The organism is Roseomonas sp. GC11 (assembly GCF_024437745.1).
Lineage (GTDB): Bacteria > Pseudomonadota > Alphaproteobacteria > Acetobacterales > Acetobacteraceae > Pseudoroseomonas.
In genome coordinates, this window is the sequence record NZ_JANFNY010000015.1 from 1 (window position 1) to 56,031 (window position 56,031).

At 70.5% G+C, this 56,031-nt stretch carries 50 protein-coding genes and 2 tRNA genes (1 of these 52 only partly in view); 35 read left to right on the forward strand and 17 right to left on the reverse strand.

Annotated elements, in window-relative coordinates; translation table 11 throughout:
* The first annotated feature begins 226 nt into the window (after positions 1 to 226).
* Positions 227 to 1,627: a M20/M25/M40 family metallo-hydrolase gene (locus NON00_RS06550; RefSeq protein ID WP_256018755.1), complete on the forward strand. Its 1,401-nt coding sequence runs from the start codon at positions 227 to 229 to the stop codon at positions 1,625 to 1,627.
* Between the two features lie 139 nt (positions 1,628 to 1,766).
* On the opposite strand, the gene NON00_RS06555 is transcribed toward NON00_RS06550, so the two are convergent.
* From NON00_RS06555 to NON00_RS06565, 3 genes are all read right to left on the reverse strand, one after another.
* On the reverse strand, positions 1,767 to 3,980 hold the full coding sequence (locus NON00_RS06555; protein ID WP_256018757.1) for a bifunctional diguanylate cyclase/phosphodiesterase: 2,214 nt from the start codon (positions 3,978 to 3,980) through the stop codon (positions 1,767 to 1,769).
* Between the two features lie 183 nt (positions 3,981 to 4,163).
* Positions 4,164 to 4,655, reverse strand: coding sequence for a thioesterase family protein (locus NON00_RS06560; RefSeq protein ID WP_256018760.1), 492 nt, complete (start codon positions 4,653 to 4,655; stop codon positions 4,164 to 4,166).
* Between the two features lie 11 nt (positions 4,656 to 4,666).
* Entirely contained in the window at positions 4,667 to 5,161 is a 495-nt protein-coding gene (locus NON00_RS06565; protein WP_256018762.1) for a hypothetical protein, read from the reverse strand.
* A 274-nt stretch (positions 5,162 to 5,435) separates the two neighbouring features.
* On the opposite strand from NON00_RS06565, the gene NON00_RS06570 reads away from it, so the two are divergent.
* The 3 genes from NON00_RS06570 (at position 5,436) to NON00_RS06580 (ending at position 8,756) form a co-directional block, all read left to right on the forward strand.
* On the forward strand, positions 5,436 to 7,070 hold the full coding sequence (locus NON00_RS06570) for a methyl-accepting chemotaxis protein (RefSeq protein WP_256018765.1): 1,635 nt from the start codon (positions 5,436 to 5,438) through the stop codon (positions 7,068 to 7,070).
* Positions 7,067 to 8,320 carry a PP2C family protein-serine/threonine phosphatase gene (locus NON00_RS06575; protein WP_256018767.1) on the forward strand — a complete coding sequence of 418 codons (1,254 nt, stop codon included), beginning with the start codon at positions 7,067 to 7,069 and terminating at the stop codon, positions 8,318 to 8,320. Before NON00_RS06570 ends, NON00_RS06575 begins: the two co-directional genes overlap by 4 nt.
* Before the next feature lie 76 nt (positions 8,321 to 8,396).
* A complete protein-coding gene (locus NON00_RS06580; protein WP_256018770.1) occupies positions 8,397 to 8,756 on the forward strand; it encodes a cytochrome c family protein in 360 nt (119 codons plus the stop codon).
* Positions 8,757 to 8,856: 100 nt separating this feature from the next.
* Here NON00_RS06580 and NON00_RS06585 read toward each other — a convergent pair whose 3' ends face one another.
* Positions 8,857 to 11,010 carry an anthranilate synthase component I gene (locus tag NON00_RS06585; protein WP_256018936.1) on the reverse strand — a complete coding sequence of 718 codons (2,154 nt, stop codon included), beginning with the start codon at positions 11,008 to 11,010 and terminating at the stop codon, positions 8,857 to 8,859.
* A gap of 786 nt (positions 11,011 to 11,796) precedes the next feature.
* On the opposite strand from NON00_RS06585, the gene ffh reads away from it, so the two are divergent.
* The 18 genes from ffh (at position 11,797) to NON00_RS06675 (ending at position 28,677) form a co-directional block, all read left to right on the forward strand.
* A complete protein-coding gene (gene ffh, locus NON00_RS06590; protein WP_256018771.1) occupies positions 11,797 to 13,179 on the forward strand; it encodes a signal recognition particle protein in 1,383 nt (460 codons plus the stop codon).
* A 56-nt stretch (positions 13,180 to 13,235) separates the two neighbouring features.
* On the forward strand, positions 13,236 to 13,577 hold the full coding sequence (gene rpsP, locus NON00_RS06595; RefSeq protein ID WP_256018772.1) for a 30S ribosomal protein S16: 342 nt from the start codon (positions 13,236 to 13,238) through the stop codon (positions 13,575 to 13,577).
* Between the two features lie 23 nt (positions 13,578 to 13,600).
* Positions 13,601 to 14,242 carry a ribosome maturation factor RimM gene (gene rimM / locus NON00_RS06600; RefSeq protein ID WP_256018773.1) on the forward strand — a complete coding sequence of 214 codons (642 nt, stop codon included), beginning with the start codon at positions 13,601 to 13,603 and terminating at the stop codon, positions 14,240 to 14,242.
* Complete coding sequence (gene trmD, locus NON00_RS06605) at positions 14,239 to 14,997, forward strand: tRNA (guanosine(37)-N1)-methyltransferase TrmD (RefSeq protein WP_256018780.1); 759 nt, start codon at positions 14,239 to 14,241, stop codon at positions 14,995 to 14,997. The genes rimM and trmD overlap by 4 nt, the downstream gene beginning before the upstream one ends.
* Before the next feature lie 47 nt (positions 14,998 to 15,044).
* A complete protein-coding gene (rplS, locus tag NON00_RS06610) occupies positions 15,045 to 15,416 on the forward strand; it encodes a 50S ribosomal protein L19 (protein ID WP_256018783.1) in 372 nt (123 codons plus the stop codon).
* 430 nt (positions 15,417 to 15,846) lie between these two features.
* A complete protein-coding gene (gene leuC / locus NON00_RS06615) occupies positions 15,847 to 17,274 on the forward strand; it encodes a 3-isopropylmalate dehydratase large subunit (protein ID WP_256018784.1) in 1,428 nt (475 codons plus the stop codon).
* 13 nt (positions 17,275 to 17,287) lie between these two features.
* Positions 17,288 to 17,899 (forward strand): 3-isopropylmalate dehydratase small subunit, encoded by a 612-nt coding sequence (leuD, locus tag NON00_RS06620; RefSeq protein ID WP_256018785.1) that lies wholly within the window; start codon positions 17,288 to 17,290, stop codon positions 17,897 to 17,899.
* Between the two features lie 30 nt (positions 17,900 to 17,929).
* Positions 17,930 to 19,042: a 3-isopropylmalate dehydrogenase gene (gene leuB, locus NON00_RS06625; RefSeq protein WP_256018787.1), complete on the forward strand. Its 1,113-nt coding sequence runs from the start codon at positions 17,930 to 17,932 to the stop codon at positions 19,040 to 19,042.
* A 60-nt stretch (positions 19,043 to 19,102) separates the two neighbouring features.
* Positions 19,103 to 19,179: transfer RNA gene (locus NON00_RS06630), tRNA-Arg, on the forward strand.
* Positions 19,180 to 19,423: 244 nt separating this feature from the next.
* Positions 19,424 to 19,500, forward strand: a tRNA-Arg gene (locus NON00_RS06635).
* Positions 19,501 to 19,854: 354 nt separating this feature from the next.
* Entirely contained in the window at positions 19,855 to 21,753 is a 1,899-nt protein-coding gene (locus NON00_RS06640) for a ribonucleoside-diphosphate reductase subunit alpha (RefSeq protein WP_370688683.1), read from the forward strand.
* Between the two features lie 230 nt (positions 21,754 to 21,983).
* The gene (locus NON00_RS06645) at positions 21,984 to 23,024 is read left to right on the forward strand and encodes a ribonucleotide-diphosphate reductase subunit beta (protein WP_256018792.1); all 1,041 of its coding nucleotides are present in this window, start codon (positions 21,984 to 21,986) and stop codon (positions 23,022 to 23,024) included.
* 57 nt (positions 23,025 to 23,081) lie between these two features.
* Positions 23,082 to 23,762 (forward strand): SCO family protein, encoded by a 681-nt coding sequence (locus tag NON00_RS06650; protein ID WP_256018795.1) that lies wholly within the window; start codon positions 23,082 to 23,084, stop codon positions 23,760 to 23,762.
* A gap of 148 nt (positions 23,763 to 23,910) precedes the next feature.
* Positions 23,911 to 24,195: a hypothetical protein gene (locus tag NON00_RS06655; RefSeq protein WP_256018797.1), complete on the forward strand. Its 285-nt coding sequence runs from the start codon at positions 23,911 to 23,913 to the stop codon at positions 24,193 to 24,195.
* A gap of 195 nt (positions 24,196 to 24,390) precedes the next feature.
* Positions 24,391 to 25,026, forward strand: coding sequence for a peroxiredoxin (locus NON00_RS06660; RefSeq protein ID WP_256018798.1), 636 nt, complete (start codon positions 24,391 to 24,393; stop codon positions 25,024 to 25,026).
* A complete protein-coding gene (locus NON00_RS06665; RefSeq protein WP_256018800.1) occupies positions 25,026 to 26,036 on the forward strand; it encodes a cysteine synthase A in 1,011 nt (336 codons plus the stop codon). Before NON00_RS06660 ends, NON00_RS06665 begins: the two co-directional genes overlap by 1 nt.
* A gap of 170 nt (positions 26,037 to 26,206) precedes the next feature.
* Entirely contained in the window at positions 26,207 to 27,748 is a 1,542-nt protein-coding gene (locus NON00_RS06670; protein ID WP_256018803.1) for an acetolactate synthase large subunit, read from the forward strand.
* Between the two features lie 623 nt (positions 27,749 to 28,371).
* On the forward strand, positions 28,372 to 28,677 hold the full coding sequence (locus NON00_RS06675) for a YciI family protein (RefSeq protein WP_256018805.1): 306 nt from the start codon (positions 28,372 to 28,374) through the stop codon (positions 28,675 to 28,677).
* 96 nt (positions 28,678 to 28,773) lie between these two features.
* On the opposite strand, the gene NON00_RS06680 is transcribed toward NON00_RS06675, so the two are convergent.
* The 3 genes from NON00_RS06680 to NON00_RS06690 all read right to left on the reverse strand — a co-directional run bounded on the left by NON00_RS06680 (position 28,774) and on the right by NON00_RS06690 (position 30,783).
* Entirely contained in the window at positions 28,774 to 29,607 is an 834-nt protein-coding gene (locus NON00_RS06680; protein WP_256018808.1) for a hypothetical protein, read from the reverse strand.
* A gap of 76 nt (positions 29,608 to 29,683) precedes the next feature.
* The gene (locus NON00_RS06685) at positions 29,684 to 29,989 is read right to left on the reverse strand and encodes a cupin domain-containing protein (RefSeq protein WP_256018818.1); all 306 of its coding nucleotides are present in this window, start codon (positions 29,987 to 29,989) and stop codon (positions 29,684 to 29,686) included.
* Positions 29,986 to 30,783: an isochorismatase family protein gene (locus NON00_RS06690; protein WP_256018819.1), complete on the reverse strand. Its 798-nt coding sequence runs from the start codon at positions 30,781 to 30,783 to the stop codon at positions 29,986 to 29,988. The genes NON00_RS06685 and NON00_RS06690 overlap by 4 nt, the downstream gene beginning before the upstream one ends.
* A 72-nt stretch (positions 30,784 to 30,855) precedes the next feature.
* On the opposite strand from NON00_RS06690, the gene NON00_RS06695 reads away from it, so the two are divergent.
* Complete coding sequence (locus NON00_RS06695) at positions 30,856 to 31,842, forward strand: GlxA family transcriptional regulator (protein WP_256018820.1); 987 nt, start codon at positions 30,856 to 30,858, stop codon at positions 31,840 to 31,842.
* A gap of 127 nt (positions 31,843 to 31,969) precedes the next feature.
* On the opposite strand, the gene dgt is transcribed toward NON00_RS06695, so the two are convergent.
* The 3 genes from dgt to NON00_RS06710 all read right to left on the reverse strand — a co-directional run bounded on the left by dgt (position 31,970) and on the right by NON00_RS06710 (position 35,587).
* Positions 31,970 to 33,286 (reverse strand): dGTP triphosphohydrolase, encoded by a 1,317-nt coding sequence (gene dgt, locus NON00_RS06700; protein ID WP_256018821.1) that lies wholly within the window; start codon positions 33,284 to 33,286, stop codon positions 31,970 to 31,972.
* Positions 33,287 to 33,295: 9 nt separating this feature from the next.
* On the reverse strand, positions 33,296 to 34,750 hold the full coding sequence (gene rfaE1, locus NON00_RS06705) for a D-glycero-beta-D-manno-heptose-7-phosphate kinase (protein ID WP_370688684.1): 1,455 nt from the start codon (positions 34,748 to 34,750) through the stop codon (positions 33,296 to 33,298).
* A gap of 129 nt (positions 34,751 to 34,879) precedes the next feature.
* The gene (locus NON00_RS06710; RefSeq protein ID WP_256018825.1) at positions 34,880 to 35,587 is read right to left on the reverse strand and encodes a metallophosphoesterase family protein; all 708 of its coding nucleotides are present in this window, start codon (positions 35,585 to 35,587) and stop codon (positions 34,880 to 34,882) included.
* 158 nt (positions 35,588 to 35,745) lie between these two features.
* Between NON00_RS06710 and NON00_RS06715 the strand changes: the two genes are divergently transcribed.
* The gene (locus NON00_RS06715; protein WP_256018827.1) at positions 35,746 to 36,000 is read left to right on the forward strand and encodes a hypothetical protein; all 255 of its coding nucleotides are present in this window, start codon (positions 35,746 to 35,748) and stop codon (positions 35,998 to 36,000) included.
* A gap of 133 nt (positions 36,001 to 36,133) precedes the next feature.
* Here the strand turns inward: NON00_RS06715 and NON00_RS06720 are convergent, their stop codons facing one another.
* Positions 36,134 to 38,011 (reverse strand): bifunctional sugar phosphate isomerase/epimerase/4-hydroxyphenylpyruvate dioxygenase family protein, encoded by a 1,878-nt coding sequence (locus NON00_RS06720; protein ID WP_256018830.1) that lies wholly within the window; start codon positions 38,009 to 38,011, stop codon positions 36,134 to 36,136.
* Between the two features lie 113 nt (positions 38,012 to 38,124).
* Positions 38,125 to 39,114 (reverse strand): tripartite tricarboxylate transporter substrate binding protein, encoded by a 990-nt coding sequence (locus tag NON00_RS06725; RefSeq protein ID WP_256018833.1) that lies wholly within the window; start codon positions 39,112 to 39,114, stop codon positions 38,125 to 38,127.
* Between the two features lie 148 nt (positions 39,115 to 39,262).
* Here NON00_RS06725 and NON00_RS06730 point away from each other — a divergent pair, with 148 nt between their 5' ends.
* A complete protein-coding gene (locus tag NON00_RS06730; protein ID WP_256018835.1) occupies positions 39,263 to 40,153 on the forward strand; it encodes a shikimate dehydrogenase in 891 nt (296 codons plus the stop codon).
* A gap of 251 nt (positions 40,154 to 40,404) precedes the next feature.
* A complete protein-coding gene (locus NON00_RS06735) occupies positions 40,405 to 41,463 on the forward strand; it encodes a hypothetical protein (protein WP_256018838.1) in 1,059 nt (352 codons plus the stop codon).
* Positions 41,464 to 41,507: 44 nt separating this feature from the next.
* Here the strand turns inward: NON00_RS06735 and NON00_RS06740 are convergent, their stop codons facing one another.
* The 4 genes from NON00_RS06740 to NON00_RS06755 form a co-directional block, all read right to left on the reverse strand.
* Positions 41,508 to 42,182 (reverse strand): TetR/AcrR family transcriptional regulator, encoded by a 675-nt coding sequence (locus tag NON00_RS06740; protein WP_256018841.1) that lies wholly within the window; start codon positions 42,180 to 42,182, stop codon positions 41,508 to 41,510.
* 184 nt (positions 42,183 to 42,366) lie between these two features.
* On the reverse strand, positions 42,367 to 43,575 hold the full coding sequence (gene pcaF / locus NON00_RS06745) for a 3-oxoadipyl-CoA thiolase (protein WP_256018844.1): 1,209 nt from the start codon (positions 43,573 to 43,575) through the stop codon (positions 42,367 to 42,369).
* On the reverse strand, positions 43,575 to 44,249 hold the full coding sequence (locus NON00_RS06750; protein ID WP_256018847.1) for a 3-oxoacid CoA-transferase subunit B: 675 nt from the start codon (positions 44,247 to 44,249) through the stop codon (positions 43,575 to 43,577). Before NON00_RS06750 ends, pcaF begins: the two co-directional genes overlap by 1 nt.
* 13 nt (positions 44,250 to 44,262) lie before the next feature.
* Complete coding sequence (locus NON00_RS06755) at positions 44,263 to 44,934, reverse strand: 3-oxoacid CoA-transferase subunit A (RefSeq protein WP_256018850.1); 672 nt, start codon at positions 44,932 to 44,934, stop codon at positions 44,263 to 44,265.
* Positions 44,935 to 45,182: 248 nt separating this feature from the next.
* Here NON00_RS06755 and NON00_RS06760 point away from each other — a divergent pair, with 248 nt between their 5' ends.
* The 9 genes from NON00_RS06760 (at position 45,183) to NON00_RS06800 (ending at position 55,206) form a co-directional block, all read left to right on the forward strand.
* Positions 45,183 to 45,971 (forward strand): aldolase/citrate lyase family protein, encoded by a 789-nt coding sequence (locus tag NON00_RS06760; RefSeq protein ID WP_256018853.1) that lies wholly within the window; start codon positions 45,183 to 45,185, stop codon positions 45,969 to 45,971.
* 24 nt (positions 45,972 to 45,995) lie between these two features.
* Positions 45,996 to 46,688: an SDR family oxidoreductase gene (locus tag NON00_RS06765; protein ID WP_256018855.1), complete on the forward strand. Its 693-nt coding sequence runs from the start codon at positions 45,996 to 45,998 to the stop codon at positions 46,686 to 46,688.
* Complete coding sequence (locus tag NON00_RS06770) at positions 46,672 to 47,748, forward strand: 3-dehydroquinate synthase family protein (RefSeq protein WP_256018858.1); 1,077 nt, start codon at positions 46,672 to 46,674, stop codon at positions 47,746 to 47,748. The genes NON00_RS06765 and NON00_RS06770 overlap by 17 nt, the downstream gene beginning before the upstream one ends.
* Positions 47,745 to 49,529, forward strand: a complete 1,785-nt coding sequence (locus NON00_RS06775) for a thiamine pyrophosphate-binding protein (protein WP_256018861.1) — start codon at positions 47,745 to 47,747, stop codon at positions 49,527 to 49,529. Before NON00_RS06770 ends, NON00_RS06775 begins: the two co-directional genes overlap by 4 nt.
* A 3-nt stretch (positions 49,530 to 49,532) precedes the next feature.
* Positions 49,533 to 50,321: a glucose-1-phosphate cytidylyltransferase gene (gene rfbF / locus NON00_RS06780; protein WP_256018863.1), complete on the forward strand. Its 789-nt coding sequence runs from the start codon at positions 49,533 to 49,535 to the stop codon at positions 50,319 to 50,321.
* Positions 50,318 to 51,427: a CDP-glucose 4,6-dehydratase gene (gene rfbG / locus NON00_RS06785; protein ID WP_256018865.1), complete on the forward strand. Its 1,110-nt coding sequence runs from the start codon at positions 50,318 to 50,320 to the stop codon at positions 51,425 to 51,427. Before rfbF ends, rfbG begins: the two co-directional genes overlap by 4 nt.
* On the forward strand, positions 51,424 to 52,773 hold the full coding sequence (gene rfbH / locus NON00_RS06790; protein ID WP_256018868.1) for a lipopolysaccharide biosynthesis protein RfbH: 1,350 nt from the start codon (positions 51,424 to 51,426) through the stop codon (positions 52,771 to 52,773). Before rfbG ends, rfbH begins: the two co-directional genes overlap by 4 nt.
* A complete protein-coding gene (locus NON00_RS06795) occupies positions 52,773 to 53,768 on the forward strand; it encodes an NAD(P)-dependent oxidoreductase (protein ID WP_256018871.1) in 996 nt (331 codons plus the stop codon). Before rfbH ends, NON00_RS06795 begins: the two co-directional genes overlap by 1 nt.
* Before the next feature lie 136 nt (positions 53,769 to 53,904).
* A complete protein-coding gene (locus NON00_RS06800) occupies positions 53,905 to 55,206 on the forward strand; it encodes a hypothetical protein (RefSeq protein ID WP_256018874.1) in 1,302 nt (433 codons plus the stop codon).
* Positions 55,207 to 55,216: 10 nt separating this feature from the next.
* Here NON00_RS06800 and NON00_RS06805 read toward each other — a convergent pair whose 3' ends face one another.
* Positions 55,217 to 56,031 carry the 3' portion of a glycosyltransferase gene (locus NON00_RS06805; RefSeq protein WP_256018877.1) on the reverse strand. The gene runs 133 nt beyond the window's last position, so 815 of the gene's 948 nt are visible here — the last part of the coding sequence; its start codon lies beyond the right edge, outside the window; its stop codon occupies positions 55,217 to 55,219.

Sequence of the window (56,031 nt, forward strand, 5' to 3'; positions counted from 1 at the left end):
CCGGCGAATTCGTCGGCAGGGTCAGATTTGAATAAGATACAGAGCCTGGCCAGTGGCGGCTGCGGCGGCGGCGGCGTCAGCAGCGCCGCCAGCACGGCCCCCACCCGCACGCGCTGAGGCCCCCGGCCCGCGTGGCCGGGCCCAAGGGCGTTGACGGCAGAGCGGGCCAGGGCCATGCCTGTGCCCCGCAACGGAGCACGGCGACAGCCGTGGGGAGAGGGGGTTCATGGGCACTCGGGATGGCGCGCTGGCGCGCGCGGCGCGCTTCTTCGACGAGGGCGGCTTCCAGGGCCTGCTCGCCGGGATGGTCGCCATTCCCTCCACCTCGCAGGAGGCGGGGCGGGAGCCGGAATTGCGGCGCTACCTCGAGTCGCTGATCCGCCCCTGGCTGGAGCGCATGGGCTTCACCGTGGCCCTGCATGACAACCCCGAGCCCGGCTTCGGCCCCATCCTGGCCGCCACCCGCGTCGAGGACCCCGCCCTGCCCACCGCCCTGCTCTATGGCCATGGCGACACGGTGGCGGGGCTGGCGGCGCAGTGGAGCCCCGGCCTCGACCCCTGGGTGCTGACGCCGCGGGAGGACCGCTGGTATGGCCGCGGCAGCGCCGACAACAAGGGCCAGCACGCCATCAACCTCGCCGCGCTGGAGGCCGTGCTGGCCGAGCGTGGCGGCCGGCTCGGCGCCAATGTGAAGCTGGTGCTGGAGATGGCCGAGGAGCGGGGCAGCAAGGGGCTGCGCGCCTTCGTCGCCGCCCATGCCGCCGCGCTGGCGGCGGATGCGCTGATCGCCTCCGACGGCCCGCGCGTCATGCCGGAGGTGCCGACCATCGCCACCGGCACGCGCGGCACCTGGCATTGCGACCTCGTGGTGTCGCTGCGCGAGGGCGGGGTGCATTCCGGCCACTGGGGCGGTCTGACCACCGACCCGGCGGTGATCCTGGCCCATGCGCTTTCCACCATCATGGACCGCAACGGCAAGATCCTGGTGCGCGACTGGCTGCCGGTGGGCGGCGTGCCGGCGGCGGTGAAGGCGGTGCTGGAAGGCTGCCCCGTGGGCGGTGGCGATGGCGCCGCCACCATCGATGCCGACTGGGGCGAGCCGGGCCTGACGGCGGCCGAGAAGATCTATGGCTGGAACAGCTTCATCGTGCTGGCGATGGAAAGCGGCGTGCCGGCCAGCCCGGTGAACGCCGTGGCCCCCTGGGCCAGGGCGCATTGCCAGATCCGCTACACGGTGGACAGCGACCCGGCGCAGTTCGAGGGCGCGCTGCGCCGCCACCTGGACGCGCATGGGCTGGAACTGGTGCGGATCGAGAAGGCGGCGGTGCGCATGCCGGCCAGCCGCACCGCGCCGGACCACCCCTGGGTGCTCTGGGCACAGGCGAGCATGGAGCGCAGCCTGGGCCGCAAGGTGCAGATCATCCCCAACACCAGCGGCGGCCTGCCGGGCGATGTCTTCGTGGACCATCTCGGCGTGCCGCTGGTCTGGGTGCCGCACAGCTACAATGGCTGCAAGCAGCATGGCCCGGATGAGCACCTGCTGAAGGCCCCGGCGCGCGAGGGTCTGCTGGCCTTCGCCGGGATGTGGTGGGATCTTGGCGAGCCGGGGACGCCGAAGTCAGTGTGATGTCAAGATCTTCTTTTTCTGAAGAAAAAGAAGCAAAAAGACTTTTTCCGTTTAGCGTCCCGCATCAGGCCTGAAGCGGGACGCGAACTGAAAAAGTTTTTTGTTTCTTTTTTTCAAAAAAGAACGCCTCCCTGTCACACTACATTTCCGGTGCTTCCGGGGGCGGCAGGCGCTGCCATTCGCGCTCGGCCTCCAGCAATTCGGTCATGCCGCTGGCGGGCAGGGGCGGGCTGAAGAGGAAGCCCTGGTATTCCTCGCAGCCCTGGGCGCGCAGCCAGTCGAGCTGCGAGAGGGTCTCGACCCCCTCGGCCACCAGATTCACCTTCAGCAGCCGGCCGAGCGAGACGACGAGGGCGGCGATGGACTGTTCCGCCTCCAGCCCGGCGAGGAAGGAGCGGTCGATCTTCAGGCTGTCGAGCGGGTAGCGCTGGAGATAGGCGAGGTTGGAATAGCCCGTCCCGAAATCATCGATGGAGAGGCGGAAGCCAAGCTCGCGCAGCCCGTTCAGCAGGCCGAGGGTGGCGAGGTCGCCGCCCATCAGCATGGATTCGGTGATTTCCAGTTCCAGCCGGCGCGGGTCGCCGCCGGTCTCGGCGATCAGCTCGCGGATGCTGGGGAGGAAATCCGCCTCCTTGAACTGCCGGGGCGAGAGGTTGACGGAGACGATCAGCCCGAAGCCGCGTTCCGCCCAGGCGCGCTGCTGCCGGGCGGCCTCGCCCAGCACCCAGCGGCCGATCGGGCTGATCAGCCCGGTTTCCTCGCAGAGGCCGATGAAGCCGGCGGGGCCGATGCGGCCGTGGCGCGGGTGGTTCCAGCGCAGCAGCGCCTCCGCCCCCAGGATGCGCCCGGTGCGGACGCAGAGGCGCGGCTGGTAGAACAGCTCGAACTGCCGGGCCGCCAGGGCCTGGCGCAGCTCGGCCTCGACCTGGAGGCGCTCGCGCGCGCGGCGGTCATATTCCGGGACGAAGTAGCGCCAGCCATCGCGCCCGGCGGCCTTGGCCTCATAGAGGGCGAGGTCGGCCTGCTTGGCCAGGACATTCACGTCCCGCCCCTGCTCGGGGTAGAGGCTGATGCCGATGCTGGGCGTCACCTGGAGTGGCTGCCCGGCCATGTCGATGGGGCGGGAGAGCAGCTCGCGCAGCCGGGCCAGGGCGTTCTCCAGGTCCGCGCTGCCGGGCGGGCGGCGCAGCAGCAGCAGGAACTCATCCCCGCCGAGGCGGATCACCCCGTCCTCGGCGCGCAGGCAGGCGCGCAGCCGGCCGGCGATCTCGACCAGCAGCCGGTCCCCCGCCGGGTGGCCGAAGGCATCGTTGATATACTTGAATCCGTCGAGGTCGATGAACAGCAGGGCGATGCCGCCGCCCTCATGGTCCGCCAGCTCGCTGATGCGCGCGAACATGGGGTGGAGGGAGCTGCGGTTGGGCAGGCCGGTCAGGGTATCGTGGGCGGCCAGGAACTCGGCCTTGCGCTCGGCCTCCTTGAGGTCGGAGACATCGACCTCGCTGACCAGCCAGGCCGGTTGCCCGGTGGCGGCGTCGCGGCAGCGGTGCAGCGTCACCTCGTGCCAGCGGGCGCCGCGGGCGGTGCGCATGCGGGCCACCACGCGGCCCTGCCCGCGCGTCTCGGCCTCGGCCATGAAGGCCTCGGCCTGGGCCGGGTCCAGGAAGCGGGCCTGCAGGTCCTGCGGGTATTCCGGCAGGGCGGCGCGCGCCGCCGGGTTGCGGTAGAGGATCTGCCCGGTGATGGCGTGCAGGGTGATCATCACCGTGGTGTGGACCAGCGCCTCGGCGCTGCGCAGCGTCTCGGCCTCGGCGCTGAAATCGTCGAGCGCCTCGCACAGCATGGCCATGCGGCCATCGATCAGGCGCTGGCCGCGATAGACCACATGGATGCTGCGCGGCTCGCCGCGCGGGTGGAGGGTCCACAGCTCGATGAAGCTGGCATCGGCGCGGATGAAGTCTTCCTGGTACTGGCGCAGCCGCATGGCGACGACGGGGGACATGTCGCGCAGCATGTCGCGCGCCGCGAGTTCGGCCATGCTGTCGGCGCGCCACAGGGCCAGCCCGGCGGCATTGGCCCAGATCACCCGGCCGCGGTCGATATCGTAGATCCACAGGGCGGTCTTCAGCCGGTCCAGCATCACCGGCTGGCTGTCCGGCGGGCCGGGCCAGGGCGGCGGTGGCGGCAGCGGCGGCGCCGTGCCGACCGGGCCCGGCGTCAGCGGGATGGCGGAGAGCGGGCCGGTGCCCTGCCGGGCCAGGCCGGCCGCGCCGCCCAGATGGCCATGGGCGCCGCCGGGCGTGCCGCCCGGGGGCGGGCCTGCGTCGCCCGGGCTGCCGGTGCGTGCGTTCATGGCCGCCCTCCGCCCGTGGGCGGGAGGGGCGCGGTGGGCCTCCCGGCCGGGCATGGCGCGGCCCGGGACGGGCAATGGCAGGAGGCGGCGGACAGGAGCATGGCGTTTCCAGGGAAGCGCCCTGCTTATCCGCCCAACTCTTAGCGCCCGGTAAAGATCACCGGGGCTCCCCTCAATTTCCCTTCAATCCCGGCGACGCAGCGTGAGACGTTCCGCCGCCGGTCCCGCCGGCGCGGCGGTGAAGGCGGCGCGCGTCTCCGCCGGCCATTCCACCACCCGCCGCTGCCCGAGATCGACGCAGAGGAAGAGCAGCTCGCAGACCGCGCTTTCCCACCCCTCGCCGGCATGGAAGAGGCGGTGGCGCAGCAGCAGGCGCTTGGCGTCATGCGCCAGCACCTCGCTGCGGGCGGCGAGCGGCATGCCCTCGCGCAGCTCGCGCCGGTAGCCCACCCAGCTTTCGGCGGCGAAGGTGCCAAGGCCCCGGGCGCGGAAGCCATCCCCCAGCCCCAGGCCGGGCCAGAGCAGGTCCGTCGCCATGTCGAAGGCCACCAGGTAGTAGGCGAGGTTCATGTGGCCGTAATGGTCCACCCAGCCCGGCAGCACGGGGCCGAGCGGCATCAGGCCGGGCGGCACAGGGCCGGTCAGCACAGGCTCGGGGGCGACGCGCTCCGCCATGGCGCCCGGCCTCAGCGGCAGCCGGGCGGGTTGAGGAAGAGGCCCGCCGCCTGCGGCACCGGCTGCGCGCCGGGGCAGAGCGGGGCGAGGCTCAGGCGCTGCGCATCCTCGCCCGGCAGGGGCGGGGCGGCGCCCACGGGGGTGGTGCGTTCGCGCCGCGCCTTCTGCCCCGGCGCACCCAGGGTGGCGGTGCATTCCTGGCGCTCGCCATCCGGGCGGGTGAGGCGCACCAGCACGCGGCCGCCATTCAGCGGCAGGGCGGCGGTGGCCACCGTGCCGGTGGCGCCCTCCAGGCAGGCGGCGATGGCGGGGGCCGTCTCCGGCAGGAAGCGCGCCCAGCCCTCGCCCCATCCCTCCAGCGCGCTGCCGCGGCCCGTTCCCGCTCCCGTGCCCGCCCCCGCTCCCTGGGCCAGCGCCGGGCCGGGGGCGGCCGGCAGGGCCAGCCCGGCCAGCAGCAGGGCCAGCGCGGCGGTGGGGGAAGGGGCGGGGCGGTGGCGGGCGGGCATGCGCGGTCTTCTCCTGCGGTCGCCGGGCGGGGCGGCACGGCGCGCGGCGGGGTGCCGGCGCGGAGTCGCCCACCCGTCCCCGGCGATGCTGCGCGGCAACGTGACAGCCCGCCCATGCCACGAACCGCCCGCCCTGGCCAGAGCGGCCCCACCCCGGCCTGCCTCAGGCCCCGGCCGGGCGCCACCCGCCCGGCAAGAGCCGGCTTGGCGCCAGGAGAGGTTGGCCGATAGCGTGGGGAGCGATACCCTGACGCGCGCCAGCCCCCGGAGACCCATGCCCGCCTCCCAGCCCGCCAGCCACCCCGCCCCGCCGCCGCGGGCCAGCCTGCGCGGCGGCGCCGGAGAGGTCAGCCGCGCCGCCGCCTGGTTCGGCCGCATAGGCACCCGTGCCGGGCTGGTCTCCACCCTGATGCTCGGGGTGGTGCTGCTGCTCAGCGGCACCGCCCTGGTCACCGACCAGCGGCAGGCCAGCTTCATCGAGCAGATCGGCGTGCGCGACCGGGAGGCGGATGCGGCGGTGGATGAACTGACCCAGCACGTCGCCGATTTCTCGGCCGGATTCGCCAGCGTCATCGCCGGGGTGCTGCAGCCCACCCCCGCCGCCCCGCGCATGGTGCGCGGCGGCGAGCAGATCCTGCGCAGCTTCGCCCGCGTCGATTCGCTGCTCGGCCAGAGCCTCGACCCGCTGCTGATGGGCGGCGGGCGCGACATGGCCGCCCGCATGCCCGAACTGGTCGAGCAGGTGCGCGCCGCCTTCGCCGGCCGTCAGCGCGACCGCTTCGGCCCGCTGCACGAGGAATGGCTGGACTACATGACGACCTATACCCGCGTGGCCAATGCCGCGCGGGACTTCGTCCAGCGCCGCGGCGACCACTCCCTGGCCGAGGCCCGCGAACTGGCCGAGCGCGCCCGCCGCTTCGTCATCGCCGTCACCCTCGCGGGCTTCGCCGGCTCGGCCCTCATCCTCGTCGTGCTGGTCGGGCTGATCGCCCGGCCGCTCTCGCGCATCGCCCGCGCCATGGAGGCGCTGGCGCGCGGCGCCCTGGACACCGAGGTGCCCGAGACCGGCCGCTCCGACCAGGTCGGCGGCATGGCCCGCGCCGTCGTCATCTTCAAGCAGAGCCTGCTCGCCACCCGCCAGCTCACCGGGCAGGCGGCGGAGAATGCCCGCCGTACCGCCATCGCCACCACCCAGGCCTCCGGCGCCATCGGCCAGGTGAGCGACGGCGCCATGACCCAGCTCGCCGAGCTGCGGCAGGTGGCCGAGGCGCTCTCCCAGTCGGCCGAGGCCATCCGCGACGTGGTGCGCACCACCAGCCTCTCCAACGACCGCACGCAGGATGCCAAGGCCCTGCTCGCCGCCAACCTGACCAAGGTGCGCAGCCTGATCGGCCTCGTCGACGCGGTGGGCGACGATACCGAGCGCGTCACCCGCATCGCCGGCACCATTTCCAAGATCGCGACGCAGACCAATATCCTGGCGATCAACGCCGCCATCGAGGCGGCGCGCGCCGGCGAGCATGGCCGCGGCCTCGCCGTGGTGGCGGAGGAGGTGCGGGCACTGGCCGCCAGCAGCGAGCAGCTGGCGCAGGAGATCGCCGATGTCGTCCTGGTCGCCGGCCGCCGCACCCGCGAGGGCAGCGGCACCGCCGCCGCCGTCGGCGAGGATATGGATGCGCTGGAGCGGCTGGTGGCCGACAGCGCCCGACTCTCCGGCGCCATCGCGGTCGCGATGGAAGAGCAGCAGGCCACCGTCACCGACATCCACGCCCGCGTGGGCACCCTGACCCGTATCGGCCAGTCCAACGCGACGGCGGCGGAGGAGATCACCGTGACCATGATCGACCTGGCGAAACTCGCCTCCGAGACGCAGAGCGCGGTGGAAAGCATGGCAGGGCGCGGCGCATGACCGACCGGAACGGACCCGGCACCCCACCCACCCCCCCCACGCCGGGCGGGAATGACGAGGTGGCGCTGCTGGTGGTCGAGGACAGCAGCTTCAACCGCCTGATGCTGAAGCGCCGCCTGGGCGAGCTCGGCTATACCAACATCACCATGGCCGAGGATGGCGAGCAGGGGCTGGCCGCCATCCAGCGCCAGCGCTTCGATGTCGTGCTGCTCGACCTCGAGATGCCGCGCCTCGATGGCATCGCGGTGCTGGAGCAGCTCCACGCCGCGCGCGGCGCCGCGCCGCCGGTGATCGTCATCTCCGCCCTGACGGAGATGGAAAAGATCGTCCGCTGCATCGAGCTCGGCGCCGAGGACTACCTGCCGAAATCCTTCGACCCGCCGATCCTGCGCGCCCGCCTCGGCGCGGTGCTGGAGAAGAAGCGGCTGCGCGACCTCGCCGACCAGCGCCTGACCCTGCTGGAGGCGGAGCTGGAAAGCGCCCGCGCCGCGCAGCTTTCCCTCGTGCCGCGGGATTTCCGCGCCATCGCCCCGGCCGGGCTCGACCTCTGCGCCGCCATGGTGCCGGCGCGGCAGGTGGGGGGGGATCTCTATGACGCCTTCCGCATCGCCCCCCATGTTTCTGCGCCTCATGCCGCGGCCTCGGGCCTGCTGCTGGTGACGGTGGCCGATGTCTCCGGCAAGGGCGCCCCCGCCGGGCTGACCATGGCGCGCAGCCTGGGGCTGATCCGCGCCGCCGCCACCCTGCTCTCCACCGGCGGCGTGGCGCCGGACCCGGCCGCCATCATCGCCCATGCCAATGACGACCTGGCGCGCGACAATGACAGCCAGACCTTCGTCACCATCGCCCTCGCCGTGATCGATGCCGCCAGCGGCGAGGGGCGCATCTGCGTCGCCGGGCATGAGGCGCCCTACCGCCTCTCCGCCGCCGGGGAGGCCCCCCTCGTCGCCTCCCTCACCGGGCTGACGCGCCAGCCGCCGATGGGCGCGCTGGAGGGCTACCCCTATGCCTCGGACCCCATCGCCCTGGCGCCGGGGGAGGGGCTGCTGCTGTTCAGCGACGGCGTGACCGAGGCCGAGGATGCGCGGGAGGAGTTCTTCGGCCGCGCCCGGCTGGAGGCGGCCCTGGCCTCCCAGGCCGCCGCCCCCGCCGCCGCCGTGGTGGAGGCCGTGCTGCGCGCGGTGGAAGGCTTCGTCGCCGGCGCGCCGCAGGCGGATGACATCACCGCCCTGGTGCTGCGCCGGTCTTGATGTCGATCATGGCGTGAGGGGCGCCATGGCAGTCTCCTGGCGCTGGCGCCACGCAGGGCGCCACCCGGAGGATGCCATGACCACCCCATGCCGAACGGCCGCCGCCCTGCTGCTGCTGGCCATGCCCGCGGCGGCCCAGAGCGTCCAGGCCCAGAGCGTCCAGGCCCAGAGCACCCAGGCCCAGAACGCAGATCCCGCCAATGGCCAGGCCGTCGCCGCCCGCTGGTGCGCCAATTGCCACATCACCGCGCCCGGGAGCACCCGCGCCGCCGATGCCGCGCCCACCTTCGCCAGCATCGCCGCACGCCCCGGCATCACCGCCGCCGGGCTGGACGCCTTCCTCCAGGCGCCCCACCCCATCATGCCCGAGCAACCCCTGACCCGGCAGGACAGGGCGGATGTGATCGCCTACCTGCTGGGGCTCAGCTCGAACTGAGAATCAGGCTCTTCGTTCTTTTTTGAAAAAAAGAACCAAAAAACTTTTTTCAGTGAGCGTCCCGCTTCGGGCCTGAGGCGGGACGCCAGACTGAAAAAAATCAGACTGCCACGCTGGCGCGCAGCGTGCGCAGCGCACCCTCGATCAGCGGCATGCCGATCAGGCCCGGGTCGGTCATCAGCGACTCGGGGTGGAACTGCACGGCGGCCAGCGGCAGGCTGCGGTGCTCGATGGCCATGATGACGCCATCCTCCGTCTCCGCCGTGGCCTGGAGGGCATCCGGCAGGGCGAGGCGCCGGGCGTGCAGCGAGTGGTAGCGGCCGACGGTGAATTCCTCCGGCAGATGGGCCAGCAGCCGCCCGCCGCTGCGGCGGATGCGCGAGGGCTTGCCGTGCATCGGCTGGGCCAGCACATCCAGCGCGCCGCCGAAATGCTCCACCATCCCCTGTAGCCCGAGGCAGACGCCAAAGGCCGGCAGGCCGCGCTTCAGCAGCAGGTCGAGCGTCTCGGACATGGCGAAGTCCGCCGGCTTGCCCGGGCCGGGGGAGAGCAGGACGAGATCCACCGCCTCCCCCGCCCGCAGCGCGGCGCGCGCCAGCTCGGGGCGCAGGGTGCGCACCTCCGCCCCCGTGGCGCGGACATAGTTGGCCAGGGTGTGGACGAAGCTGTCCTCATGATCGACCAGCAGCACGCGGGTGCCGGAGGCGGGGCGCGGCGCGGCGGCGGCGGTGGCGGGCTGGGCGGCGCCGGCGCCGCGGATGGCGGCGAACATGGCGCTGGCCTTCAGGCGGCATTCCGCCTCCTCCGCCGCCGGGTCGCTGTCATGCAGCAGGGTGGCGCCGGCGCGCACCTCGGCCACGCCCTCCTTCAGCCGGATGGTGCGCAGCGTCAGCCCGGTGTTCATGTTGCCGTCGAAGGTCATGCGCCCGATGGCGCCGCCATACCAGCGGCGGGCCGAACGCTCCTCCGCCTCGACATGGCGGATGGCCCAGGTCTTGGGCGCGCCGGTGACGGTGACGGCCCAGGCATGGGAGAGGAAGCCATCCAGCGCGTCGCGCTCCGGCAGCAGCGTGCCCTCCACATGGTCCACCGTGTGGATCAGGCGGGAATACATCTCGATCTGGCGGCGGCCGATCACCCGGACCGAGCCGGGGACGCAGACGCGCGACTTGTCGTTGCGGTCCACGTCGGTGCACATGGTCAGCTCGCTCTCCTCCTTGGTGGAGTTGAGCAGGGTGCGGATATTGGCCGCATCCTCCAGCGCGTCGCGCCCGCGCTTGATGGTGCCGCTGATCGGGCAGGTCTCGATCCGGCTGCCCTCGACGCGGACGAACATTTCCGGGCTGGCGGCCACCAGGAACTCGCCCTCGCCCAGGTTCATCAGGGCGCCATAGGGGGAGGGGTTGACGCGGCGCAGGCGCTCGAACAGGGCGCTCGGCGCGTCGGCGCAGAGGGTGGCGAAGGTCTGGCCCAGCACCACCTCGAACAGGTCGCCGCGCGCGAAGGAGTCGCGGGCGCGCTCGACCATGGCGGCGTATTCGCCGGGGCCATAGTCGCTCTCCGGCGGGGCGATGCTGGTGCCGCTGCGGAAGGGGTCGGCCGGGGTGGCGCGCGGCAGGCCGGCGGTGCTGGCGCCCACCCCGCTGAAATCATAGCGGTGCAGCGTGGCGGCGCCGCGCAGATGGTCCACCACCAGGATTTCATCCGGCAGGTAGAGCACCAGGTCGCGCTGGTCCGCCGCGCGCGGCAGGCGCAGCGGCATCGGCTCGAACTGGAAGACGAGGTCGTAGCCGAAGGCGCCGTAGAGGCCGAGATGCGCGTCCTCCGGGCTGGCGAAGAGGTCGCGCAGCGCCCGCAGCACGGAGAAGACGGAGGGCAGGCGGGAGCGTTCCTCCTCCGGCAGGCGCTCCGTGGGCGTCTGCACGGTAAGGGTGATGAGCTCCGGCCCGGCGGCGAAGGCGGCCAGTTCCGGCATGGGGCGCAGCGTGGCGGCGATGGCCGGCAGCAGCAGCGCGCCGCGCGCGTTGAGAGCGGCGATGCGCATCTCCCGCCCGCGGGCGGTGACCATCAGCGGCGGGTCGGAGAAGCCGAGATCCCAGCGGGTATAGCGCCCCGGAAACTCGAAGGAGGAGGAGAGCAGCACGCCGCGCTGGCTGTCGAGCTTATGGGCCAGAAGCTCGCGCGCGCCCGGATAATCGGCCTCGGCGGTGGATCGGTGGACGGTGAGGCCGCCCTGGGTCTGGTAGCTCTGCATCTCGGTCACTCCGGGCGTTGTGGTCGCCTCAGAGGTCCGGGGGGCTTGGGGAGAGTGCAGAATAAAGGCCGCCCGGATCTCCGAGGCGGCCTGAGGATAGGTGAACTACACGGGCCGCCTGTTTACAGGGGCCACCACCAGCGTTGCGAGGGAATGCGCGTGTTCATGTGGGCAGCTTAGGGCGGTTGCACGGCCGGGGGCAAGCGTGAATATCGTAACGAAGCTGGTGCCATCTTCGCGCCTCGCGGGCAGGAGGGTGGCGCGATGGAGCGGGATGGGACTTCGCCCGGGGGGAACCCGGAGTCGCCCCGGGGAAAGGCTTTCCTGGGCCATCTGTTGCAGGAACTGGCGATGGCGCTGCTGGAGGGGGCGATGGATCATCCCCTGGTGGCTCTCCTGGCCGTGTTCGGCCTCATCGCTCTGGCCGGTCTCTTTCTGAGTTGAGCGTGGCTCTTGAGAGGGGCTCCGCCCCTCTCACACTCTCCCCGCCAAAGGCCTGAGGCCTTTGGAAACCCTTTCTGAAGGCGGGTGCAGGGGACCCTGTCCCCTGCCCAAGGGAAAAAATGGGGGGAGTTTGAGGGGGCAAAGCCCCCTCAAGAGAATGGTGGGCATTCTTGGTGCTTGCCTTCGCGGGCGCGCTGGTCTAGGGAGCCGTGTCCGGATCAGTCCGGGCTGATGGTCGGTCGCCTCATGGGGAGGCCCGGCTCCGCCGCTCCGCGAAGGCTCGCGCAGCGGCGCGTTTTGTCATGGGCGGGCGGGTCCCGCGAAAGGAACACGGCGGCCGCGATGTTCGAGGCTCTGTCGGGCAAGTTGAATGGGGTTTTCGACCGGCTGCGCCGCCGTGGCGCGCTGACCGAGGCCGATGTCAACGAGGCCCTGCGCGAAGTCCGCATCGCCCTGCTTGAGGCCGATGTCGCCCTTCCGGTCGTCAAGGACCTGGTCAACAAGGTGCGCGAGCGCTCGGTGGGGCAGGAGGTCATCCGCTCCGTCTCGCCCGCGCAGCAGGTCATCAAGATCGTCCATGACTGCCTGGTGGAGGCCCTGGGCGGTGGCGAAGGCGCCGCCCCCGGCGGGCTGAGCCTGAACGCCCCGGCCCCCATCGCCATCCTGATGGTGGGCCTGCAGGGCTCGGGCAAGACGACCACCTCGGGCAAGATCGCGCTGCGCCTGCGCGGGCGCGAGAAGAAGAAGGTTCTGCTCGCCAGCCTGGACGTGCACCGCCCGGCGGCGCAGCTCCAGCTGGAGACGCTGGCGAAGCAGGCGGGCGTCACCAGCCTGCCCATCATCCCCGGCCAGACGCCGCTGGAGATCGCCGCCCGCGCCCTGCAGGTGGCGCGCGGCGAACTCTATGACGTGGTGATCCTCGACACCGCCGGCCGCCTCTCGATCGACGAGGCGCTGATGGCCGAGGTGGCGGAGGTCAAGGCCCTCGCCAAGCCGCATGAGAGCCTGCTGGTCGTGGATGCCATGACCGGCCAGGACGCGGTGAACACCGCCCGCATCTTCAACGAGCGCGTGGGCCTCACCGGCATCGTCATGACGCGCATCGATGGCGATGCGCGCGGCGGCGCGGCGCTGTCCATGCGCGCGGTGACGGGCGCGCCCATCAAGCTGCTCGGCGCCGGCGAGAAGCTGGAGGCGCTGGAGGATTTCCACCCGGACCGCATCGCCGGCCGCATCCTCGGCATGGGCGACATCGTCTCCCTCGTCGAGCGCGCGGCGGAGACGATCGACAAGGCCGAGGCGGAAAAGCTCGCGGCGAAGATGCAGAAGGGTCAGTTCGACCTGGAAGACTACGCCGCGCAGCTCCGGCAGATCGGCAAGATGGGCTCGCTCTCCGGCATCCTCGGCATGCTGCCGGGGGTGGGGAAGCTGAAGGCCCAGCTCGACGAGGCCAATCTCGACAACACCATCCTCAAGCGCCAGGCCGCCATCATCGGCAGCATGACGCCGAAGGAGCGCCGCAGCCCCGACATCATCAAGGCCAGCCGCAAGAAGCGGATCGCGGCCGGGTCGGGGACGACGGTTCAGGAAGTCAACCGGCTGCTCAAGCAGTTCGACGACATGTCCGCGATGATGAAGCGGATGAACAAGATCGGCCAGAAGGGGTTGCTGCGCGGCGGTTTAGGCGCGCTCCTCCCCGGTGCCGGGGGCAAGCGCCCCTTCTGAAAATGAAGAATGGCAAGCGCCCCTTCTGATCAATCGACCATACTAAGGAAGCAAAGATGGGCCTGAAGATCCGCCTCGCGCGTGCTGGTGCCAAGAAGCGCCCCTACTACCACATCGTGGTGGCCGACAGCCGCTCCCCCCGCGATGGCCGCTTCATCGAGAAGGTCGGCAGCTACAACCCGATGCTGCCCTCCGACCATGCCGAGCGCATCCGTCTGTTCGACGAGCGCATCAAGCACTGGCTGAGCCAGGGCGCCGTGGCGACCGACCGCGTGGCCAAGTTCCTCGGCAAGGCCGAGCTGGCGCCGATGCCGGTGTTCCGCGAGCAGCCGAAGCAGTCCGCCATGAAGAAGAAGGCGCAGGAGCGCGCCGCCGCCGCCGCCGCGGCCGCGGGCTGATCGCTCACCGCTGACTGACGCCCATGCCCGCGCAGCGCATCCTGGTGGGGGAAATCGGCCGGCCGCACGGTGTCCGTGGGCTGGTGCGCATCAATCCCTTCACCGCCGACCCGGCGGCGATCGCCACCTATGGGCCGCTGCTCGACGAGAGCGGCGCCCGCCGCTTCGTGCTGCACTGGCAGGGCAATGGCCTGGCCCGCATCGACGGCGTCAACGACCGTGACGCCGCCGCGCGCCTGACCGGCACGCGCCTCTATGCCGATCGTGACCGCCTGCCCGGGACGGAGGAGGAGGAATTCTACCTCGCCGACCTGATCGGGCTGGCGGTGCGCGATGGCACGCCCAATGGCACGCCCGATGCCATGGGGGCGGTGCTCGGCACGGTGCGCGCGGTGGAGGATTACGGCGCCGGCGCCTTCCTCACGGTGCTCGACGCGGCGGGGAAGGAGCTTCTGCTCCCCTTCACCCGCGCCGTGGTGCCGGTGGTGGCGGTGGCCGAGGGCTATCTGCTGGCCGTGCCGCCGGCGGATGTCATCGTCCCGCCGCAGCCCGGTGAGGAAGAGGCGGCCGAGGCCCCGCTGGCCGAAGCCACCCGCCCGCTGCCGCGCCGGCAGGATGCGCCGAAGCGCAGCGGCCCGCGCGGTGTGCGCGGAGGTGCCGCGTGACCTGGCACGCCACCGCCCTCACGCTCTTCCCGGAGATGTTCCCGGGCACGCTCGGCCTTTCCCTGGCCGGGCGCGCGATGCGCGAGGGCAAGTGGCGCCTGGACACGAAGCAGATCCGCGACTTCGCCACCGACCGGCACCGCACGGTGGATGACACCCCCTGCGGGGGCGGCGCCGGGATGGTGATGCGGCCGGATGTGGTGGACGCCGCCTGCGCCGCCGCCCTGGCCGAGGGGGCGGAACGCCCGCTGGTCTACCTCACCCCGCGCGGACGCCCGCTCGATCAGGCGCTGGTGCGGGAGCTGTCCGCCGGGCCGGGGGTCATCCTCGTCTGCGGCCGCTATGAGGGGCTGGACCAGCGCGTCATCGAGGCCCGCGCCATGCGCGAGGTGTCGGTGGGGGATTTCGTGCTCTCCGGCGGCGAGCCGGCGGCGCTGATCCTCCTCGATGCCTGCGTGCGGCTCCTGCCGGGGGTGATGGGCGGCGCCGGGAGCGCGGAGGAGGAGAGCTTCTCCGACCCGCGCGGCGCGCTGCTCGAATACCCCCACTACACCCGCCCGGTGGCGTGGCAGGGGCGCGCGGTGCCGGAGGTTCTGCTCTCCGGCCACCATGCCGAGGTGGCGAAGTGGCGCCGCGCGATGGCCGAAGCCGCCACGCGCGAGCGCCGGCCCGATCTCTGGGCGCGCCACCAGGGGGCACAGGCAAGGGCACAGGCCGCGGCACAGGTCGGGGCACAGGCCAGTACACAGGATTGAACGGGCGGCCCGCGCCGCCTAAACGGATTGTCGAGAGGACCACAACAATGAACCTGCTGCAGCAGTTCGACGCCGAGCAGCTCGCCCGTCTGGCCGAGGCCCGCCCGGTCCCCGCTTTCTCCGCCGGCGACACCGTCCGCGTGATGGTGAAGGTCGTCGAGGGGGAGCGCACCCGTACCCAGGCCTATGAAGGCGTGGTGATCGCGCGCTCCAACAAGGGCGTGCACAGCAACTTCACCGTGCGCAAGCTCTCCTACGGTGAGGGCGTGGAGCGCGTCTTCCCGCTCTACTCCCCGAACGTGGCCGAGATCGCCGTGCTGCGCCGCGGCAAGGTGCGCCGCGCCAAGCTGTACTACCTGCGTGGCCGCACGGGTAAGTCCGCCCGCATCGCCGAGCGGGCGGTGAGCACCAAGGAGTAAGAGGCCGCACCGGACAGGTCGGCACTCGCCTCTTGAGAGGGGCTTCGCCCCTCTCAAACTCTCCCGACCAAAGGCCTGAGGCCTTTGGAAACCCATCAGGGGGTCACCCCCTGATGGCGGGTGCAGGGGACCCTGTCCCCTGCTGGGGGTGAGGGGGCAAAGCCCCCTCAAGGGCCATGGCTGCCCCCATGGGCGGAAAGCGGGTCAGGCCTGCCCTGGGCAGGCTTGACCGGACCGGCGGCGCATCCAAACATGGAGGCGTTGCCAGACCGGAGGATATCCGGGGGATGCCTCCCCCCGTGATCCCATGCCGGACGGGGTTCCGGGGGATGCCTCCCTCCGTGACGCCAACGCGACCTCCGGGTGGCGGTGGGCCCCCTCCTGCCCCAGCGCCACACGGGTGAAGTTCCATCTGCCACGAGGAATGCCCATGTCGGCCCCGAACCCGGTCACGAAGCCGCGCACGCTCTACGACAAGATCTTCGACGCCCATCTGGTCGAGACGCTTCCGGACGGCACCGCGCTTCTCTACATCGACCGGCACCTCGTGCATGAAGTGACCAGCCCGCAGGCCTTCGAGGGGCTGCGCCTGGCGAAGCGCCCGGTGCGCCGGCTGGACGGCACCATGGCCGTGGTCGACCACAACATCGCCACCGACGCCTCCCGCTACACCGGCATCGCCGACCCCGAGAGCCGCACCCAGGTCGAGACGCTGGAGAAGAACGTCGCCGAATTCGGCGTGCCCTATATCCCGCTGACCGATGCGCGCCAGGGCATCGTCCATGTCGTCGGGCCGGAGCAGGGCCTCTCCCTGCCGGGCATGACCATCGTCTGCGGCGACAGCCACACCTCCACCCATGGCGCCCTCGGCGCGCTGGCCTTCGGCATCGGCACCTCCGAGGTCGAGCACGTGCTGGCGACGCAGACCCTGCTGCAGAAGCGGGCGAAGAACATGCGCGTCACCGTGGAAGGCCCGCTGCCCGCCGGCTGCACGGCGAAGGACATCGTGCTCGCCATCATCGGCAAGATCGGCACGGCCGGCGGCAATGGCCATGTCATCGAATTCGCGGGCAGCACCATCCGCGCGCTCGACATGGCCGGGCGCTTCTCCATCTGCAACATGTCGATCGAGGCCGGCGCGCGGGCCGGCATGATCGCGCCGGACGAGACGACCTTCGCCTATGTGAAGGGCCGCCCCTTCGCGCCCCAGGGCGAGGCCTTCGACCGCGCGGTGGCATGGTGGCAGAGCCTGCCCACCGATGAAGGCGCGGTCTTCGACCGGGACGTCTTCCTCGACGCCGCCGAGATCGTGCCGATGGTCTCCTGGGGCACCAGCCCCGAGGATGTGCTGCCCATCACCGGCACCGTGCCCGACCCCGAGGCCGCCACGGACGAGGCGCGCCGCGCCCAGCTCCGCCGCATGGTCGAGTATATGGGCCTGACGCCGGGGCAGAAGCTGACCGAGCTGCCGGTGGATGTCGTCTTCATCGGCTCCTGCACCAACAGCCGCATCGAGGATATCCGCGCCGCCGCCGCCATCGCCCGCGGCCGCAGGGTGGCGCCGGGCGTGCGCGCCATGGTGGTGCCGGGCTCGGGCCTCGTGAAGCAGCAGGCCGAGCGCGAGGGGCTGGACGCCGTTCTGAAGGAAGCGGGCTTCGAATGGCGTGAGGCGGGGTGCTCCATGTGCCTCGGCATGAACCCGGACAAGCTGACGCCGGGCCAGCGCTGCGCCTCCACCAGCAACCGCAATTTCGAGGGCCGCCAGGGCCCGGGCGGGCGGACGCATCTCTGCTCCCCCGCCATGGCCGCCGCCGCCGCCATCACCGGCCGGCTGACCGACGTGCGCGAGATCGCCTGAGGGAGACGCGACCATGGACGCCTTCACCACGCTCACCGGCATCGCCGCCCCGCTGCCCATGGCGAATGTCGATACCGACAAGATCATCCCCGCGCGCTTCCTCAAGACCATCGCGCGCACGGGGCTTGGCAAGTCGCTCTTCGCCAACCTCCGCTACAACGAGGATGGCACGGAGAACCCGGATTTCGTGCTGAACCAGGAGCCTTACCGCCGGGCGGAAGTCCTGATCGCGCACGAGAATTTCGGCTGCGGCTCGTCGCGCGAGCACGCGCCCTGGGCGCTGCTGGATTTCGGCATCCGCTGCGTCATCGCGCCGGACTTCGCCGACATCTTCCACAACAACAGCTTCAAGAACGGCATCCTGCCCGTGCGCCTGCCGCGCGAGGTCTGCGACCAGCTGATGGAGGATGCGCGGCTCGGCGAGAATGCCCGCATCACCATCGACCTGGAGCGCCAGGTGGTGATCCGCCCGAATGGCGAGGAAATCGCCTTCGAGATCGACCCGCTGCGCCGCCACCTGCTGCTGAACGGCCTGGACGATATCGGCCAGACCATGCAGCGTGCGCCCGCCATTGATGGATTTGAGGCGCGGCAGCGCGCCGCGCAGCCCTGGCTCTACCGCTAAGCCAGGGCCGAGAGGGGAAAGACGAGAGACATGACGGCGAATAAGAGACTGCTGGTTCTGCCCGGCGATGGCATCGGGCCCGAGGTGATGCGCGAGGTGCGCCGCGTCATCGACTGGATGGACCGGCGCCGCCATGTTTCCTTCACGCTGGAGGAGGGGCTCGTCGGCGGCGCCGCCCTCGATGCCGAGGGCTCGCCCTGCCCGGATGCCACGGTCGAGCGCGCCCTCGCCGCCGATGCCGTTCTCTTCGGCTCCGTCGGCGGGCCGAAATGGGATTCGCTGCCCTTCGACCGCCGGCCGGAGCTCGGCATCCTGCGCCTGCGCAAGGAGCTTGGCCTCTTCGCCAATCTCCGCCCCGCCCTGGTGCTGGAGCCGCTGGTCGATGCCTCCAGCCTGAAGCCCGATGTGGTGCGCGGCCTCGACCTGATGATCGTCCGCGAATCCACGGGCGGCATCTATTTCGGTGAGCCGCGCGGGGTCGAGACCCTGCCCGGCGGCAAGCGCCGCGGCGTCGATACCGAGGTCTATACCGAGGACGAGATCGCCCGCGTCGCCCGCGTGGCCTTCGACCTCGCGCGCAAGCGCAGCGGCAAGATGACCAGCGTGGACAAGGCCAATGTCATGCAGTCCGGCCGCCTCTGGCGCGCCGTGGTCAGCGAGATCGGCAAGGCCGAGTTCCCGGATGTGCAGCTCTCGCACATGTACGCCGACAACTGCGCCATGCAGCTCTGCGCCCGGCCGAAGCAGTTCGACGTGATCCTGGCCAGCAACATCTTCGGCGACCTGCTCTCCGATCTCGCGGCGGCGGCCACCGGCTCGCTCGGCATGCTGCCCTCCGCCACGCTGGGCGCGCAGGACGCCTCCGGCCGCCGCCATGCCCTCTATGAGCCGATCCACGGCTCGGCGCCGGACATCGCCGGCAAGGGCATCGCCAACCCCTGCGCCCAGCTCCTCTCCTTCGCCATGCTGCTGCGCTGGTCCTTCGGCATGGAGGAGGATGCGAAGCTGGTGGAGACGGCGGTGGAGAAGGTGCTGGCCGGTGGCCTGCGCACCGCCGACATCATGGGCCCCGGCACCGCCCGCGTCGGCACCAGCGTGATGGGCGATGCCATCCTGCGCGAGCTGGACAAGCTGGCCGCGTAACGAGCCCGCCCGCCTCTTGCGGCCGGCGGGGGAGGGAAGTATCTCCCCCGCCGCTGGCCGGCGCCCGTAGCTCAACTGGACAGAGCACCAGACTACGGATCTGGGGGTTGGGAGTTCGAATCTTCCCGGGCGCGCCAGCGGATACTTTTTTCAGTGACCTTCTTCGAACGAAGCCCGGCCCCGTGCCGGGCTTTGTCGTTTCCGGCCCCCGCCGCGCCCTCTCGCCATTCCCTGGGCCGGCCTGTGCCGCTTCCCGGCATCCGGTGCGCTTCCGCGCGGTATCCTGCTGCTTTCCTGTGGAAAAGAGCAGGTTTTGCAGAAAAATGTCGCTCCCCCTGTTGCGTCCCCCGCCGCCGGCGGTTATGACCCCGCCACTGGCAAGCGCCCGTAGCTCAGCTGGATAGAGCACCAGACTACGAATCTGGGGGTCAGAGGTTCGAATCCTTTCGGGCGCGCCAGTTACCTTCTTCGAAGAGGAGCCAGGGTCTTCCCGAGGCTCCTTTTTTATTGGCCGCACCCCGCCAGCAGGGCAGGGGGCGCCACCGCCGCCCGGCATCCCGGGCAGAGGGCGGAACCCGGGCGGGGCAAAAAGTGATCGCCCTTCCGCCGGCCCGGGCCGGCCGTGGATAACCTCCGCTTCGCCAGCTTTTTCCATGAGTCGCGCCGCGTTCCGCCTGTGAACGAAACGCCTGTAAAGCAAATTCTGGGGGGTTGGGCCGCGCCTGACCCACCAGATATGGGTTGAAGCCTTTGCCGGGCCGGTGCAAATGTGCCCCCCGCTGCCCCCCCACCGACATCAGGGATTCCTCGCCGTGCTCGATGCCGTTCACCTTGCCGATGATGTTCAGCTTGCAGGGCATGGCCAGGTGCGCGTGGATCGCAGCCGCGATGCGCTGCTGACGGATTTCGGCAAGGCCACGCTGGATGACCGCTACCTGCTGCCGGGCGAGTCCTACCAGGACCTCTTTGCCCGCGTCGCCAGCGCCTTCTCCGACGACCGCGCCCATGCCCAGCGGATCTATGACTATATCAGCCGCCTGTGGTTCATGCCGGCCACCCCGGTGCTCTCCAATGGCGGCACCACCCGCGGCCTGCCCATCTCCTGCTTCCTCAACGAGGCCAATGACAGCCTGAACGGCATCGTCGACCTCTGGAACGAGAATGTCTGGCTGGCCTCCAAGGGCGGCGGCATCGGCTCCTACTGGGGCAATCTGCGCTCCATCGGCGAGAAGGTGGGGCAGAACGGCAAGACCTCCGGCATCATCCCCTTCATCCGGGTGATGGACAGCCTGACGCTGGCCATCTCCCAGGGCTCGCTGCGCCGGGGCTCGGCCGCCGTCTACCTGCCCGTCTCCCACCCGGAGATCGAGGAATTCATCGACCTGCGCCGCCCCACCGGCGGCGACCCCAACCGCAAGGCGCTGAACCTGCACCACGGCATCCTGGTGCCGGATGCCTTCATGCGCGCGGTCGAGGCCGATGAGGAATGGGCGCTGACCTCGCCCAAGGATGGCGCCGTCATCCGCAAGATCTCCGCCCGCTCGCTCTGGATCCGCATCCTGATGGCGCGCATCGAGCAGGGCGAGCCGTACATCATCTATTCCGACCACGTGAACCGCGCGCAGCCGGAGCACCACAAGCTGGCGGGCCTGGAGGTCAAGACCTCCAACCTATGCTCCGAGATCACCCTGCCCACCGGCCGCGACCACCACGGCAAGGAGCGCACGGCGGTCTGCTGCCTCTCCTCCCTCAACCTCGAGACCTGGTTCGAGTGGAAGGACGAGCCGCGCTTCATCCCCGACGTGATGCGCTTCCTCGACAACGTGCTCCAGGGCTTCATCGACAGCGCCCCGGACTCGATGGCGCGCGCCCGCTACAGCGCGATGCGCGAGCGCTCCGTGGGCCTCGGCGTGATGGGGTTCCATTCCTTCCTGCAGGCGCAGAACGTGCCCTTCGAGAGCGTCATCGCGAAGGTGTGGAACAAGCGGATGTTCAAGCACATCCGCGAGCAGGCCGATGTCGCCTCCCGCCAGCTGGCGGAGGAGCGCGGCCCCTGCCCGGATGCCGCGGAATACGGCTTCATGGAGCGCTTCTCGAACAAGATGGCGATCGCGCCCACGGCCTCGATCTCCATCATCTGCGGCGGCGCCTCGCCGGGCATCGAGCCGATCGCGGCCAATGTCTACAACCACAAGACGCTCTCGGGCAGCTTCATCGTCCGCAACCCGTACCTGAAGAAGGTGCTGGCCAAGTATGGCCGCGACGATGAGGAGACCTGGACGACCATCACGGTCAACAAGGGCTCCGTCAGCCACCTCGACTTCCTGGAGGAGCAGGAGAAGGCCGTCTTCAAGACCGCCTTCGAGCTGGACCAGCGCTGGGTGGTGGAGCACGCCGCCGACCGCACGCCCTATATCTGCCAGAGCCAGTCGGTGAACCTCTTCCTGCCGGCCGATGTGCACAAGCGCGACCTGCACCAGATCCACATGCAGGCGTGGAAGAAGGGGGTGAAGTCGCTCTACTACTGCCGCTCCCTCTCCATCCAGCGCGCCGACGCCATCAGCGAGAAGGTGGAGGTGCAGCCCGCCCTGGGCTTCGCCGCCGCCACCAGCGTCGATGCCGTCCTCCCCGTGCCGCCCGCCCCGCGCAGCCGCGCCGGCGCCGCCACGGCCAATGGCACGGATTATGAGGAATGCCTCGCCTGCCAGTGAGCGGAAGAGGTTCCTGAAGAAAGAGATCTTCTTTTTCTGAAGAAAAAGAAGCAAAAAGACTTTCTTTCAGTTGGCGCCCCGCCTCAGGCCTGAAGCGGGACGCCAACGGAGAAAAGTTTTTTGGTTCTTTTTTTCAAAAAAGAACATCTCTCCTGATTTTTCCGCCGCATCCGCGCCCGCCGCGCTTCCCGGCCTGTGGCGCTGTGGCTTTTTCCCGCCGGAGACACGCCATGTCCGCCTCTTCCGAGACCGCCGCGCCCGAGAAGATGGACCTTCTCACCGCCAACCCGGTCTACAAGCCCTTCCGCTACCCCTGGGCCTATGACGCCTGGATGACGCAGCAGCGCGTCCACTGGCTGCCGGAAGAGGTGCCGATGGCGGATGACGTCAAGGACTGGCAGAAGAACCTCACCGAGGGCGAGCGCAACCTGCTCACCCAGATCTTCCGCTTCTTCACCCAGGCGGATGTCGAGGTGAACAACTGCTACATGAAGCATTACAGCCAGGTCTTTAAGCCGACCGAAGTGCTGATGATGCTCTCGGCCTTCTCGAATATCGAGACGATCCACATCGCGGCCTATTCCCATCTCCTCGACACCATCGGGATGCCTGAGATCGAGTATCAGGCCTTCCTGAAGTACAAGGAGATGAAGGACAAGTACGACTACATGCAGACCTTCTCGGTCGAGAACAAGACCGAGATCGCCAAGACGCTGGCCGCCTTCGGGGCCTTCACCGAGGGGCTTCAGCTTTTCGCCTCCTTCGCCATCCTGATGAATTTCCCCCGGTTTAATAAGATGAAGGGGATGGGGCAGATCGTCTCCTGGTCGGTGCGCGACGAGACGCTGCACTGCCTCTCGGTCATCCGCCTGTTCCGCACCTTCATCCAGGAAAACCCGGAGATCTGGACGGAGCAGCTGCGCCAGGATCTGGTCGATATCTGCACCACCATCGTCGAGCACGAGGATGCCTTCATCGACCTCGCCTTCGAGCTGGGCGGGGTGCAGGGCATGGAGCCGGCGGATGTGAAGCAGTATATCCGCTTCATCGCCGACCGCCGCCTGCAGCAGCTCGGGCTGGAGCCGCATTACGGCATCGAGAAGAACCCGCTGCCCTGGCTGGACGAGATCCTGAACGCCGTCGAGCACATGAACTTCTTCGAGGGCCGCGCCACGGAATATTCCAAGGCCAGCACCGCCGGCACCTGGGAAGAAGCCTTCGCCGATGGCGTCTTCTCCGACAAGCAGCCCGAGGGGCAGATCTTCAACTGAACGGGTGGGGGGCCTGCCCCCCTTCCTTCGGGGCGTGGATGGTCTAAACCGGGCGTCATGCAACGCCTGATCCGCGCCCTCGTCCTGCTCCTGATTCTCGGCCTCGGCGCCCTCTGGGGGTTAGCCTGGTTCGGCCGGCAACCGGGGGAGGAACTGGGCGATGCCTTCCTCCGCCAGATCGCGGCGCTGACCGGGCAGGAAGCGCCGGTTCCCGTCTCCGCCGGCGGGGTGCAGCTGCCGCAGGGCGTCACCCTGGGCGGGCCCTTCACCCTGGTGGACCAGGATGGCAAGCCCTTCACCCAGGCCGGCTTCGGCGGGCAGCTGGCGGTCGCCTATTTCGGCTACAGCTTCTGCCCCGATGTCTGCCCGACGGAACTCGGCAACATCGCCGCGGCCATGGAACTGCTCTCGCCCCAGGAGGCCGGGCGCGTCACCCCCGCCTTCTTCACCATCGACCCGGAGCGCGACACGCCCGAACAGATGAAACTCTACGTCTCCAATTTCCATCCCCGGATGGTGGGGCTGACCGGCACACCCGAGCAGGTTGCGGAGGTGGCACGGCTTTTCCGCGTTTATTATAAAAAAGTGAACCGCCCGGAGATGTCGGAGTATTTGATGGATCACTCCTCCTACATTTATCTGATCGGGCGGGAGGGGCGTGTACGCCTGCTGTTGCGGCCCAATTCCGCGCCGGAGGCGATCGCTGCCGCGGTGCGGGGACAACTGGCGGCGCGTTAGATCCGTATGCGTTATTAAGCTTTTGTCTTTAAAGTAAGAACGCTTTCACGTATCTGTGCAGCGTGGTGGCCTTTCGTTAGGCTGGTCGTGGTGCCGCAAAGGGCCTGGCGGCCGCCTTCCGGGCACCGGTTGAAGGAGTGGAATGAGCATGGCGGATGATTGGTCCGAGGCCGGCCCGGCCCGTGAGGAGGCGCGGCCCAGCCAGCCAGCCCCTCGCCATACCCGCCGGCTGTCCGACAAGATCCTGATCGCCTTCCATCAGGCCTGCGACCAGGGCGATTACGAGATCGCCGAGGAGTTGCTGCGCATCCTGGAGAAGATGGTGACGCGCCGGCAGTCCGTGCCGGACAACAACCGCCGCAAGAACATGGAGACGCTGGTGGCGGCCCATGAGCGGCTGTGGCTGCTGCGCCACCCCCAGGCTGGCAATTGAGGCCAGGGAATTGATGTCAGCCCGGGGAAACCCCGGGCGGCGTCAAAAATACGAAATTTTCTCGCGAAATTTTCCGTGTAGCGGGTGGGAATTCTGCCCAGCTTTCCCGGAAAACTGTGCCATCCTGCCCGGCCTCGCCATTGACACACGAAGAATGGGCGTGATTTCCTGCCGGCACAGGCAGGAGGATAACCCATGGCCATCCAGCTCGGGCAGATCGCCCCGGATTTCACGGCGGACACCACGGCCGGCAGCATCGGCTTCCACGAATGGGCTGGTGATTCCTGGGTGGTGTTCTTCAGCCACCCCAAGGACTTCACCCCCGTCTGCACCACGGAGCTGGGCGAGGCCGCGCGGCTGAAGCCGGAATTCGACAAGCGCAACACCAAGGTCATCGGCCTTTCGGTCGATGCGCTGGACCGCCATGCCGGCTGGGAGGCGGACATCGCCGAGACCCAGGGTTCCGCGGTGAATTTCCCGATGATCGCCGACCCGGAGCGCAAGGTCTCCACCCTCTACGGCATGATCCACCCGGAGGCCGACCCCTCGGTGACGGTGCGCACCGTCTTCGTCATCGACCCGGCGAAGAAGGTGCGCCTCTCGCTGACCTATCCGCCCTCGACCGGGCGCAATTTCCACGAGGTGCTGCGGGTGCTGGACAGCCTCCAGCTGACCGACCGGCACAAGGTGGCCACGCCGGTGAACTGGCAGCCCGGCCAGCGCGCCATCATCGTGCCCTCCGTCTCGGATGAGCAGGCCAAGGAGCGCTTCCCGCAGGGCTGGGAAGCCCAGAAGCCTTACCTGCGCTGGGTTGAGCTGAAGGACGCGTGATGCTGGCCCCCGTGCCGCGCATCGCCGAGGGTTTTTGGGGGGCGGTGGGCAACACCCCCCTCATCCGCCTGAAGCGCGCCTCCGAGGAAACCGGCTGCGAGATTCTCGGCAAGGCGGAGTTCATGAATCCGGGCGGCTCGGTCAAGGACCGTGCCGCCCTGGGCATTCTACAGGATGCGGTGGAGCGCGGCCTGCTCACCCCCGGCCAGCCCGGCACGGTGGTGGAGGGCACGGCGGGCAATACCGGCATCGGGCTGGCGCTGGCCGCCAATGCGCGCGGCTGGAAGAGCGTCATCGTCGTGCCGGAGACGCAGAGCCGGGAGAAGCTCGACTTCCTGCGCATGATCGGCGCCGATCTGCGCCTCGTCCCGGCGCGGCCCTTCAGTGACCCGGGCAATTACGTCCATGTCTCCCGCCGGCTGGCGGAGGAGATGGGCGCCGTCTGGGCCAACCAGTTCGACAACCTCGCCAACCGCCGCGCCCATGAGGCGACGACCGGCCCCGAGATCTGGGAGCAGACGGGCGGCAGGCTGGATGCCTTCACCTGTTCCTGCGGCACGGGCGGCACGCTGGCCGGGGTGGCGCAGGCGCTGAAGGCGCGCAATGGTCAGGTGCGCATCGTGCTGGCCGACCCCGAGGGCAGCGCCCTGGCCCCCTGGATCTCGCGCGGCGAGGTGAAGGCCACCCCCGGCACCTCGATCACCGAGGGCATTGGCCAGGCCGCCCGCGTCCCCGGCAATCTGGACGGCGCCCCGATCGACGCCGCCGAGACCATCCCGGATGCCGAGGCGCTGCGCTGGGTTTTTTCTCTGTTGATCGAGGAGGGGCTGTCGATCGGTGGCAGCGCTGGCCTGAACGTGGCCGCCGCCGTGCGCGTGGCCAAGGCGCTGGGCCCTGGCCACACCGTGGTGACGATCCTCTGCGATGGCGGCGCGCGCTACCAGTCGAAGCTGTTCAACCCCGCCTTCCTGCGGGAGAGGGGCCTGCCTGTGCCGCCCTGGCTGACCTGACACGGGCATAAGAAGACGGGCAGAAAAAAGATGGGGGTCCGGGGGAATTCCTTCCCCCGGCCTTTTTTCATTCTTTTTATTCGGCCCCCATCGCCCTGCGATACCCCTGGCCTTGGCCCTCCACCGCTTTGGCGCCACCCTCCCGGCAGCAAATTTCGGGAGAAACGCCGGTGAACGGAGCCGAGAGCCTTGTCCACAGCCTGCTGAAGAGCGGGGTGGACACCTGTTTCGCCAATCCTGGCACCAGCGAGATGCATTTCGTGGCGGCGCTGGACCGTATTCCGGGCATGCGCTGCGTCCTGGGCCTGCAGGAGAACATCGTCACCGGCATGGCCGATGGCTATTGGCGGATCGCGGGCAAGCCGGCGGCGACGCTGCTGCATTGCGGCCCCGGCCTGGCGAATGGCCTGGCCAATCTGCACAACGCCCGGCGGGCGCGCAGCGGCATCGTCAATGTGGTGGGCGACCAGGCGACCTATCACCGCCCCTATGACGCGCAGCTGACGGCCGATACCGAGGGCTGGGCGCGCCCTGTCTCCGGCTGGGTGCGGACGGCGACGGACGCGGCGCGCGTCGGCACCGATGCGGCCGTGGCGGTGCAGGCGGCGCGCACGGCGCCGGGGCAGATCGCCACGCTGATCCTGCCGGCGGACACCGCCTGGAACGAGGGCGGCGTCCCCGCCGAGGCGCTGCCGGTGCCGGCCACTCCGGCGCCGGACCCGCATGCCGTGCGCGGCGCGGCGCGGCTGCTGCGCGAGAAGAAGAACGTCCTGATCCTGCTCGGCGGCGTGGCGCTGCGGGGCGAGGCGCAGGCGCTGGCGTGGCGCGCCGCGCAGGCCACCGGCCAGCGCGTGCTGGCCGAGATGTCCAATGCCCGCGTCGAGCGCGGCCGCGGCCGGCTGGCGCTGGAGCGCGTGCCCTATCCCGTGGACATGGCGCTGGAGGCGCTGAAATCGGTCGAGCACCTGATCCTGGTGAATGCCAAGGCGCCGGTCGGCTTCTTCGCCTATCCCGGCAAGCCCAGCATCCATTACCCCGAGACGGCGACGGTGCATGTGCTCTCCCGCTACGAGGAGGATGGCATCGCCGCGCTGCGGGCGCTGGTGGAGGAGCTGGGCGCGCCGGAGCTGGCGCTGCCCGACCCTGGCCCGCGCCCCGAGGCCGCGCGCGGCGCCCCGACGCCGGAGGGGCTGGCCCGCACCCTGGCCGCGCTGATGCCGGAGCATTCCATCATCGCCGATGAAAGCGTCTCCTTCGGCCGGGGCTTCTTCAAGGAAACCCATGCCGCCCCGCCGCATGACTGGCTGCAGATCACGGGGGGCGCCATTGGCTGCGGCATGCCGCTGGCCACGGGCGCCGCGATCGGCGCCGGCGGGCAGCGCCGCGTCATCAACCTCCAGGCCGATGGCTCGGGCATGTACACGCTCCAGGCGCTGTGGACCCAGGCACGGGAGCGCCTGCCGGTGACCACCATCGTGCTGGCCAACCGGAAATATCAGATCCTGCTCGGCGAATATCGCGGCGTGGGTGCGAATCCGGGGCCGACCGCCATGAGCATGCTGGACCTCGGCAACCCGGAGCTGAACTGGTGCCAGCTCGCCGCCGGCATGGGCGTGGAAGCCGCCCGCGCCACCACCCTGGAGCAGTGCGGCGACCTCCTGGCCCAATCCTGCGCCCACCAATCCCCCTTCCTCATCGAACTCATGCTCTAGCTGCCGGTCATGGCTCGGACGACGGGCGCTGCACTGGGCCGGGGGTGCTCCGGCCCAGGGGTGCGGCCCGCTGCTCCGGGGGATGGCGGCAGCCTGACAGAAAAGGGCCGGGGATGCTCCGGCCCAGGGGGGTGGCCCGCTGCTCCGGGAGACGGCGGCAGCCTGACAGAAAAGGGCCGGGGGTGCTCCGGCCCAGGGGTGCGGCCCGCTTCTCCGGGAGACGGCGGCAGCCTGAAAAAAGGAGTTGACGGCGGGGGAGGGAGGGGCTTAATTGCGAATAACTCGCAGTTGCAGCGAGGGCTGGCGGAAGGCGGTAACTACCGTCCCACCGCAATCCGGATCCCGCATTCTCCCCGGGCTTCCGCCAGTCCCTCGACAGCAGCGGGAACCGGTCCTGGCCTGCAGGGGAGGCCATGACCGGGAGCGGGCCGGGGGATCGGGTGATTGCGAACCACCCGATCAGCCGCGCGGCACCTGAAGGGGGACGCCGCCGGCAGACTAGAACTTTGCACGCGGGCAGGGCGTGCAAGACCCGGCCCGCGCCCCCTTCCTTCCGGGAAGGGCTGGCGCGGTTTTCGCATCTGTTCCAGGCTCTGCGCGAGGCAGAACCGAGGAAACGCCCCATGCCCTACATGATTGAAACCTGGGACAAGCCGGACAGCCAGGCGCTGCGCCAGTCCACGCGCGCGGTGCATCTGGATTTCCTGCAGTCGCAGGCGCAGAAGCTGCTGGCCTGTGGCGCCAAGCTCCAGGATGACGGCAGTGATGGCGGTGGCAGCTTCTACATCGTCGATGTCGAGACGCGGGCGGAGGCGGAAGCCTTCATCGCCGCGGACCCCTTCACCCAGGCCGGGCTGTTTGGCCGGACGCAGATCACGCGTTGGCGCAAGGCCTTCCTGGACCGCACCTCCTACCTTCCGCCGCGCTGATTTTCTTTCTTTGGCGTCCCGCCTCTGGCCTGAGGCGGGGCGCCAAGCGGATAAAAGTTTTTTGGTTCTTTTTTCCAAAAAAGAACAAAGACCCTCTCACCCCTTGATCCGCTCCTGCCGGGCGCGCAGCCGGGCGGCGAGGGCCGTGTGGCCATGCTGTTCCGCCTGCCCGGCCATGCGGCCATACCAGACGGCCGAGGCTTTCCGCCGCCGGCGCAGCAGGTGGCGCAGGGCGGTGGCATCCCCCGCTTCCAGGGCCGCCAGCACCGGCCTTTGCGAACCGCCGAGCAGCAGGGCCGCCCGTTCCGCCATGAAGGGCGCCACCACGACGCGCACGCCCAGGGCGGCCAGCCGCGCCGCGTGCTCGCGCTCCGGCCCGGTGTAGGGGTCGAGCACGGCGGCGGACCAGGGGGGCAGGTCGCGGTGGTGCAGCACCATCTGGGTGGCCAGGGCGGGGGGCAGGCCGTGGCGTGGCGGGCGCTCCCCGGCGGCGAATCCGCCGCTGCCGGCAAAGACCGGCCGCACCGCCAGGGCGTGTTGCAGCCCCAGCAGGCGGCCATGCTTCAGCACCGCGTGGCCGCCCATGCCCTTGCCATAGCCCAGCCGCAGGCGCTGCCCCAGCCCGGCCACGGCCAGGGCCGCCTGGCGCAGCGCGGCGGTGGGGTACCAGTTGGCGCGGCGGGCGACGAAGCCCAGGCAGTCGAGATCCAGCGCCGCGGCCTGCGCCCGCCGCCAGAAATCATGGCCATTGGCGGGCATGTCGCGCCCGGCGAAGGTCACCAGGGTGAAGGCCGAGCGGCCGGGGCGGTGGAAGACCTCGACCTCGTCATCCGCATAGGCCAGCACGGCACAGTCCAGCACGGCATCGTTCAGCACGGCATCGTTCAGCACGGCGGCAGGCGCGGGGGAGGGGGGGAGGGGCGGGGTCACGGGCGCAGCCTATAGCCTTTCCCGCGCGGGGCGGCAGGGGGCTGTATGCCCGCTCCCCTCCTGCCTCCCCCGGCCTTTACTCCACCACCAACAGGCAGGCCGGGCCCTGGGGATGGGCGACATGCTCCGTCCCTTCCGCCAGATAGAGCACATCCCCGGCGCCGAGGGGGATGACGCGCTCCTCCCCCGCCTCGCGCAGATGCATCTCCACCCGCCCGGCGAGCACGACGAAAACCTCCTGGCCGCTGTTGACGTGCCAGCGATAGGGCTGGTCGGTCCAGCGCAGCTTCACGCGGGCCTCGGGCAGATGGGCGACCTCCGGGCCGCTCCAGGCCTTGCCGGCGGGCAGGGCGGCGCCGTGGAACAGGGTGGCGCCGCTCATGCCACGGCCTCCGCCGCGGTGGCGCCGGCTTCCCGGACGTCCGCCAGGATCTCTTCCACGGGGGCGACGAGGGCCACGCGGTCCGCCAGCCCGGCCAGGGTGGCGGCCTGGAGCGCGGCGGCCGAGATGGCCGGGGCGCCGGCCGCGCCGGGCAGGGCGCGGGTGGCGGTGGCGTCGGCGGCGATGCTCACCGCCAGTCCGCGCGACAGCGCCGCATGGGCAGTGGCGGCGATGCAGTTATGCGTCATGAAGCCCGCCAGGAGCACGGCGCGCCGCCCGGTGGCGGCCAGCGCCTCGGCCAGGGGGGTGCCGGCGAAGGCGTCGGGCAGGGTTTTCTCCACCACCGCCTCACCGGGGGCGGGGGAGGCAACGGGCAGAAAAGCGCCGCCCGGGGCCGCGCGGTCGAACAGCCCGCCCGGCGCGCCGCGATGCGCCACATGCAGCACCGGCGCCCCCGCCGCGCGCGCGGCCTCCAGCAGCCGCGCCAGGGCGGCCAGGGCGCTGTCCAGCCCTTCCAGCGGCAGGGCGCCGGCGGGGCCGTATTCGCCCTGCGCATCGATCACCACGAGCGCGGCCTCGGCCAGGGCGGCGGCCAGGGCGGCGGGGGGCGCGGCCGGGCGCAGCCGGCGCGGCTGTGGCAGGGCGGCGGTGAAATGCGCCTGGGCGGCGGCGAATTTGTCGCGGCAGCCGGGGTTGCAGAAACCCACTGGCCAGCCCTGCCACAGCGTCACCGAATCCGGCGTGGTGGGTTTGCCCGACCAGGGGCATGTCGCGTTGATGGGGGTTTCAGGCATGGCGCGGCTCCTTCTCTCTTTCTCTCTCTGGCCGCTAGCCTGCCTGCCGGTGGGCGTGGCATGAAGGACAACATGCCCTCCTTTCCTGCCAGGACGACGCGACTGGTGGCGATGCCGCTCTATCCCGGCGCCATGCTGCTCGACATCGCCGGCCCCGCCGAGGTCTTCGCCGCCGCCAACCGGCAGGCGGGGGGCGGGGTGGCGCCCTATCGCGTGCGTTTCGTCTCGCCCCTGGGCGGGCCGGTGGCCACGGAACTCGGCCCGGGGCTGGAGAGCGAGCCGTGGTCCGTGCTGGAGGGCCTGCCGCTGGACACGCTGCTGCTGCCCGGTGGCGATGGCGCCCGCCCGGCGGCGGGGGATGCCGCCTTCACCGCCTGGGTGGCGGCGGCGGCGGGGCGGGCGCGGCGGGTGGGCTCGGTTTGCCTGGGCGCCTTCATCCTGGCGGCGGCGGGGCTGCTGGAGGGGCGCCGCGCCACCACCCACTGGCGCCATTGCGCCGCCCTGCGCGCCGCCCATCCCGGCGTGGCGGTGCAGGATGAGCCGATTTTCGTGCGCGATGGCGCGGTGTGGAGTTCCGCCGGCGTCACCGCCGGCATCGACATGGCGCTGGCCATGGTGGAGGAGGATCTGGGCCATGCCCTGGCGCTGCGCGTGGCGCAGGGGCTGGTGGTGTTCCTCAAGCGGCCGGGGGGGCAGGCGCAGTTCAGCGCCGCGCTCAGCGCCCAGGCCAGCGGGGATGGGGATTTCGGTGCCCTGCTGGCCTGGGTGGCGGAGAATCTGCGCACCGATCTGCGGGTGGAGGCCCTGGCCGAGCGCGCCGGCATGGCGCCGCGCAGCTTCGCCCGCTCCTTCGCCGCGCGGGTGGGGCAGACCCCGGCCCAGGCGGTGGAAGGGCTGCGCCTGGAGGCGGCGCGGCGCCTGCTGGAGCAGGGCGGCCTGACCGTGGCCCAGGTGGCGGACCGCTGCGGCTTTGGCGATGATGAGCGGATGCGCCGGGCCTTCCTGCGGCGGCTCGGGGTGGCGCCGGCGGAATACCGGGAGAGATTTGGAAGAGAGTAATTGTTCTTTTTTGGAAAAAAGAACCAAAAAATTTTTTCAGTTCAGCGTCCCGCTGTGCCGGGAGACGGCGGCAGCCTGAAAAAAGTCTTTTGCTTCTTTTCTTCAGAAAAGAAGAATTAAATCAAAACTACAATCCACGCAGGCGCGCCGCGAGATGCGCCGCGTAATTGTCTGTCATCCCCGCCACGAAATCCACGGCGCAGCGGATGGTCTCGCTGGCGGAGAAGCCCGGCCGCGGGTGGTAGTCCTGCATCAGCGAGAGCGCCTGGCGCGAGGGGGCGGGCACATCCGAGACCTCGCCTTCCGCGCGGTAATAGGCCAGGGCGGCCTCGATGAAGACGGTGAGGGTCTTTTCCAGCACATCGCAGGCGCCGATCTCGAACTCAGCCTTGCGCGGGTGGAAATAGAGCGTGTCGCTGTTCCTGTCCTGGATGGCGCGGAAGGGGGCGCGCAGCCGCTCGTCGCTGAGCTTGATGAGGGAATTCCCCGCCGCCAGCTCGCCGCGCATGATGGCGGGGTGGTGGGCACAGAAGGCCTCGGCCACGGCGCCGATCATGCGGCCGATCGCCTTGCTGCGCAGCAGGGCGACCTTCTGGATCAGGCTGTCCTCGCGCGCGAGGCGCTCGGCGGTGACCTCCCCGAGGGGGGCCACCAGGGCCTCGTAGTCCTTGTAGGGGACCATATCCAGCTCGACCGCGTCTTCCAGGTCGGCCAGGCCATAGGTGATGTCGTCGGCGGCTTCCATCAGCCAGACGGCGGGGTGGCGCGGGTGCGGCCCCTCCAGCCCGCAGGCGGCCATGACATCGGTGAAGGCGGTGGCCTCGGTGGCGAAGTGGTTGAACTTCACGCCCGGCCGCCTGCCGCGCATGGCGCGCGGGTCATGCCCGCCCCAGGGATATTTCAGGAAGGCGCCAAGGCTGGCATGGGTCAGCTTCAGCCCGCCGCGCTCGCGGTAGCCATCGGCGCGGGTGAGGATGCGGAAGCCCTGCGCATTGCCGTCGAAGAAGCGCAGGTCGTCATCCAGCGCCAGCCCGGAGGCGCGGCCCTTGCCGTCCAGCCACTGGCCCATGAAGCCGCTGATGACCTCCTCCCCGGCATGGCCGAAGGGCGGGTTGCCGATATCGTGGGCGAGGCAGACGGCCTGCACGAGATAGCCGAGATCATCCGGCGTGTGCCCGGCCCCGCGCAGCTCCGCCGCCAGCTCCGAGCCGACGGTGAAGCCGAGGGAGCGGCCGACCGAGGCGACCTCCAGCGTGTGCAGCAGGCGGTTGCGCACATGGGCGTTGAAGGGCAGGGGGTGGACCTGCGTCTTCTGCTGCAGCCGCCGGAAGGGGCGGCTGAAGACGATGCGGTCCTGGTCGATCTGGAAGGCGTTGCGGTTGGGCGCGGTGCGCGCGGTGTCGTCGAGGAAGCGGCGGCTTTCGAACAGCGTTTCCCAGCGCATCGCCGCCGGTCAGCCCCGCATCCGCGCCACGGTGGCGGTGGTGGAATTGCCGGGCAGGAGTTCCGCCAGCTTCACCACCCCGCCCCATTCCTGCACGAGATCGGCGCCCACCACCGTGTCCACGGTATAGTCGGCGCCCTTCACCAGCACGTCGGGGCGCAGCAGGTGGATCAGCTCCACCGGCGTGTCCTCCTCGAAGATCGTCACCAGGTCGACGGTGGCGAGGGAGGCCAGCACGGCGGCGCGCGCCGCCTCGGGCTGGATGGGCCGCGCCGGGCCCTTCAGCCGCTTGACGCTGGAATCGGCGTTCAGCCCGACCACCAGCCGGTCGCACCAGCTGCGCGCCTGCTCCAGCAGGTGGACATGGCCGGGGTGCAGCAGGTCGAAGCAGCCATTGGTGAAGCCCACGCGCCAGCCGCGCTGGCGCCAGCGCTCCACCTGCTCCGCCGCGGCGGCGCGGCGCAGCACCTTGCGCAGCGCGCCGCGCTCGGCGGTCAGGGCTTCCAGCAGGTCGGCCTCCCGCGCCACGGCGGTGCCGACCTTGCCCACCACGATGCCGCCGGCGATGTTGGCCAGCCGCGCCGCCACCGGCAGGGCCAGCCCCGCCGCCATGCCGGCCGCCAGCACCGCCACCACCGTGTCCCCGGCGCCGGAGACGTCATGCACCTCCGGCGCCTCGGCCGGGAAGTGGTGGAGGGCATCGCCCTCCAGCAGGGTCATGCCATCCTCGCTGCGCGTCACCAGCACGGCGCCGAAGCCGTGGCGGTCGCGCAGCTGGCGGGCGGCGGTGACGATCTGCTCCTCCGTCTCCACCGGCAGGCCGCTGGCCAGGGCCAGCTCCGCCCGGTTGGGGGTGATGACGTCGGCCCCGGCATAGCGGGAGAAATCCTCGCCCTTCGGGTCCACCACCACGCGGCGCCCGGCGGCGCGGGCGGCGGCGATCAGGCGCTGCGGCACGTCGCCGGCCAGCACGCCCTTGCGGTAGTCGGAGAGCACCATCACCGAGGTGGCCGCCACCGTGTCGGTGGCGATGCGCACCAGGCGGTCGGCGATGCGGGCATGGATGGGGCGGGCGATCTCGTGGTCCGCCCGCATCATCTGCTGGCCGGCGGCGATGAAGCGCGTCTTGGTCGTGGTGGCGCGGGCGCCCTGCACCAGCAGCCAGGGCTCGACCCCCGGCTGGCCGCCGACCAGCCCCGTCAGGTCGCTGCCCGCCTGGTCATCCCCCACCACGGAGAGGAAGGCCACGGCGCCGCCCAGGGCGGTGATGTTGCGCACGACATTGCCGGCGCCGCCGGGCATCGCCACCTCCCGCTCCACCGCCAGGACGGGGACGGGGGCCTCGGGGCTGATGCGCGAGACGGTGCCATAGACATAGCGGTCCAGCATGGCATCGCCCACCACCAGCACGGAGGCGCGCCGCAGCTGGCGCACGGCCTCCACAAGGTCCGGCGTCTCGGTCACCATCTCGGCCATGGGCGGGGTCTCCTCCGGCGCGTCGGCGCTGGGGGCGGGGGTGCTGGAAGGGGGCTCTTGGCCTTGCATCGTGTCGCTGCCTAGCGCAGTGGCGCGGCCACGCGCAAGGCGCCGCCGTTAAGCCGCGAGAAAGCGCAGTCGGTCCGCCTCCAGCACGAGGCAGGTGAGCGGCCCGCCGGCCACCGCGCCGGTGTCGATGCCGATGCGGTTGGGCCGCAGTTCCGGCGCCCGGCAGGGGGTATGCCCATGCACCACAACCCGCGGAAAAGGCCGGGGCCAGGAGAGGAAGGGTTCCCGGATCCACAGCACCTCCTGCGCCCCCTGCGCCGCCAGGGGCCTGCGCGGGTCGATGCCAGCATGAACAAAAAGATAATCTCCCATCTCCCAGGAGAGGGGCAGCCCGCGCAGCAGGGCCAGATGGGCGGGGGGTGGCGCGAATCCGGCGTCCTGCGCGCCATAGCTGGCCAGGGTGGCGTCGCCGCCATTCCACAGCCAGTGCTCCTCGGCGCTGGAGCCGGGGCCGGCGGTCAGGGCGGCCAGCATCATCGCCTCGTGGTTGCCGCGCAGGGGGATGGCCTCTGCCCCCGGCACCGGGCCGGGGCCGAGCAGCAGGTCCAGCACGGCCGCGCTGTCCGGCCCGCGGTCCACATAGTCGCCCAGATGGACCACGGCGCAGCGCGGCGCGGGGCGGGCCTGCCAGTCCCGCGCGATCCGCGCATGCAGCGCGGCGAGGCGCCCGGCGCAGCCATGCACATCGCCGATGGCATAGACCCGGAGGCCCTCCGGCAACCGGCCGGGTGCCGGCTTTTCTCCCTGCGTGACCATGCTCCGTGCTCCCCCGGGGCGGCATCGCCAGGATGCTGCGCGGCTTCGCCCGGGGAAGGCAACGCGGCAGGCGGGGTGGCGTTGGCGCGGGGGCGCATCTCGGCTCTCGCCATCCGCCCCACACGGGCGCATGCTCCGGGCCGGGAGGAACAACAAGGATGATCTATGCCCTGACCTTTGCGGTGGCGCCGCTGCTCCTGCCGCCGCTGATCCTGCGGGCCCTGCGCGGGCGCGATCCGCTGGCGCGCACTGTCGGGCTCGTGGTGGCCCTGGCCTTTGCCGCCTGCCTGGCCGCCATCGCGGCGACGCTGCTGCTCGACCTCGACACCGTGCCCCTGCCCATCCTGCTGGCCGGGCTGCTGCCCTGCCTCGCGGGGGGGGCTGTTGTGCTGTCGATGCGGCAGACAGAGTAGTTTGAAGAATCTTCTTTTTCTGAAGAAAAAGAAGCAAAAAGACTTTCTTTCAGTTTGGCGTCCCGCCTCAGGCCAGCAGCGGGACGCCAACTGAGAAAAGTTTTTTGGTTCTTTTTTCTAAAAAAGAACGCCTTTAATTTTTCACTTTCCGCCCGGCATAGCGGGCCTGCGCCGCCATGCGCACCCCGGCATTGGGCGCGCCGAACTGGCGGTAGCCGCCCTGGCGCTCGACGATCTCGAAGAAGAAGCGGTCAGCGAAGCTGGCGGTATAGGCGTGGGTGAAGACGCCGCCTTCCGCGTCCTGGTCGTGCAGCAGGTGCAGGCCGCGCAGCTCGTCGAGGCGGGCGGGCTCCAGGCCGAAGCGGGCTTCCAGGTCGTCGTAATAGTTTTCCGGGATGGGCAGCAGCGGCGCCCCGCGCGCCCGCATGGCGCGCGCCGTGGCCGCCGCGTCGGCGGTCAGGAAGGCGATGTGGTGCACCCCGGCCCCGGCCACGGCGGAGACGAAGCGGCCCGTGGCCGTCTCCCGCGCCTCGGAGACATTGAGCGGCAGGCGCAGGGCGCGGTCCGGCGTCACCATGGCGCGGCTGCGCACCAGGCCGCGCGGGTCCGGCAGTTCCCACAGCCCTTCCGGCTCCATGCCGAAGAGGGCGCGGTAGAACAGGATGAAGCTGTCCATCTGCCCCGGCGCCAGGGCCTGGGCCACATGGTCCACCGCCAGCAGGCCGGATTCGCCCTCGACGCCGGGGATGAGGTGGAAGTCATCCTCCCAGAAGCTGCGCTCGCCGGGGCGGTTCTCGACGAGGCAGATCAGCGAGCCATCGGGCGCGCGCAGCTGCGGCATCGGGCGCTCCCCGGCGCCGCGCGGCTCCTGCCAGGTGGAGCAGAGCAGGGCATGGGCGCGGGCCAGCGCGGCCTCCGCCTTCTCCACCGAGAGCGCCATGGCGCAGACGGAGGGGCCATGCATCTCGAAATGCCCGGCGGCGGCGCTGTCCGGCTCGGCATTCAGCACGAGGCTGACGCCGCCCTGGCGATACAGCTCCACGGCCTTGGAGCGGTGCCGGCCGGCCAGCCGGAAGCCCAGCGTGCCGAGGAAGCCGGCCAGTTCCTGCCGCACCGGCTCGTTGACGGCGAATTCCAGGAACTCCACCCCGTGGCAGCGCGGTGCGGGGGGGAGGGCGGCGGCGGGGACACCGGGGCGCGCCTCGGATTCGGCCAGGATGAGGGAGCGCAGCCCGTCCCGCGCCGTCTGCCGCACCGGGGCGGCGCGGAACTCGTCGTTGAAGATTTCCAGCGAGAGCGGGCCGGCATAGCCGGCATCGAGCACCGCCTTCAGGAAGGGCGTGACCGGCAATTGCCCCTGGCCGGGGAAGTTGCGGTAGTGGCGGCTCCACTGCAGCACGTCCATGTCGAAGAGCGGGGCATCGGCGAGCTGGACGAAAAAGATTTTCTCGCCCGGCAGCTGCGCGATGCCGGAGGGGTCGTCCTTCAGCGAGAGGGTGTGGAAGGAATCGACGATCAGGCCAAGGGCCGGGTGGTCGGCGCGCCGCACGATGTCCCAGGCCTGGCGCCAGAGGCGGGTATGCCGGCCCCAGGCCAGCGCCTCATAGCCGACGCGCAGCCCGCGCCGCGCGGCGCGCTCGGCCATCTCGCGCAGGTCGGCGGCGGCGCGCTCCGGGTCGTCCAGGCAGGCGGGCTGCACATTGCTGCACACCAGCACGAGATCCGTGCCGAGGGCCTGCATCACGTCGAATTTGCGCTCCGCGCGGTCGAGGTTGCGGGCGCGCTGCGGCTCCGGCATCGCCTCGAAATCGCGGAAGGGCTGGAAGATGGTGATGGCGAGGCCGAGATCCTCCGCCATCCGCCGCACCTCGGCCGGGGAACCGTTGAAGGTCAGCAGGTCGTTCTCGAAAATCTCGATGCCGTCGAAGCCGACCGCCGCCGCCGCCTCCAGCTTGTCCGGCAGGTCGCCGCTCATGCAGACGGTGGCGATGGAACGGGGATGGCGCGGCATGCGAAGACCTTCCTGAAACCAAGAAAAGTCTGGGGGAAGGAATTCCCCCAGACCCCCATCTTTTTTCTCTCCGTCCGCCAGCGGCAAGGCTGGCGCCCGGTTATTCCCCCCTGTTACTCCAGCGTGATGCCGCGGATGCGGATCAGCTCGCCCCACTTGGCGCTCTCGGCTGTCAGATAGGCCGGCCAGGCCTCCGGGGTGCCGTAGTCCGGGAAAATGGAGTTCTGCTTCAGGCGGTCCAGCACCTCGGGCGCCTTCATGGTGGCGGCGGTGGCGGCGGCGAGGCGCGCCACCACATCGGCCGGCAGCCCGGCCGGGCCGAGGATGGCGAATTCCGAGGCGCACTCATAGCCCGGCAGGCCGGATTCGGCGATGGTCGGGATCTGCGGCACCAGCGGGTTGCGCTCCTTGCTGCTGACGCCGATCGCCGTCACCTGCTGCGCCGCGATCAGCGGCAGGGCGGTGACCGCGTCGACGAAGGCCATCTGCACCTCGTTGGCGATCAGCGCCTGCACCGCCGGCGCGCCGCCGCGGTAGCTGACATTCTGCACCTCGGTCCCGGTCTGGCGCAGGAACAGCTCGGTGGCGAGGTGGGCGGAGGAGCCGGCGCCGGAGGAGCCATAGCTCATCTTGCCCGGCTGCTTCTTGGCCAGCGCCACGAAGCCGGCGATGTCCTTCACGCCCAGGCTGTTGTTGACGCAGAGGAAGATCGGCGTGGTCGCGACCTTGCCGATGCCGGTGAAGCCCTTGTCGTCGTCATAGCCGCGCTGCGGGAAGAGGTGGCGGGCCATGGCGAAGGTGGAGTTCACGCCGAGCAGCAGCGTATAGCCATCCGGCCGCGCGCGGGCGACGGAGGCATGGCCGATGGTGCCGCTGGCGCCGGCGCGGTTTTCCACCACCACCTGCTGGCCCAGCTCCTTCGTCAGCTGCTGCGCCACGACGCGGCCGACGAAATCGGTCGAGCCGCCGGGCGCCCAGGAGACGACCAGCGTGATGGTGCGGTTGGGATAGGCGCCCTGCGCCAGGGAGGCGGCGGGGCGCAGCGCGCTGCCCGCGGCCAGCAGGCCAAGGCCGGTCGAGAAGCCGCGACGGGTGATGGTCATGGTTTCCTCCTGCGGCCCCCTCGGGGGCCGGCGCATTTCTGGACGAAAGTTTTGCTTGGGTGTGTACGTACCAGATAGTACATTAGCACATCAAGATGAAAACAAGGCCGCCAGGCCGCCTTCTTCTCTCCGCCCGCCGAGGATCGCCATGAACGCCCCTGCCTTTGCCCCTGACGAGACCGCCGCCCTGCCGCCCGCCTTCCTGGTGGGGCTGGTGGGCAGCGGGATCCAGGCGTCCCGCTCCCCGGCGCTGCATGAGCGGGAGGGGGCGGCGCAGGGGCTGCGTTATATTTACCGCCTGTTTGATTTCGATGTCCTGAAGGCTGGCCTCGATTCCCTGCCGCGCATCCTCGACATGGCGCAGGCGCTGGGCTTTGCCGGCCTCAATATCACGCATCCGGCCAAGCAGGCGGTGCTGCCGCTGCTGGACGAGGTCTCGCCCGATGCCCGCGCGCTGGGTGCGGTCAACACGGTGGTGCTGCGGGATGGCCGCCGCATCGGCCACAACACCGACCATTCGGGCTTTGCCGAAGGCTTCCGCCGGGGCCTGCCCGATGCCGTGATGGGTGAGGTGGTGCAGCTGGGCGCCGGCGGCGCCGGGGCGGCGGTGGCGCATGCCGCGCTCTCGCTGGGCGCGCAGCGGCTGACGCTGCTGGACATGGACCCGGCCAAGGCGGCGGGGCTGGCCGAGTCGCTGAACGCGCATTTCGGCCCTGGCCGCGCCCGCGCCGCCACCGACATCACGGCCGCGATGCGCGGCGCCGATGGCCTGATCCACGCCACCCCGACGGGCATGGCGAAATATCCGGGCCTGCCGCTGCCCGAGGACCTGCTCCACCCCCGCCTCTGGGTGGCCGAGGTGGTCTATGTCCCGCTGGAGACGCAGCTGGTGCGCACCGCGCGCGCGCGCGGCTGCCGGGTGGTGGATGGCGGCGGCATGGCGGTGTTCCAGGCCGTGGGCGCCTTCCGCCTCTTCACCGGGCTGGAGCCGGATGCCGAGCGGATGCTGCGCCACTTCACCCGCATGATGGCCGGCTGACCGCCCGGCGCGGCCTGCCGGACAGAAGGTTTTTGGTTCTTTTTCCAAAAAGAACCGCTTGCTGCCGGCGTGCGGGAATTTTTCCCGCACGCCAACCATTTCTAACGTGCGCGCGCTGCGAAAAACACCTATAAGCGCCCTGGGGCCCGCGAAAACTCCGGGACAGCCCAGACAAGCCGGGCGCCCCATTCTCCGTTCCACCTTGCACAAGGCATCGCGGAACCCTCCAAAAAGACTTTTGAGAGGTTCCAGTGCAGAGCATTTCTGCCATCAACGGGCGCCTGAGCCTGTTGGATTTCCTCGCGCTGCGTCAGGCCTACCAACAGAGCTCCGGCACCGACGCCACCAGCGGCAGCACCGCCTCCGCCACCGATGCGGCCAGCACGGCGACGGCGGCGTCCTCCACCGCGGCGCAGTCCAGCCAGGCCGTGTCCGGCCTGCAGGACATCTTCGCCAGCTTCTCCAGCGACCTGCAGGCGCTGCTGGTCTCCTTCCAGTCGGTGGACCAGACGGGGAGCGGCGAGGCCGCCTCCGCCTCCGGCCTGCAGGGGCCGCCGCCCGGCCCGCCGCCGGGACCGCCCCCGGGTGACGCCGCCTCCGGCGGCAGCGACCCGGTGAGCACCCTGGTGGACAGCCTGAAGAGCCTGCTCTCCAGCCTGCAATCCGCATCCAGCTCCGGCACCGGCAGCACGGACACGGACACGGATTCGGACGCCACCTCCAGCACCGCCGGGAATGATGGTGACGCCGATGACAGCAGCGCCAGCATCGCCGCCCAGCTCACGGCGATCCTGGCGGAGCTGGAGAAGACCCAGGACAACCAGCAGAGCGGTGGCCCGGGGAATGGTGGCGCCATGCAGGGGCCGCCGCCCGGCCCGCCGCCGGGTCCGCCGCCCTCCGGCCAGGCCGGTGACGCCTCCAGCGCCAGCGACCCGCTCAGCAGCGCGCTGGAAAGCCTGAAGGCCGTGCTGGAGGCGCTGCAATCCGGTACCTCGGACAGCAGCACGGACAGCAGCAGCACGGACAGCAGCGCCAGCAGTGACAGCTCAGACAGCAGCAGCGCGGTGGCGGCCGCCAGCGTGAGCACCACCACCGAGGACGCCACCGACACCGCCACCGAGAGCACAAGCCTGACCGCCTCCGCCCTCGCGGCGGGCCTGTCCAGCATCCTCGACGCGCTGGAGAGCGCCCGCTCCGGGCAGGAGCAGCAGGCGAGCGGCGCCTCCACCGCCCAGGCCGATGGCTTCCGCCTGCGGGACCTCTTCCTGGCAGCGCGGGCCTATGGCGGCACGGCCCAGGTGGCGGCCTGAGGCGTGGACAAGGGGTCCGGGGCCGGGGGCCGTGCCGCCCGGTCTCAGGCTCCGGGCTGGGCCGGGGGAGTCTCTCCCCCGGCCCGCAGATAACGCAGCACCGCTTCCACGATCATCCGCCGCTGCGCCGCCCGCCGCTCCGGCGCCTGGAGGTCAACGCCGAAAATCGTGCCCAGCGTGTGGCGGTTGGCCACCCGGTGGAAGCACAGGCCGTTGATCAGGATATGCAGGTCCAGCGGGTCCACCCCGGCGCGAAAGCGGCCCGCCGCCTCGCCCCGCGCCAGCAGCGCCCGCAGCAGGCCGATCACCGCGTCATTGCGCCCGCGCAGCGTGGCGGAGCCGGCGATATGCGCCGCCTCGTGGATATTCTCCACCGAGACCAGCCGGACGAATTCCGGGTGCTCGGCGTGATAGTCGAAGGTGGTTTCCACCAGGCGGCGCATCGCCTCTTCCGGCGGCACGCCCTCCAGGCTCAGCCCCGCCTCGGTGCGGCGGATGCCGGCATACATCTCCTCCAGCACGCTGGCGAAGAGTTGCTCCTTGCTGCCGAAATAATAGTAGATCATCCGCTTGGTGGTCTGGGTCCGCGCGGCGATCTCGTCCACCCGCGCGCCAGACAGGCCCTTGGCGGCGAATTCGGCAATGGCGGCGTCGAGGATGTTGCGCCGCGTCTGCTCGGCATCCCGCGCGCGGGGCGCGCTCCTCGCCTCTTCGCTCATTCTGCACTCCCTGGACTATCCGGTTCGTACATTCCCGGGCCAGGGCGTGGCCACCCCCTTTTTCTTTAGGAAAGAAAAAGCGAGAGAGAGGCAGAAATGTTCTTTTTTGGAAAAAAGAACCAAAAAACTTTTTCCAGTGGCGTCCCGCCTCAGGCCTGAAGCGGGACGCCAAACTGAAAGAAAACTACACCCGCTCCAGGATCATCGCGATCCCCTGGCCCACGCCGATGCACATCGTCACCAGCGCGTAGCGGCCCTGGCGCAGATGCAGCTCCTCCACCGCCGTCTGCACCAGCCGCGCGCCGGACATGCCGAGCGGATGGCCGAGCGCGATGGCGCCGCCATTGGGGTTCACATGCTCCGCGTCATCGGGCAGGCCGAGGTCGCGCGTCACCGCCAGGGCCTGGGCGGCGAAAGCCTCGTTCAGCTCGATGACATCGATCTGGCCAAGGGTGAGGCCGGCCTTCTCCAGCACCTTGCGGGTGGCCGGGGCAGGGCCGAAGCCCATGATGCGCGGCGGCACGCCGGCGGTGGCGCTGGCCACCACGCGGGCGCGCGGCGTCAGGCCATGGCGCTCCGCCGCCGCGGCGCTGGCCAGCAGGATGGCGCAGGCACCGTCATTCACGCCCGAGGCATTGCCCGCCGTCACGCTGCCGCCTTCCCTGCGGAAGGGGGTGGGCAGCTTGGCCAGCACCTCCAGCGTCGTCTCCGGGCGGGGCTGCTCGTCCTGGCTGACGATCAGCGGCTCGCCCTTGCGCCGGCGGACCTCGACGGGGACGATCTCGCGCGCGAAGCGCCCGGCCGCCTGCGCCGCCTTGGCGCGGTGCTGGCTGCGCCAGGCGAAGGCATCCTGGTCAGCGCGGCTGATCTGGAAATCGGCGGCCACGTTCTCCGCCGTCTCGGGCATCGAGTCGACGCCGTACTGCGCCTTCATCAGCGGGTTGACGAAACGCCAGCCGATGGTGGTGTCATAGATCTCGGCGGCGCGGCCGAAAGCCTCGGCGCTCTTGCCTTGGACGAAGGGCGCGCGCGTCATGCTCTCCACGCCGCCGGCCAGCATCAGCTCCGCCTCGCCGGACTTGATGGCGCGGGCGGCGATGCCGGTGGCATCCATGCCCGAGCCGCAGAGGCGGTTCACCGTGCTGCCCGGCACGCTGTCCAGCAGCCCGGCCAGCAGGCTGGACATGCGGGCGACGTTGCGGTTGTCCTCGCCCGCCTGGTTGGCGCAGCCGAACACCACATCATCCAGCGCCGCCCAGTTCAGCTCCGGGTGGCGCGCCATCAGCGCCTTGATGGGGATGGCGCCGAGGTCGTCGGCCCGCACCGGGGCGAGCGCCCCGGCATAGCGGCCGATCGGCGTGCGGGCGGCGTCGCAGACAAAGGCATCACGCATCAGAGGGAACCTTCCGTCTTGGCGGCCATGCGGAGCGGGGCGTCGGTGCGGGCCTGCAGGGCCTCCAGCGTCAGGCCCGGGGCCATCTCGACCACGGCGAAGCCCTCCGGCGTCACATCCAGCACGGCGAGATTGGTATAGACACGCCGCACCGACCCCATGGCGGTGAGCGGGTAAGAGCAGCGGCGGACCAGGCGCGGCGCGCCCTCCTTGGTGGTGTGCTCCATCACCACCCAGAGGCGCCTGGCCCCGGCGGAGAGGTCCATGGCACCGCCGACCGCGGGGGCGCTGTCATTGGCCGAGGTCGCCCAGTTGGCGATATCGCCATTCTCCGCCACCTCGAAGGCGCCGAGCACGCAGAGGTCGAGATGCCCGCCGCGGATCATGGCGAAGCTGTCCGCGTGGTGGACATAGGCGCCGCCGCGCACCAGCGTCACCTGCTGCTTGCCGGCATTGATCAGCCAGGGGTCGGCATCCTCCGGCGCGGGGGCGGGGCCCATGCCGAGCACGCCGTTTTCCGAGTGGAACACCACCTCGCGCCCGGCGGGCACGAAATCGGCCACCAGCGTCGGGATGCCGATGCCAAGGTTGACATACCACCCCTCCGGGATGTCCTGCGCCACGCGCGCGGCCATCTGCTTGCGGGAGAGGGGGGTGAAGGCGGCTTCGCTCATTCTCGTTTCCTCCTCAGGCGGCCTGCGGGATGTGGATGACGCGGTCCACGAAGATGCCGGGGGTGACGACCTGCTCCGGGTCCAGCGTGCCGAGGGGGGCGAGCTCATCCACCTGGACGATGGTCAGCGCCGCGGCCATGGCCATCACCGGGTTGAAGTTGCGGCCCGAGCGGCGGTAGGTGAGGTTGCCCCAGCGGTCCCCGGCCAGGCCCTGCACCAGCGCGACATCGCCATGCAGGGCGGTCTCCAGCACGCAGGGCTTGCCGTTGAACTCGGCGGTGGGCTTGCCCTCGGCCAGCAGGGTGCCATAGCCGGTGGGGGTGTAGAAGGCCGGCACGCCGGCGCCGGCGGCGCGCATGCGCTCGGCCAGCGTGCCCTGCGGCACGATCTCCAGCTCCAGCTTCCCGGCCTTGTAGAGTTCCTCGAACACCACCGAGCCGGCGCTGCGCGGGTAGGAGCAGATGATCTTGCGCACCCGCCCCAGCTCCATCAGCCGGGCGAGGCCGGTGCGGCCGGTGCCGGCATTGTTGGCGACGATGGTGAGGTCCTTCGCGCCCTGCTCGATCAGCCCGTCGATCAGCGCGTCCGGCTGGCCGACCGAGCCGAAGCCGCCCACGAGCACGGTGGCGCCGTCGGCGATGCCCTGCATGGCGTCTGCCATGGTTCGGACAATCTTGTTGATCATAACGTTCCTCGCTGGGGCGTTTCTGTCCGGGCGAGACTAGGTCCGCGCGGGCGGGGGGGGCAACGGCGTGCGCTATGCGCACACGGCCAGTGTTGATTGCGTAATGAGAGTCATTCTCATTTTCAAAACAAGGCTGTGAGCAACAGGCAAGCTTCCCCGGGGGACCCTAGGCAGGGGGCGGCTTTTATGAAAAAATCCTCTAAACACGGGAATAGCGAGAGGCGACAATGAACCGGCGCGAACGTCAGATGCTCGATATCCTGAAGCGCGGGCGCGACGACTATGGCTATGTCGCCGTCAAGGCCGAGTTCGAGGCCGAGGGGACCCGTACCGATGAATTCCTCCGCCTGGCGGAGATCGCCCGCAAGGCCGGCCTTGGCATCGGCCTGAAGATCGGCGGCTGCGAGGCGATGCGCGACCTGATCGAGAGCAAGCAGTACGGCGTCGAGTACATCATCGCCCCGATGGTGGAGACGCCCTACGCGCTCAGCAAGTTTGTCGACGCCAAGAACAAGATCTATTCGAAGGACGAGCAGGAGGACACCGACTTCCTGTTCAATCTGGAGACGATCACCGGCTTCAACAACCTCGCCGGCCTCGCCGCCGTGGCGGAGCAGCCGGCGGCGCGCACGGGCTTCGTCTTCGGCCGCGTCGATTTCGCCCTGTCCAACGGCTACCACCGCGATGCGATCAACGAGGACAAGGTCACCGACTATGTCCTGAAGACGGCGGCGGTGGCGAAGGAGAAGGGCCTGCCGCTGGTCGTCGGCGGCGCCATCTCGAACGAGGCGGTCGATGCGCTGCGCCGCATCCACGCCGTCTATCTGACGCGCTTCGAGACGCGCAAGATCATCTTCAACGCCGATCGCGCGCTGCTCACCTCCGACATCCAGCGCGGCCTGCTCGACGCCGTCGAGTTCGAGCTGCTGTGGCTGAGCAACAAGCGCGACTACTACACCACCCTCGGCAGCGAGGATGACAAGCGCATCCGCATGCTGGAAGACCGCCTGAAGGCCATCCACAGCGTGGCCGCATAAAGCGTGCCTGCGCCTGGGATTCTGGTGTTCGGCGGCCGCGGCGCCATTGGCGCCGCGGTGCGGGAGCGCTTTGCCCGCCAGGGCTGGCGCGTGGCGGCCAGCTCGCGCCGCCCCGTGCCGGCGGCCGAGGCCGGCGATGTCCACTGGATCACCTGCGACCCGGAGGCCGAGGGCATCGCCCCCGACCTCCTCGATGGCGGCGCGCCCTATGACGCCGTCTGCTGGGCGCAGGGCGCCAACGCGGCGGACAGCGTCTTCGACGTCTCGCCGGAGCGCCACATGGCGCTCTACCGCGCCAACTGCCTCTTCGTGCTGGAGACGCTGAAGCTGCTGCTGGCGCGCGACCTGCTGGCGCCGGGCGCGCGGCTTGTCGTGCTCAGCTCGATCTGGCAGGCCATCGCGCGGCAGGACAAGCTCTCCTACACCATGACGAAAGCGGCGGTGGGCGGGCTGGTGCGCTCCGCCTCGGTCGATCTCGCGGCGCGCGGCATCCTCATCAACGCCGTGCTGCCCTCGGCCATCGACACGCCGATGACGCGCGCCAACCTCGCGCCCGAGCAGGTGGCGCGGCTGGCCGGCGCCACGCGCTTCGACCGCCTCGTCACCCTCGACGACGTGGTGGCGGCGGTGGAATTCCTCTGCTCCCCGGCCAATTCCGGCATCACGGGGCAATGCCTCGCTGTGGATCTAGGCTTCAGCCATGCCCGCCTTGTTTGAGATCAGCTCCGCCGCCGGCCGCTACACGGTCGAGCAGGAGCACGGCCTGCTCGCGCGCAGCCTGCCCGAGATGGCCGGCGGCGTCGTCATCGCCGACGAGTATTTCGCCGCGCGGCTCGCGGGGCAGGGGCTGAACCTCATCGCCCTGCCGGCCACCGAGCAGAGCAAGAGCCTCGATGCCATCGGCGATGTCATCATCCGCATGCGCGGCCTCGGCGCCACCCGCGGCTCGCATCTCTGGGCCATCGGCGGCGGCGCCATCCAGGACGCGGCGGCCTTCGTCGCCTCCGTCTACATGCGCGGCATTGCCTGGACCTACCTGCCGACCACGCTGCTCGGCATGGTCGACAGCTGCATCGGCGGCAAGTCCTCGATCAATGTCGGCGCCTACAAGAACATCGTCGGCACCTTCCATGTGCCGCGCACGGTGCGCATCGATGCCGGGCTGACCGCCTCGCTCTCCACCGAGCAGCGCGTGGCCGGCCTCGTCGAGGCGGCGAAGATCACCTATTGCCGCGGCGACGACGTCTTCGCGCAGTACCTCGCGCAGTCGCCCGCGCCGTCGCTCTCGCCCGAGGCCTTCGGCCCCATCATCGCCCTCTCCCTCGGCGCGAAGAAGTGGTTCATCGAGATCGATGAGTTCGACCGCAAGGAAAGGCTGCTGCTGAATTTCGGCCATACCTTCGGCCATGCGCTCGAGGGGGCCTCGCACTACAGGCTCAGCCACGGCATCGGCGTCGGCGTCGGCGTGCTCTGCGCGCTCACCCTCTCGCGCGCCCTGCTCGGCGGCGAGCCGGGCGGCGCCACGGCGGCGCTGGAGGCGCATCTGCGCGCCCTGCTCGGCGCCTTCGACGCCCTGCCCGCCATCCTGCGCGACATCGACGTGGCCGAGGCCTGGGACCGGCTGAAGGCCGACAAGAAGCACGAGGCCGCGCATTATCGCTTCGTCACCCTCGACGCGGCCGGGCGGGTCGAACTGATCCGCCTGCCGCGCGAGCCCGGCACCGACCGCATGGTCCTCTCCGCCCTTCACGACACGCTGGCATCGCTCATCCCATGATGAAATATTCGGACGTCCTCGCCGGCTGGCTGGCCGAGCTGGGCTATACCCACTGCTTCTTCGTCGCCGGCGGCAATGTGATGCACGTCCTGGCGAGCTTCGACCAGAAATTCACCATGGTGCCCGTGGTGCATGAGGTCTGCGCCGGCATCGCCGCGGAGTATTTCAACGAGATCTCCGGCGGCGGGAAGGCCTTCGCCCTCGTCACCGCCGGGCCGGGGCTGACCAACATCGTCACCGCCATCGGCGGTGCCTGGCTGGAAAGCCGCGAGCTGCTGGTGATCGGCGGCCAGGTGAAGACCGCCGACCTCGCCCATGGCGCGCTGCGCCAGCGCGGCATCCAGGAGATCGACGGCGTCGGCATCGCCGCCCCCATCACCGTCGCCTCGGTGCGGATGGAGGAGCCCGCCCCGCGCGCCGAGTGGGAGCGGCTGGTGGGCCTGACGCGGCATGGCCGGCGTGGCCCCGTCTTCGTCGAGCTGCCGCTCGACATCCAGGCGCGCCCGGTGGACCCGGCGCAGCTCGGCGCCGCCGCCCATGTGCCGCCGCCGCTCCCCACCGCCAGCGAGGCGGTGCTGGAGGAGATCGCGCAGGCGCTGCGCGGGGCGGAGCGCCCGGCCATCCTGATCGGTGGCGGCATCCACCGCGACACCACCGCCGCGCTGCGCCCGCGCCTCGCCGAACTCGGCATTCCGCTCGTCACCACCTGGAACGGCGCCGACCGCGTGCCGGAGGACCACCCGCTGTATTTCGGGCGGCCCAACACCTGGGGCCAGCGCAGCGCCAACCTCGTGTTGCAGCAGAGCGACGTGCTGCTCGTCCTCGGCAGCCGCCTCGGCCTGCAGCAGACCGGCTTCAACTGGCAGGAATTCGCCCCCGTGGCGCGCGTCATCCAGGTGGAGATCGACCCGGCGGAACTGGCCAAGGGCCATCCGAAGGTCGCCCTGCCGGTCGCCGCCGATGCCAATGACGTGCTGCGCCGCCTCGCCCCGCGCGATCTCGGCCGGCATGAGGCATGGGTGGCCTATTGCCGCCGCATCCGCGACGCCGTGCCGCTGGTCGAGCCGGTGAACCAGACGGGGCAGGGCTATCTCTCGCCCTTCGTCTTCTGCACCGAGCTTTCTGGCCTCTGCGGCGGCGATGACATCGTCATCCCCTGCAGCAGCGGCGGCGCCTTCACCGTGATGAAGCAGTCCTTCCGCCTGCGCGAGGGGCAGTTCATGGTGACGAACAAGGGCCTGGCGGCGATGGGCTATGGCCTCTCCGGCGCCATCGGCGCGGCGCTGGCCTACCCGCAGCGGCGCACCGTGCTGGTGGAGGGCGATGGCGGCTTCGCCCAGAACCTCCAGGAGATCGGCACCGCCGTCGTCAACAAGCTGAACCTGAAGATCTTCATCTTCGATGATGGCGGCTATGCCTCCATCCGCATGACGCAGCGCAACTACTTCAAGGGCGGCTATATCGGCTGCGACACCGGCAGCGGCCTCGGCATGCCGCACTGGGCGCGCATCTTCGATGCCTATGACGTCCCCTGCCTGCCCGTGCTGCCCGGCTTCGAGACGGACCCGGCCTTCCGCGCCCTGTTCGACGCGCCCGGCGTCGCCGCCTTCCTCGTGAAGATCGACCCCGAGCAGAGCTATTTCCCCAAGATCACGAGCCGCGTCACCGCCAGCGGCGGCATGGCCTCGGAGCCGCTGCACCGCATGACGCCGCCGCTCGAACCCGCCCTGATGGCGGAGATCGGCCGCTACCTGCCGCCGTCTCCGGACGAGGTGAACTGACCCATGTCCGAACAGAAACGCACCAAGGCCGTCATCCTCGCCGGCGGCCGCGGCTCGCGCCTCGCCGAGGAAACCAGCACCCGGCCCAAGCCGATGGTCGAGGTGGGCGGCCACCCGATCCTCTGGCACATCATGAAGACCTACTCCCATTACGGGGTGAATGACTTCGTGATCTGCGTGGGCTATCTCGGCTACGTCATCAAGGAATATTTCTACCACTACTACCTGCACCACTCGGACGTGACGATCGATGTCCGCCGCGGGCAGATGACGGTGCACGACACCATGTCCGACGACTGGCGCGTCACCCTGGTCGAGACGGGGCTGGACACGCAGACCGGCGGCCGCCTGCGCCGCGTCCGCCCCTACCTGCAGGATTGCGACCATTTCTGCATGACCTATGGCGATGGCGTCGGCTCGGTCGATATCGGCGCCGCCATCGATTTCCACCGCGGCCATGGCAAGCTCGCCACCGTCACCGCCGTGCAGCCCATGGCGCGCTTCGGCGCCCTGGTGATGGAGGGCGACCGCGTCGACCGCTTCGAGGAGAAGCCGCCCGGCGATGGCAACCACATCAATGGCGGCTTCTTCGTGCTCTCCCCCAAGGTGATCGACCTCATCGCGGATGACACGACCATCTGGGAGCGCGAGCCGATGGAGACCCTGGCGCGCACGGGTGAGCTGATGGCCTATCGCCACAGCGGCTACTGGCAGCCCATGGACACGCTGCGCGACCGCCAGACGCTGAACGACCTCTGGAATTCCGGGCGGGCGCCGTGGAAGGTGTGGTGAGCGGCCGGCTGCCTGACCCCGCCTTCTGGCGCGGCCGCCGCGTCTTCCTGACGGGGCATACCGGCTTCAAGGGAAGCTGGCTCTCCCTCTGGCTCGCCCGCATGGGCGCGGTGGTGCAGGGCTATGCCCTGCCGCCGCCGACCGAGCCGAGCCTCTTCGAGGCGGCGCGCGTCGCCGGCGAGGTCGGCCATACCCTGGGCGATATCCGCGATCAGGCGGCGCTCGCCCGCAGCCTCGCCGCCTTCGGCCCCGAGATCGTCCTCCACATGGCGGCGCAGCCGCTGGTGCTGGAATCCTATGTCCAGCCGGTGGAGACCTATGCCACCAACGTCATGGGCACGGTCCACCTGCTGGAGGCCGCGCGCCATTCCGGCGCGCGCGCCACGCTGATCGTCACCAGCGACAAGTGCTACGAGAACCGCGACGTCATCTGGGGCTACCGCGAGCACGACCCGATGGGCGGGCATGATCCCTACAGCAACAGCAAGGGCTGCGCCGAGCTCGTCACCGCCGCCTATGCCGCCTCCTATTTCGGCCCCGCCGGGCTGGCGATCGGCTCGGGCCGCGCCGGCAATGTGATCGGCGGCGGCGACTGGGCGAAGGACCGGCTGATGACGGACCTGATCGCCGCGCTGATGGCCGGCCGCGCCCCCGTGCTGCGCTCCCCCGCCGCCGTGCGCCCCTGGCAGCATGTGCTGGAGCCGCTCTCCGGCTATCTCGTCGCCGCCGAGCACCTCGCACAGGGCAGGGTCCCGCCCGGCCGCGCGGGCGATGCCTGGAATTTCGGCCCCGACGCGGCGGGGGAGGTGACGGTGGGCGCGGTCGCCGCGCGCATCTGCGAGCTCTGGGGCTCCGGCCTGCGCCCGGTGGTGGAGGACGCCACCCGCGGCAAGGAGGCGCGGCTGCTCGCCCTCGACTCCACCAAGGCCCGCATCGAGCTGGGCTGGCGCCCGCGCTGGGGCATCGACCGCGCCCTGGCCGAGACGGTGGCCTGGTTCCAGGCCTGGCAGGGCCGCGCCGATATGCGCGCCGTGACCCTGCGCCAGATTGACGACTATGTTGACGCCGCGCCGGCCCCTGCCGCGCGGCAGCAGGAGCACGCATGAGCGCCACCACCGACACCACGGCCCGCCCGCAGACCGAGGCCGAGGCTCTGCGCGAGAAGATCCTGGCGCTGGTCGGCGAATACGCCGCCCTGGCCCATGCGGAGAAGCCCTTCCAGCCCGGGCGCAGCCCCGTTCCCGTCTCCGGCAAGGTCTATGGCGCGCCGGACATGCAGATGCTGGTGGACAGCGCGCTGGACTTCTGGCTGACCACCGGCCGCTTCAACGCCGCCTTCGAGCTGCGCCTGCGCCGCTTCCTCGGCGTGCAGCACGCGCTCACCTGCAATTCCGGCTCCTCGGCCAATCTGCTCGCCGTCTCGGCGCTGACCAGCCCGCTGCTGGGCGAGAAGGCGCTGCGCCCGGGCGATGAGGTCATCACCTGCGCCGCCGGCTTCCCCACCACGGTCAACCCCATCCTGCAGAACAACCTCGTGCCGGTGTTCGTGGATGTGGACATCCCGACCTACAACATCCGCGCCGAGCGCATCGAGGCCGCCATCACCCCGCGCACCCGCGCCATCGTGGTGGCGCACACGCTGGGCAACCCCTTCGACCTGGACACGGTCCTGGCCGTCGCCAAACAGCATAACCTCTATGTCGTCGAGGATACCTGCGACGCGCTGGGCGCCACCTATCGCGGCAAGCTCGTCGGCACCCATGGCGATATCGGCACGCTGAGCTTCTACCCCGCCCACCACATCACCATGGGCGAGGGCGGCGCGGTCTTCACCAGCCGCAGCAAGCTCAAGCGCGCCCTCGAATCGATCCGCGACTGGGGCCGCGACTGCTGGTGCGACCCGGGCAAGGACAACACCTGCAACAAGCGCTTCGAGCACAAGCTGGGCGAGCTGCCCTATGGCTACGACCACAAATACACCTACAGCCATGTCGGCTATAACCTGAAGATCACCGACATGCAGGCGGCCGTGGGCCTCGCCCAGATGGACCGGCTGGAGGGCTTCATCGCCGCGCGGCGCCACAACTTCGCCCGGCTGAAGGAAGGGCTGCGCCGCCTGGAGGAATTCCTCATCCTGCCGGAGGCGACGCCGCATTCCGAACCCTCCTGGTTCGGCTTCCCGCTGACGGTGCGCGCCGGCGCGCCCTTCACGCGCGACCAGCTGGTGGTGCATCTGAACGAGAAGAAGATCGCCACCCGGCTGCTCTTCGGCGGCAACCTGCTGCGCCAGCCCTACATGGTGGGCCGCGACCACCGCATCGTGAGCGACCTGACCAATGCCGACACGGTGATGACCTCGACCTTCTGGATCGGCGTCTTCCCCGGCCTCGGCGATGGCCATGTCGACTACATGCTGGAGACCATCGAGGCCTTCTGCCGCGGCCGGGCGTGATGGCGCCCGGCGGCCCCGCCTCCGCCCCACCCCCCGCCCTGGACCAGCGCCTCGCCGCTGCCCTGGCGGCGGCGGGTGCCGCGCCGGTCATCGTCACCGGCGCGGGCGGCTGGCTCGGGCTGGTGACGCTCGACCTGCTGCGCGGGCTGCTGGGCGAAAACTTCGGCACGCGGGTGCTCGCCTATGGCTCCCATGCGCGGCCGATCGCGCTGCCCGGCGGCGCGGTGCTGCCCTGCCGCGCCCTGCCGGAGCTGGATGCCTATGACGGGCCGCCGCCGCTGGTCATCCACCATGCCTGCCTGACGAAGGACCGCGTCGCCGCGCTCGGCGTGGCGGCCTTCCTGGAGGGCAATGACGCCATCCGCGGCCATGTCGCCTGGCTGCTGCGCCGGCGTGGCGCGGCGGGGCTGTTCCTGCCCTCCTCCGGCGCCGTCTACGGGCCGGGGCGCGTGCTGGCGCGGGACGCGGCCGCCAACCCCTATGGCGTCTCCAAGCTGCGGGACGAGGCGCTCTTCTCCGAGCTCGCCGCCGCCGCCGGCATCCCGCTGGTGATCGCCCGCGTCTTCAACATGGCCGGGCCTTTCATCAACAAGCCGGAGGCCTATGCGCTGGCCTCCTTCCTGGTCGCGCTGGCGGCCGGGCGGGCGGTGGAGATCCGCGCGGCGGGGCGCGTCGTGCGCTCCTACCTCCATGCGGGGGACCTGCTGCGGCTCGCCCTCGGCGCCCTGCTGCTGCGCCCGGCGGAGGCGCCCTTCCTCTTCGACACGGAAGGGGAGGTGGCGATCGAGGTGGGCGACCTCGCCCGCCGCTGCGCCGCCGTGCTCGGCCGGCCGGAGGCGGTGATCCACCGCGCCGCCCCCGATGGCCGCCCCGATGATGTCTATGTGGGCGATGGCACGGCCATGCGCGCCCTGGCCGCCGCGCTCGGCCTGCCGCTGCGCCCGCTCGATGTGCAGATCGCCGAGACCGCCGCCAGCCTCGCGCCCGCCGCCTGAGGGGCGGGCGTGAGCGTGACGGTGCAGAAATGTTTCTGCGTTGTGCCGGAAAGACGGCAGGGCTAGAGACAGGATCAGCCAAGGGCCCCGCCGGGCCCTGGCCGACGCGGCTTCCTGAACGAAGAACATCCCTGGCATGCTGACCGAGTTGCTGTCCGAGTTGCCGTCCAAGGCTGGCGCCCCCTTCGATCCCGTCCGCCTCCAGGACCGCTCGCCCGTGGGCGATACGGACCGCTTTCCGCCGGGCCGGCACCCCTACTACATCACGGCGCCGCGCTATATCCGCACCTCCGCCGGCATCAAGGCGCTGCACATGCTGTGCCACGCCCTCAACCGCGCGGGGTATGAGGCCTACATGGCCATCTTCCCCGTCTGGCTGGGGGCGGACCGCGTCAGCCCCGACCTCCTCACCCCCGTGCTGACGCCGGCGATCGCCCGCCGCCACCGGCGCGCCGGCCTCGCCCCCATCGTCGTCTATCCGGAGACGGTGGGCGGCAATCCCTGGCGGGCGCGCACCATCGTCCGCTACGTGCTGAACTTCCCGGGCCTGCTCGGCGGCGACCACAGCTACCCGCCGGACGAGATGGTCTATGGCTATTCCGCCGTCCTGGCCGAGGCCTGCAACCAGCCGGGCAAGGTGCTCTTCGTCCCCGCCTCGGACGCCACGGTCTTCACCCCGGCGGAGCAGGACACCCCGCGCCAGGGCGCCTGCTTCTACGCCATGAAGTACCAGGTGGTGCATCAGGGCCCGCTGCTGCCGGAGACGGAGGGCGCCATCGAGATCACCCGCGACCGCCCGGACAGCCAGAGCCCGGCCGAGATCGCCGAGATCCTGCGCCGCTCGGAGGTGTTCTACGCCTATGAGAACACCGCCCTGGCGCTGGAGGCGGCGCTCTGCCTCTGCCCCACCGTCTTCCTGCCCAACCCCTGGCTGACCGAGGTGATCGCGGTCAAGGAAATGGGCTGGGATGGCTTCGCCTGGGGCACGGCGCCGGAGGAGGTGGCGCGCGCCCGCGCCACCGTCCATCTGGCGCGCAACCGCTACCTTGCCACCTATCACCAGTTCTGGGAGCAGCTCGGCGTCTTCGCCCGCGAGACCCAGGCGCGGGCGGAGGCCGATGCGCGCGCCGGGCGGCTGCCGCGCGGCATGGCGTGGTGGCTGCTCTGCCTGCCGCAATGGGAGCGGGTGCGCACCCTGGCGCGGCTGACCCGCGCCAGCCTGCTGCGCAACGGGCCCGCGGCCACGGGCCGGCTGATCCTGGACTGGTTCCGCCGCCGCCTGCCGGGTTTCCACCGGCTGCGCTTCCTGGCCCTGCTCGGCCGCGTGACGCTGGCGAGCCTGCGGGAGAGGGGGCTGCGCGCCACCGGTGCGCGGGCGCTGCGCTTCCTCTCCGGGCGGCTGCCGGGCGGCCGCCTGCCGCCCCCGGCCCGGGGCTAGCGCCCGGCTGCTAATCCCGCTCCTGGCCTGGAACTGCCGGGCGGCAGGCCAGCACCCAGGCCCAGAGCGCCAGGTTTTCCACCACGCCCTGCCGGTAGAGCCCGGCCCGCCACAGCCGCCACAGCCGCGCGGGGGCGGATTGCGCCGGCATCTCCCGCAGCAGGCCGAGCACGCGGCGCGCTTCCGGCGTCTGCGGCGCGCCCTCCAGCGCGGCGATATGGGCGGCCATCAGGTTCATGAAGCGGGCCGGCCCGCGCCGCGCCGCCGCCCGCGCCCGCGCGGCGAGGCTGCCCTGGCTGCCCACCATGTTGCCGCCATGCTGGCGGTAGAGCAGGCCCGGCTCCTCGTCGAAGATCACCGTGCCGCCGGCGGCGCTGACCACGAGGTAGCACCACCAGTCATGCAGCGCGCCCTGCGGCGGCGGCGGTGCCGCCAGCATCAGCCGGCGCGCGGCCGGGTTGAGCACGGCGGTGCAGCCGGTGACGACATTCTGCACCAGCGCGTTGCGCAGCCCGAGCGGCCGCAGGGGACGGGGCGAAAGGCCCAGATCGCCGAGCGTGGCATCCACCAGCTTCTGCCGGCCGCAATAGAGCGCGGGCCTGTCCGCCGGCAGGGCGCGCAGCCTTTCCAGGGCGCGGGCCAGCTTGTGCGGCAGCCAGACATCATCCTGGTCGCAGAAGGCATAGCCGGGGGCATCCTCTGGCGCGCCGCGCAGCAGGGCCATGAAGCTCCCCGTCGCGCCCAGCCGCCGCGCGCCTTCCTCCGGCAGCCGGCTGGCCCGGCCATGGCGCTCCGCGAAGGCCGCCAGCAGCGCCGGGGTGGCGT

What these genes read in the sequence shown, in the direction of transcription:
- NON00_RS06720 (WP_256018830.1), bottom strand. Translation starts at nt 38,011, where the DNA reads ATGCCGCGCCATCCCCGTTCCATCGCCACCGTCTGCATGAGCGGCGAC.
- ffh (WP_256018771.1), top strand. Translation starts at nt 11,797, where the DNA reads ATGTTCGAGGCTCTGTCGGGCAAGTTGAATGGGGTTTTCGACCGGCTG.
- pcaF (WP_256018844.1), bottom strand. Translation starts at nt 43,575, where the DNA reads ATGCGTGATGCCTTTGTCTGCGACGCCGCCCGCACGCCGATCGGCCGC.
- NON00_RS06725 (WP_256018833.1), bottom strand. Translation starts at nt 39,114, where the DNA reads ATGACCATCACCCGTCGCGGCTTCTCGACCGGCCTTGGCCTGCTGGCC.
- NON00_RS06685 (WP_256018818.1), bottom strand. Translation starts at nt 29,989, where the DNA reads ATGAGCGGCGCCACCCTGTTCCACGGCGCCGCCCTGCCCGCCGGCAAG.
- leuB (WP_256018787.1), top strand. Translation starts at nt 17,930, where the DNA reads ATGACGGCGAATAAGAGACTGCTGGTTCTGCCCGGCGATGGCATCGGG.
- rfbF (WP_256018863.1), top strand. Translation starts at nt 49,533, where the DNA reads ATGTCCGAACAGAAACGCACCAAGGCCGTCATCCTCGCCGGCGGCCGC.
- leuC (WP_256018784.1), top strand. Translation starts at nt 15,847, where the DNA reads ATGTCGGCCCCGAACCCGGTCACGAAGCCGCGCACGCTCTACGACAAG.
- NON00_RS06800 (WP_256018874.1), top strand. Translation starts at nt 53,905, where the DNA reads ATGCTGACCGAGTTGCTGTCCGAGTTGCCGTCCAAGGCTGGCGCCCCC.
- NON00_RS06740 (WP_256018841.1), bottom strand. Translation starts at nt 42,182, where the DNA reads ATGAGCGAAGAGGCGAGGAGCGCGCCCCGCGCGCGGGATGCCGAGCAG.
- rimM (WP_256018773.1), top strand. Translation starts at nt 13,601, where the DNA reads ATGCCCGCGCAGCGCATCCTGGTGGGGGAAATCGGCCGGCCGCACGGT.
- NON00_RS06755 (WP_256018850.1), bottom strand. Translation starts at nt 44,934, where the DNA reads ATGATCAACAAGATTGTCCGAACCATGGCAGACGCCATGCAGGGCATC.
- NON00_RS06760 (WP_256018853.1), top strand. Translation starts at nt 45,183, where the DNA reads ATGCTCGATATCCTGAAGCGCGGGCGCGACGACTATGGCTATGTCGCC.
- NON00_RS06665 (WP_256018800.1), top strand. Translation starts at nt 25,026, where the DNA reads ATGCTGGCCCCCGTGCCGCGCATCGCCGAGGGTTTTTGGGGGGCGGTG.
- NON00_RS06710 (WP_256018825.1), bottom strand. Translation starts at nt 35,587, where the DNA reads ATGGTCACGCAGGGAGAAAAGCCGGCACCCGGCCGGTTGCCGGAGGGC.
- NON00_RS06580 (WP_256018770.1), top strand. Translation starts at nt 8,397, where the DNA reads ATGACCACCCCATGCCGAACGGCCGCCGCCCTGCTGCTGCTGGCCATG.
- NON00_RS06550 (WP_256018755.1), top strand. Translation starts at nt 227, where the DNA reads ATGGGCACTCGGGATGGCGCGCTGGCGCGCGCGGCGCGCTTCTTCGAC.
- rpsP (WP_256018772.1), top strand. Translation starts at nt 13,236, where the DNA reads ATGGGCCTGAAGATCCGCCTCGCGCGTGCTGGTGCCAAGAAGCGCCCC.
- NON00_RS06770 (WP_256018858.1), top strand. Translation starts at nt 46,672, where the DNA reads ATGCCCGCCTTGTTTGAGATCAGCTCCGCCGCCGGCCGCTACACGGTC.
- NON00_RS06650 (WP_256018795.1), top strand. Translation starts at nt 23,082, where the DNA reads ATGCAACGCCTGATCCGCGCCCTCGTCCTGCTCCTGATTCTCGGCCTC.
- rplS (WP_256018783.1), top strand. Translation starts at nt 15,045, where the DNA reads ATGAACCTGCTGCAGCAGTTCGACGCCGAGCAGCTCGCCCGTCTGGCC.
- NON00_RS06750 (WP_256018847.1), bottom strand. Translation starts at nt 44,249, where the DNA reads ATGAGCGAAGCCGCCTTCACCCCCCTCTCCCGCAAGCAGATGGCCGCG.
- rfbH (WP_256018868.1), top strand. Translation starts at nt 51,424, where the DNA reads ATGAGCGCCACCACCGACACCACGGCCCGCCCGCAGACCGAGGCCGAG.
- NON00_RS06660 (WP_256018798.1), top strand. Translation starts at nt 24,391, where the DNA reads ATGGCCATCCAGCTCGGGCAGATCGCCCCGGATTTCACGGCGGACACC.
- NON00_RS06695 (WP_256018820.1), top strand. Translation starts at nt 30,856, where the DNA reads ATGCCCTCCTTTCCTGCCAGGACGACGCGACTGGTGGCGATGCCGCTC.
- NON00_RS06575 (WP_256018767.1), top strand. Translation starts at nt 7,067, where the DNA reads ATGACCGACCGGAACGGACCCGGCACCCCACCCACCCCCCCCACGCCG.
- NON00_RS06560 (WP_256018760.1), bottom strand. Translation starts at nt 4,655, where the DNA reads ATGGCGGAGCGCGTCGCCCCCGAGCCTGTGCTGACCGGCCCTGTGCCG.
- NON00_RS06655 (WP_256018797.1), top strand. Translation starts at nt 23,911, where the DNA reads ATGGCGGATGATTGGTCCGAGGCCGGCCCGGCCCGTGAGGAGGCGCGG.
- NON00_RS06715 (WP_256018827.1), top strand. Translation starts at nt 35,746, where the DNA reads ATGATCTATGCCCTGACCTTTGCGGTGGCGCCGCTGCTCCTGCCGCCG.
- NON00_RS06570 (WP_256018765.1), top strand. Translation starts at nt 5,436, where the DNA reads ATGCCCGCCTCCCAGCCCGCCAGCCACCCCGCCCCGCCGCCGCGGGCC.
- dgt (WP_256018821.1), bottom strand. Translation starts at nt 33,286, where the DNA reads ATGCGCTGGGAAACGCTGTTCGAAAGCCGCCGCTTCCTCGACGACACC.
- leuD (WP_256018785.1), top strand. Translation starts at nt 17,288, where the DNA reads ATGGACGCCTTCACCACGCTCACCGGCATCGCCGCCCCGCTGCCCATG.
- NON00_RS06795 (WP_256018871.1), top strand. Translation starts at nt 52,773, where the DNA reads ATGGCGCCCGGCGGCCCCGCCTCCGCCCCACCCCCCGCCCTGGACCAG.
- NON00_RS06555 (WP_256018757.1), bottom strand. Translation starts at nt 3,980, where the DNA reads ATGAACGCACGCACCGGCAGCCCGGGCGACGCAGGCCCGCCCCCGGGC.
- NON00_RS06645 (WP_256018792.1), top strand. Translation starts at nt 21,984, where the DNA reads ATGTCCGCCTCTTCCGAGACCGCCGCGCCCGAGAAGATGGACCTTCTC.
- NON00_RS06775 (WP_256018861.1), top strand. Translation starts at nt 47,745, where the DNA reads ATGATGAAATATTCGGACGTCCTCGCCGGCTGGCTGGCCGAGCTGGGC.
- NON00_RS06730 (WP_256018835.1), top strand. Translation starts at nt 39,263, where the DNA reads ATGAACGCCCCTGCCTTTGCCCCTGACGAGACCGCCGCCCTGCCGCCC.
- NON00_RS06675 (WP_256018805.1), top strand. Translation starts at nt 28,372, where the DNA reads ATGCCCTACATGATTGAAACCTGGGACAAGCCGGACAGCCAGGCGCTG.
- NON00_RS06690 (WP_256018819.1), bottom strand. Translation starts at nt 30,783, where the DNA reads ATGCCTGAAACCCCCATCAACGCGACATGCCCCTGGTCGGGCAAACCC.
- NON00_RS06565 (WP_256018762.1), bottom strand. Translation starts at nt 5,161, where the DNA reads ATGCCCGCCCGCCACCGCCCCGCCCCTTCCCCCACCGCCGCGCTGGCC.
- NON00_RS06585 (WP_256018936.1), bottom strand. Translation starts at nt 11,010, where the DNA reads ATGCAGAGCTACCAGACCCAGGGCGGCCTCACCGTCCACCGATCCACC.